General features: G+C 39.2%; 65 protein-coding genes and 2 pseudogenes (2 of these 67 cut by a window edge). 15 read left to right on the top strand and 52 right to left on the bottom strand.

Annotated elements, in window-relative coordinates:
* The 7 genes and pseudogenes from FJR77_RS06000 to FJR77_RS05965 form a co-directional block, all read right to left on the bottom strand.
* A protein-coding gene (locus FJR77_RS06000; RefSeq protein ID WP_125451848.1) for an ABC transporter ATP-binding protein crosses the window boundary here: on the bottom strand, positions 1-490 show its 5' end (the start). Its footprint begins 1,046 nt before the window's first position; only the first 490 of its 1,536 coding nucleotides appear in the window; its start codon is at positions 488-490; its stop codon lies off the left edge, out of view.
* Positions 491-632: 142 nt separating this feature from the next.
* A complete protein-coding gene (locus tag FJR77_RS05995) occupies positions 633-1,685 on the bottom strand; it encodes a BMP family lipoprotein (RefSeq protein ID WP_001036140.1) in 1,053 nt (350 codons plus the stop codon).
* An 89-nt stretch (positions 1,686-1,774) separates the two neighbouring features.
* Complete coding sequence (locus FJR77_RS05990; RefSeq protein ID WP_000246102.1) at positions 1,775-2,164, bottom strand: cytidine deaminase; 390 nt, start codon at positions 2,162-2,164, stop codon at positions 1,775-1,777.
* A complete protein-coding gene (gene deoC, locus FJR77_RS05985) occupies positions 2,151-2,813 on the bottom strand; it encodes a deoxyribose-phosphate aldolase (protein WP_140833596.1) in 663 nt (220 codons plus the stop codon). Before deoC ends, FJR77_RS05990 begins: the two co-directional genes overlap by 14 nt.
* A 19-nt stretch (positions 2,814-2,832) precedes the next feature.
* Positions 2,833-4,110, bottom strand: a pseudogene (locus tag FJR77_RS05980) (pyrimidine-nucleoside phosphorylase).
* Positions 4,107-4,697: a class I SAM-dependent methyltransferase gene (locus FJR77_RS05970; protein ID WP_079114816.1), complete on the bottom strand. Its 591-nt coding sequence runs from the start codon at positions 4,695-4,697 to the stop codon at positions 4,107-4,109. The pseudogene FJR77_RS05980 and the gene FJR77_RS05970 overlap by 4 nt, the downstream one beginning before the upstream one ends.
* 193 nt (positions 4,698-4,890) lie before the next feature.
* The gene (locus FJR77_RS05965) at positions 4,891-5,295 is read right to left on the bottom strand and encodes a hypothetical protein (RefSeq protein ID WP_000698106.1); all 405 of its coding nucleotides are present in this window, start codon (positions 5,293-5,295) and stop codon (positions 4,891-4,893) included.
* 190 nt (positions 5,296-5,485) lie between these two features.
* Here FJR77_RS05965 and coaA point away from each other — a divergent pair, with 190 nt between their 5' ends.
* From coaA to FJR77_RS05950, 3 genes are all read left to right on the top strand, one after another.
* Positions 5,486-6,406: a type I pantothenate kinase gene (coaA, locus tag FJR77_RS05960; RefSeq protein WP_140833597.1), complete on the top strand. Its 921-nt coding sequence runs from the start codon at positions 5,486-5,488 to the stop codon at positions 6,404-6,406.
* A 67-nt stretch (positions 6,407-6,473) separates the two neighbouring features.
* On the top strand, positions 6,474-6,710 hold the full coding sequence (gene rpsT / locus FJR77_RS05955) for a 30S ribosomal protein S20 (protein ID WP_001274000.1): 237 nt from the start codon (positions 6,474-6,476) through the stop codon (positions 6,708-6,710).
* Between the two features lie 52 nt (positions 6,711-6,762).
* On the top strand, positions 6,763-7,275 hold the full coding sequence (locus FJR77_RS05950; RefSeq protein WP_140833599.1) for a DNA topology modulation protein: 513 nt from the start codon (positions 6,763-6,765) through the stop codon (positions 7,273-7,275).
* Between the two features lie 230 nt (positions 7,276-7,505).
* Here the strand turns inward: FJR77_RS05950 and FJR77_RS05945 are convergent, their stop codons facing one another.
* The 7 genes from FJR77_RS05945 to rpiA form a co-directional block, all read right to left on the bottom strand.
* Complete coding sequence (locus FJR77_RS05945; RefSeq protein ID WP_140833600.1) at positions 7,506-8,237, bottom strand: NAD-dependent protein deacylase; 732 nt, start codon at positions 8,235-8,237, stop codon at positions 7,506-7,508.
* 229 nt (positions 8,238-8,466) lie between these two features.
* Positions 8,467-9,177: a purine-nucleoside phosphorylase gene (gene deoD, locus FJR77_RS05940; protein ID WP_140833602.1), complete on the bottom strand. Its 711-nt coding sequence runs from the start codon at positions 9,175-9,177 to the stop codon at positions 8,467-8,469.
* A gap of 368 nt (positions 9,178-9,545) precedes the next feature.
* Complete coding sequence (locus FJR77_RS10460; protein WP_140833605.1) at positions 9,546-12,278, bottom strand: galactose-binding domain-containing protein; 2,733 nt, start codon at positions 12,276-12,278, stop codon at positions 9,546-9,548.
* Between the two features lie 234 nt (positions 12,279-12,512).
* Positions 12,513-13,322, bottom strand: a complete 810-nt coding sequence (locus tag FJR77_RS05930; protein ID WP_140833608.1) for a purine-nucleoside phosphorylase — start codon at positions 13,320-13,322, stop codon at positions 12,513-12,515.
* A complete protein-coding gene (locus FJR77_RS05925; protein ID WP_140833610.1) occupies positions 13,319-13,879 on the bottom strand; it encodes a DUF1697 domain-containing protein in 561 nt (186 codons plus the stop codon). The genes FJR77_RS05930 and FJR77_RS05925 overlap by 4 nt, the downstream gene beginning before the upstream one ends.
* A 1-nt stretch (position 13,880) precedes the next feature.
* Positions 13,881-15,092, bottom strand: a complete 1,212-nt coding sequence (locus FJR77_RS05920; RefSeq protein WP_000033100.1) for a phosphopentomutase — start codon at positions 15,090-15,092, stop codon at positions 13,881-13,883.
* 23 nt (positions 15,093-15,115) lie between these two features.
* Positions 15,116-15,799 carry a ribose-5-phosphate isomerase RpiA gene (gene rpiA, locus FJR77_RS05915; protein WP_140833612.1) on the bottom strand — a complete coding sequence of 228 codons (684 nt, stop codon included), beginning with the start codon at positions 15,797-15,799 and terminating at the stop codon, positions 15,116-15,118.
* Positions 15,800-15,959: 160 nt separating this feature from the next.
* Here rpiA and FJR77_RS05905 point away from each other — a divergent pair, with 160 nt between their 5' ends.
* The gene (locus FJR77_RS05905; protein WP_140833614.1) at positions 15,960-16,145 is read left to right on the top strand and encodes a hypothetical protein; all 186 of its coding nucleotides are present in this window, start codon (positions 15,960-15,962) and stop codon (positions 16,143-16,145) included.
* A gap of 116 nt (positions 16,146-16,261) precedes the next feature.
* Here FJR77_RS05905 and trxB read toward each other — a convergent pair whose 3' ends face one another.
* From trxB to FJR77_RS05870, 7 genes are all read right to left on the bottom strand, one after another.
* Positions 16,262-17,173, bottom strand: a complete 912-nt coding sequence (gene trxB, locus FJR77_RS05900) for a thioredoxin-disulfide reductase (RefSeq protein WP_140833616.1) — start codon at positions 17,171-17,173, stop codon at positions 16,262-16,264.
* Between the two features lie 65 nt (positions 17,174-17,238).
* Complete coding sequence (locus FJR77_RS05895) at positions 17,239-17,463, bottom strand: DUF4059 family protein (RefSeq protein WP_000926599.1); 225 nt, start codon at positions 17,461-17,463, stop codon at positions 17,239-17,241.
* A 77-nt stretch (positions 17,464-17,540) separates the two neighbouring features.
* Positions 17,541-18,284: an amino acid ABC transporter ATP-binding protein gene (locus tag FJR77_RS05890; protein ID WP_000590965.1), complete on the bottom strand. Its 744-nt coding sequence runs from the start codon at positions 18,282-18,284 to the stop codon at positions 17,541-17,543.
* Positions 18,284-19,084, bottom strand: a complete 801-nt coding sequence (locus FJR77_RS05885) for an amino acid ABC transporter permease (RefSeq protein ID WP_001103447.1) — start codon at positions 19,082-19,084, stop codon at positions 18,284-18,286. Before FJR77_RS05885 ends, FJR77_RS05890 begins: the two co-directional genes overlap by 1 nt.
* Before the next feature lie 157 nt (positions 19,085-19,241).
* On the bottom strand, positions 19,242-19,598 hold the full coding sequence (locus FJR77_RS05880; protein WP_000889094.1) for an arsenate reductase family protein: 357 nt from the start codon (positions 19,596-19,598) through the stop codon (positions 19,242-19,244).
* Positions 19,599-19,603: 5 nt separating this feature from the next.
* Positions 19,604-20,122: a methylated-DNA--[protein]-cysteine S-methyltransferase gene (locus FJR77_RS05875; protein ID WP_140833618.1), complete on the bottom strand. Its 519-nt coding sequence runs from the start codon at positions 20,120-20,122 to the stop codon at positions 19,604-19,606.
* Complete coding sequence (locus FJR77_RS05870) at positions 20,122-20,616, bottom strand: GNAT family N-acetyltransferase (protein ID WP_140833620.1); 495 nt, start codon at positions 20,614-20,616, stop codon at positions 20,122-20,124. Before FJR77_RS05870 ends, FJR77_RS05875 begins: the two co-directional genes overlap by 1 nt.
* Before the next feature lie 134 nt (positions 20,617-20,750).
* Between FJR77_RS05870 and FJR77_RS05865 the strand changes: the two genes are divergently transcribed.
* Both FJR77_RS05865 and trhA read left to right on the top strand, forming a co-directional pair.
* Positions 20,751-21,194, top strand: a complete 444-nt coding sequence (locus FJR77_RS05865) for a DUF1836 domain-containing protein (protein ID WP_140833621.1) — start codon at positions 20,751-20,753, stop codon at positions 21,192-21,194.
* A complete protein-coding gene (trhA, locus tag FJR77_RS05860; RefSeq protein ID WP_140833623.1) occupies positions 21,194-21,841 on the top strand; it encodes a PAQR family membrane homeostasis protein TrhA in 648 nt (215 codons plus the stop codon). The genes FJR77_RS05865 and trhA overlap by 1 nt, the downstream gene beginning before the upstream one ends.
* Positions 21,842-22,207: 366 nt before the next feature.
* On the opposite strand, the gene FJR77_RS05855 is transcribed toward trhA, so the two are convergent.
* The 7 genes from FJR77_RS05855 to FJR77_RS05825 form a co-directional block, all read right to left on the bottom strand.
* Positions 22,208-23,134, bottom strand: coding sequence for an aldo/keto reductase (locus FJR77_RS05855; RefSeq protein ID WP_140833626.1), 927 nt, complete (start codon positions 23,132-23,134; stop codon positions 22,208-22,210).
* 74 nt (positions 23,135-23,208) lie between these two features.
* Positions 23,209-24,024 (bottom strand): hypothetical protein, encoded by an 816-nt coding sequence (locus FJR77_RS05850; RefSeq protein ID WP_140833628.1) that lies wholly within the window; start codon positions 24,022-24,024, stop codon positions 23,209-23,211.
* Between the two features lie 3 nt (positions 24,025-24,027).
* Entirely contained in the window at positions 24,028-24,348 is a 321-nt protein-coding gene (locus FJR77_RS05845) for a PadR family transcriptional regulator (RefSeq protein WP_140833631.1), read from the bottom strand.
* 135 nt (positions 24,349-24,483) lie between these two features.
* Positions 24,484-26,481, bottom strand: a complete 1,998-nt coding sequence (gene metG, locus FJR77_RS05840; protein ID WP_140833633.1) for a methionine--tRNA ligase — start codon at positions 26,479-26,481, stop codon at positions 24,484-24,486.
* 123 nt (positions 26,482-26,604) lie between these two features.
* Positions 26,605-27,864: an ABC transporter permease gene (locus FJR77_RS05835; protein WP_140833635.1), complete on the bottom strand. Its 1,260-nt coding sequence runs from the start codon at positions 27,862-27,864 to the stop codon at positions 26,605-26,607.
* A gap of 1 nt (position 27,865) precedes the next feature.
* Entirely contained in the window at positions 27,866-28,567 is a 702-nt protein-coding gene (locus FJR77_RS05830; protein WP_140833637.1) for an ABC transporter ATP-binding protein, read from the bottom strand.
* Positions 28,551-29,750 carry an efflux RND transporter periplasmic adaptor subunit gene (locus FJR77_RS05825; protein WP_181146606.1) on the bottom strand — a complete coding sequence of 400 codons (1,200 nt, stop codon included), beginning with the start codon at positions 29,748-29,750 and terminating at the stop codon, positions 28,551-28,553. The genes FJR77_RS05830 and FJR77_RS05825 overlap by 17 nt, the downstream gene beginning before the upstream one ends.
* Positions 29,751-30,039: 289 nt before the next feature.
* Between FJR77_RS05825 and gor the strand changes: the two genes are divergently transcribed.
* Together gor and FJR77_RS05815 are read left to right on the top strand one after the other, a co-directional pair.
* The gene (gene gor / locus FJR77_RS05820) at positions 30,040-31,386 is read left to right on the top strand and encodes a glutathione-disulfide reductase (protein WP_125450684.1); all 1,347 of its coding nucleotides are present in this window, start codon (positions 30,040-30,042) and stop codon (positions 31,384-31,386) included.
* 194 nt (positions 31,387-31,580) lie between these two features.
* Positions 31,581-32,117 carry a biotin transporter BioY gene (locus FJR77_RS05815; RefSeq protein ID WP_140833641.1) on the top strand — a complete coding sequence of 179 codons (537 nt, stop codon included), beginning with the start codon at positions 31,581-31,583 and terminating at the stop codon, positions 32,115-32,117.
* A 253-nt stretch (positions 32,118-32,370) separates the two neighbouring features.
* On the opposite strand, the gene FJR77_RS05810 is transcribed toward FJR77_RS05815, so the two are convergent.
* Positions 32,371-32,586, bottom strand: coding sequence for a YdbC family protein (locus tag FJR77_RS05810; protein ID WP_000807422.1), 216 nt, complete (start codon positions 32,584-32,586; stop codon positions 32,371-32,373).
* Between the two features lie 98 nt (positions 32,587-32,684).
* Here FJR77_RS05810 and FJR77_RS05805 point away from each other — a divergent pair, with 98 nt between their 5' ends.
* Positions 32,685-33,005, top strand: coding sequence for a hypothetical protein (locus FJR77_RS05805; RefSeq protein ID WP_140833643.1), 321 nt, complete (start codon positions 32,685-32,687; stop codon positions 33,003-33,005).
* Positions 33,006-33,034: 29 nt separating this feature from the next.
* Here FJR77_RS05805 and FJR77_RS05800 read toward each other — a convergent pair whose 3' ends face one another.
* From FJR77_RS05800 to rpsP, 9 genes are all read right to left on the bottom strand, one after another.
* Positions 33,035-33,373 (bottom strand): ATP cone domain-containing protein, encoded by a 339-nt coding sequence (locus tag FJR77_RS05800; protein WP_001196038.1) that lies wholly within the window; start codon positions 33,371-33,373, stop codon positions 33,035-33,037.
* A gap of 11 nt (positions 33,374-33,384) precedes the next feature.
* On the bottom strand, positions 33,385-34,104 hold the full coding sequence (trmD, locus tag FJR77_RS05795) for a tRNA (guanosine(37)-N1)-methyltransferase TrmD (protein WP_140833645.1): 720 nt from the start codon (positions 34,102-34,104) through the stop codon (positions 33,385-33,387).
* Positions 34,094-34,612: a ribosome maturation factor RimM gene (gene rimM, locus FJR77_RS05790; RefSeq protein ID WP_049524868.1), complete on the bottom strand. Its 519-nt coding sequence runs from the start codon at positions 34,610-34,612 to the stop codon at positions 34,094-34,096. Before rimM ends, trmD begins: the two co-directional genes overlap by 11 nt.
* 30 nt (positions 34,613-34,642) lie before the next feature.
* Positions 34,643-35,431 (bottom strand): alpha/beta fold hydrolase, encoded by a 789-nt coding sequence (locus tag FJR77_RS05785; RefSeq protein ID WP_140833647.1) that lies wholly within the window; start codon positions 35,429-35,431, stop codon positions 34,643-34,645.
* A gap of 97 nt (positions 35,432-35,528) precedes the next feature.
* On the bottom strand, positions 35,529-36,386 hold the full coding sequence (locus FJR77_RS05780) for an alpha/beta fold hydrolase (protein WP_140833649.1): 858 nt from the start codon (positions 36,384-36,386) through the stop codon (positions 35,529-35,531).
* Between the two features lie 149 nt (positions 36,387-36,535).
* Positions 36,536-37,438 carry a DMT family transporter gene (locus FJR77_RS05775; RefSeq protein WP_140833650.1) on the bottom strand — a complete coding sequence of 301 codons (903 nt, stop codon included), beginning with the start codon at positions 37,436-37,438 and terminating at the stop codon, positions 36,536-36,538.
* 327 nt (positions 37,439-37,765) lie between these two features.
* Positions 37,766-38,095 carry a MazG nucleotide pyrophosphohydrolase domain-containing protein gene (locus FJR77_RS05770; RefSeq protein ID WP_025171702.1) on the bottom strand — a complete coding sequence of 110 codons (330 nt, stop codon included), beginning with the start codon at positions 38,093-38,095 and terminating at the stop codon, positions 37,766-37,768.
* A gap of 44 nt (positions 38,096-38,139) precedes the next feature.
* Positions 38,140-38,379: an RNA-binding protein KphA gene (gene kphA / locus FJR77_RS05765; RefSeq protein ID WP_000379617.1), complete on the bottom strand. Its 240-nt coding sequence runs from the start codon at positions 38,377-38,379 to the stop codon at positions 38,140-38,142.
* A gap of 19 nt (positions 38,380-38,398) precedes the next feature.
* On the bottom strand, positions 38,399-38,671 hold the full coding sequence (rpsP, locus tag FJR77_RS05760) for a 30S ribosomal protein S16 (protein ID WP_000268760.1): 273 nt from the start codon (positions 38,669-38,671) through the stop codon (positions 38,399-38,401).
* Positions 38,672-38,846: 175 nt separating this feature from the next.
* Here rpsP and FJR77_RS10165 point away from each other — a divergent pair, with 175 nt between their 5' ends.
* Positions 38,847-38,990 carry a hypothetical protein gene (locus FJR77_RS10165; protein ID WP_000849122.1) on the top strand — a complete coding sequence of 48 codons (144 nt, stop codon included), beginning with the start codon at positions 38,847-38,849 and terminating at the stop codon, positions 38,988-38,990.
* Between the two features lie 306 nt (positions 38,991-39,296).
* Here the strand turns inward: FJR77_RS10165 and FJR77_RS10315 are convergent.
* The 3 genes and pseudogenes from FJR77_RS10315 to FJR77_RS05745 all read right to left on the bottom strand — a co-directional run.
* Positions 39,297-39,704: pseudogene (locus tag FJR77_RS10315) on the bottom strand (helix-turn-helix domain-containing protein); the annotation flags it as partial.
* Between the two features lie 42 nt (positions 39,705-39,746).
* Positions 39,747-40,085 carry a Cd(II)/Zn(II)-sensing metalloregulatory transcriptional regulator CadX gene (gene cadX, locus FJR77_RS05750; RefSeq protein WP_000711087.1) on the bottom strand — a complete coding sequence of 113 codons (339 nt, stop codon included), beginning with the start codon at positions 40,083-40,085 and terminating at the stop codon, positions 39,747-39,749.
* Positions 40,086-40,096: 11 nt separating this feature from the next.
* Positions 40,097-40,711: a CadD family cadmium resistance transporter gene (locus FJR77_RS05745; protein ID WP_000615746.1), complete on the bottom strand. Its 615-nt coding sequence runs from the start codon at positions 40,709-40,711 to the stop codon at positions 40,097-40,099.
* A gap of 28 nt (positions 40,712-40,739) precedes the next feature.
* On the opposite strand from FJR77_RS05745, the gene FJR77_RS10310 reads away from it, so the two are divergent.
* The 4 genes from FJR77_RS10310 (at position 40,740) to FJR77_RS05725 (ending at position 43,294) form a co-directional block, all read left to right on the top strand.
* Positions 40,740-40,895, top strand: coding sequence for a FanG protein (locus tag FJR77_RS10310; protein WP_080566786.1), 156 nt, complete (start codon positions 40,740-40,742; stop codon positions 40,893-40,895).
* A 445-nt stretch (positions 40,896-41,340) separates the two neighbouring features.
* Complete coding sequence (locus tag FJR77_RS05735) at positions 41,341-41,937, top strand: DUF3796 domain-containing protein (RefSeq protein ID WP_140833652.1); 597 nt, start codon at positions 41,341-41,343, stop codon at positions 41,935-41,937.
* Positions 41,938-41,939: 2 nt separating this feature from the next.
* Positions 41,940-42,164, top strand: a complete 225-nt coding sequence (locus tag FJR77_RS05730; RefSeq protein ID WP_001041097.1) for a helix-turn-helix transcriptional regulator — start codon at positions 41,940-41,942, stop codon at positions 42,162-42,164.
* A gap of 305 nt (positions 42,165-42,469) precedes the next feature.
* Positions 42,470-43,294, top strand: coding sequence for a peptidylprolyl isomerase (locus FJR77_RS05725; protein ID WP_140833653.1), 825 nt, complete (start codon positions 42,470-42,472; stop codon positions 43,292-43,294).
* 139 nt (positions 43,295-43,433) lie between these two features.
* Here the strand turns inward: FJR77_RS05725 and FJR77_RS05720 are convergent, their stop codons facing one another.
* The 7 genes from FJR77_RS05720 to FJR77_RS05685 form a co-directional block, all read right to left on the bottom strand.
* On the bottom strand, positions 43,434-44,975 hold the full coding sequence (locus FJR77_RS05720) for an ABC-F family ATP-binding cassette domain-containing protein (protein ID WP_000025378.1): 1,542 nt from the start codon (positions 44,973-44,975) through the stop codon (positions 43,434-43,436).
* A 1-nt stretch (position 44,976) separates the two neighbouring features.
* Positions 44,977-45,459, bottom strand: coding sequence for a VanZ family protein (locus tag FJR77_RS05715; protein ID WP_140833655.1), 483 nt, complete (start codon positions 45,457-45,459; stop codon positions 44,977-44,979).
* A complete protein-coding gene (gene rlmN, locus FJR77_RS05710) occupies positions 45,459-46,544 on the bottom strand; it encodes a 23S rRNA (adenine(2503)-C(2))-methyltransferase RlmN (RefSeq protein WP_125411228.1) in 1,086 nt (361 codons plus the stop codon). The genes FJR77_RS05715 and rlmN overlap by 1 nt, the downstream gene beginning before the upstream one ends.
* A 20-nt stretch (positions 46,545-46,564) precedes the next feature.
* Complete coding sequence (locus FJR77_RS05705; protein WP_140833657.1) at positions 46,565-47,095, bottom strand: YutD family protein; 531 nt, start codon at positions 47,093-47,095, stop codon at positions 46,565-46,567.
* A 156-nt stretch (positions 47,096-47,251) separates the two neighbouring features.
* Positions 47,252-47,857 carry a superoxide dismutase SodA gene (gene sodA / locus FJR77_RS05700; RefSeq protein WP_140833659.1) on the bottom strand — a complete coding sequence of 202 codons (606 nt, stop codon included), beginning with the start codon at positions 47,855-47,857 and terminating at the stop codon, positions 47,252-47,254.
* Between the two features lie 370 nt (positions 47,858-48,227).
* Entirely contained in the window at positions 48,228-49,265 is a 1,038-nt protein-coding gene (holA, locus tag FJR77_RS05690) for a DNA polymerase III subunit delta (RefSeq protein WP_140833660.1), read from the bottom strand.
* Positions 49,266-49,297: 32 nt separating this feature from the next.
* Positions 49,298-50,233, bottom strand: coding sequence for a dihydroorotate oxidase (locus FJR77_RS05685; RefSeq protein WP_140833662.1), 936 nt, complete (start codon positions 50,231-50,233; stop codon positions 49,298-49,300).
* A gap of 244 nt (positions 50,234-50,477) precedes the next feature.
* Here FJR77_RS05685 and gdhA point away from each other — a divergent pair, with 244 nt between their 5' ends.
* Positions 50,478-51,824, top strand: a complete 1,347-nt coding sequence (gene gdhA / locus FJR77_RS05680; protein WP_140833664.1) for an NADP-specific glutamate dehydrogenase — start codon at positions 50,478-50,480, stop codon at positions 51,822-51,824.
* A 93-nt stretch (positions 51,825-51,917) separates the two neighbouring features.
* Here gdhA and FJR77_RS05675 read toward each other — a convergent pair whose 3' ends face one another.
* The 4 genes from FJR77_RS05675 to FJR77_RS05660 form a co-directional block, all read right to left on the bottom strand.
* On the bottom strand, positions 51,918-52,562 hold the full coding sequence (locus FJR77_RS05675) for a TetR/AcrR family transcriptional regulator (RefSeq protein ID WP_140833665.1): 645 nt from the start codon (positions 52,560-52,562) through the stop codon (positions 51,918-51,920).
* A 16-nt stretch (positions 52,563-52,578) separates the two neighbouring features.
* Positions 52,579-53,583, bottom strand: a complete 1,005-nt coding sequence (locus tag FJR77_RS05670) for an NADP-dependent oxidoreductase (RefSeq protein WP_140833667.1) — start codon at positions 53,581-53,583, stop codon at positions 52,579-52,581.
* 272 nt (positions 53,584-53,855) lie between these two features.
* Entirely contained in the window at positions 53,856-55,733 is a 1,878-nt protein-coding gene (cbpE, locus tag FJR77_RS05665) for a phosphorylcholine esterase CbpE (protein ID WP_140833669.1), read from the bottom strand.
* A 2-nt stretch (positions 55,734-55,735) separates the two neighbouring features.
* Positions 55,736-56,411, bottom strand: the 3' portion of a protein-coding gene (locus FJR77_RS05660; RefSeq protein WP_140833671.1) for an RluA family pseudouridine synthase. It continues 212 nt past the right edge of the window; 676 of the gene's 888 nt are visible here — the last part of the coding sequence; its start codon lies beyond the right edge, outside the window; the stop codon is at positions 55,736-55,738.

The following is a 56,411-nucleotide window of genomic DNA, read 5'->3' as shown; positions in this document are numbered from 1 at the left end:
GGATATCAGCCCCCCGATAAAGGGTTTTTAAAATTTCTACACGTTGTTGGGCTCCAACTGAGATGTCTACCACTTTAGCAGAAGGATCAACAGCTAAGCCATAACGTTCAGAAAGAGCCTTGATTTCTTTGATAGCTCCAGCGATATCTAATACACCATTTTTAGTTAATTCACTACCTAAAATAATGTTTTCAGCCACTGTGAAGGCTTCTACCAACATAAAGTGCTGGTGAACCATTCCGATTCCCAAGCTAGCTGCTTTAGATGGTGAATCGAGATTGACAACTTGACCGTTAACCACAATTTCACCACTGGTTGGTTCAAGAAGCCCTGCTAACATGTTCATGAGTGTGGACTTTCCAGCCCCATTTTCTCCTAAAAGTGCATGAATTTCACCTTTTCGTAGGTGCAGGTTGATTTTGTCGTTGGCAACAAATTCACCAAACACCTTGGTAATATCACGCATCTCAATGACATTTTCGTGTGCCATGTGCTCTTCCTTTCAGAGTCTTATTTTATTTCAATAAAACTTGCTAGTTTGTCTAGTAGCAAGCTTTACTGAGACAAAATGACTTTGTCCCAACTCTTAAAAAGCGGCCGAGGGCCGCTTCCTAAGAAATGACTTCCATCCATTATTTTTCAGGAACTTTTACGCTTCCATCAAGGATTTTGGCTTTTGCATCCTCAACAGCTTTTTTACCTTCTTCTGAAAGGTTTGTTACTGCCAAGTCAACCCCTTTATCTTTCAATGAGTAAACGATCACTTGACCGCCAGGGAATTCACCTTTTTCTGCCTTGTTAGAAATATCTTTTACAGTTGTACCAACTTGTTTCAAAGTAGATGCAAGAACAAAGTTTGATTCTTTGCCATCTTTAGAAGTGTATTTACCTTCTGCTTCTTGGTCACGGTCAACACCGATAACCCAAACTTTTTCATTTTCAGGACGGCTCTCGTTGAGTGATTTTGCTTCTGCAAAGACACCTGCACCTGTACCACCAGCTACTTGGTAAACAATATCTGCACCAGCTGCGTATTGTGCGGCTGCAATTGTTTTACCTTTCGCAGCATCACCAAATGAACCAGCGTAGTCAACTTGTACTTTGATAGATGGGTCTACTGACGCAACACCTGCCTTGAATCCTGCTTCAAAACGAGAGATAACTTCTGACTCCATACCACCTACAAAACCAACTTGTTTTGTTTTAGTTGTTTTTGCTGCAGCTACACCTGCAAGATAACCTGACTCATTATCAGCGAAAGTTACGCTAGCAACATTTTTTTGGTCTTTAATCACATCATCAATCAAGACATAGTTGATATCAGTGTGCTCTTTTGCTGCATCTTTAACTGCATTATTAAGGGCAAAACCAACACCGAAGATTAGGTTGTAACTTCCAGCAGCTTGTTGCAAATTGTTAGCGTAATCAGCTTCACTTGTTGATTGGAAGTAAGTAAAACCTTTATCTTTTGAAAGATTGTGTTCTTTACCCCAGTCTTGCAAACCTTCCCAAGCTGATTGGTTGAATGATTTGTCATCAACACCACCAGTATCAGTTACGATTGCTGCCTTTGTCTTCACATCAGAAGATGAAGCTGCGTTACGAGAAGAGCGGTTACCACATGCAGCAAGTCCAACTGCTGCCACTGCAACTAGACCAAGGCCTAGCCATTGTTTCTTGTTCATTACTGAACCTCCTAAATAAGATGTGCAACGATGTTGCAAGTATGGATTGGTTGGCCACAAGGACCGTGCCACTCAGAGAGCGACTCAGACTAATTTAAGTCTGTAAAAGAGTATGGAAGTAATTCCCCGACCGTCATCTCGACCGTCGATTTATCTTTTGCGACTAAGGTCACTTTTAGATCTTGTTCAAAAAATTCAGCCATCACTTGGCGACAAGCACCACATGGTGAAATTGGTTTTTCAGTTTGTCCATAGACAATCAATTCTGAAAACTCTCTTTGGCCTTCGGATATAGCCTTAAAAATGGCTGTTCTCTCACCGCAGTTTGTCAAAGAATAGCTAGCATTCTCGATATTGACACCTGTATAAATTTTTCCATCCTTTGCCACTAGAACAGCACTGACAGGAAAGTGAGAATAGGGCACATAGGCTTTCTTGCTGGTTTCAATTGCTAGTTCAATCAACTCAGTAGTCGCCATCTGCCAATTCTCCTTTTAGAATTGCTACCCCAGCTGACGTACCGATACGGGTCGCACCTGCTTCCACAAAGGCAAGAGCATCTGCATAAGAACGAGCTCCACCAGCAGCCTTTACACCCATATCAGATCCAACTGTTTCGCGCATTAATCTAACATCTGCTACCGTAGCCCCACCAGTTGAAAAACCAGTAGATGTTTTAACAAAATCAGCTCCCGCTTTTTGAGCTAATCGGCAAGCCACAACTTTTTCTTGGTCAGTCAGAAGGCAAGCTTCAATAATGACTTTCACTAACTTGTCACCACTTGCTTCCACGACTGAGCGAATGTCCGACTCAACCAAGGCTAATTTGCCTGATTTGAGAGCTCCAACATTGATCACCATATCAATCTCGTCTGCACCATGTTTAATAGCTTCTTGGGTTTCAAATGCTTTCACAGCTGAAGTTGTTGCTCCCAGAGGGAAACCAACTACTGTGCAGACCCTGATATCTGTACCTTCAAGCCCTTTTTTAACATATTCAACCCAGGTCGGATTAACGCAAACACTAGCAAAATCATACTCTCTAGCCTCAGACAACAAACAATTAATTTGTTTTTCTGTCGCATCTTGCTTCAAAAGCGTATGATCGATATATTTATTTAATTTCATATTCGGATTCTCCTGCAGTTTATGAGATAATTTCTATAATTTCTCGTAAACTTTGCACCCTATCATTTATTTTAACATATTTTTGAAAATCTGTAACTAGCTGAGGAGAAATTTTTCCATTTGTGTATACTTTTGCAACAATTTCTCCCTTTTGAACGGAATCTCCAACCTTCTTTTCAAAAACAATTCCTGTTTCATAGTCCAAGGCATCAGACTTGACTGCACGGCCTGCCCCCAGTCTCATAGCATAAAGCCCAAATTCCATAGCTGGAAGAGCTGAAATGACACCCGTTTCCTGAGCAGGGATTTCCACCACATGGGCTACATTGACAGGCCGATAGAGATCTTCCAAGTCTCCACCTTGGGCTTGGACCATCTCCTCAAACTTAGCCAGCGCGTGACCATTTTCAAGATGTTGGCGAACTTCTTCAACTGTCTTGTTTACATTTGCCAGGCCAAGCATAATTTGAGCCAATTCGCATATAAAATGGGTAATATCCTGACGGCCTTGCCCTTGTAAAATCTCCAATGCTTCAAGGATTTCCAGACGATTTCCAATAGCACGCCCTAAAGGCTGGCTCATATCCGTAATCACTGCGACTGTTTTTCGACCAACAGCCTTACCAAGATCCACCATGGTTTGAGCCAATTCGCGTGCCTCATCAACCGTCTTCATGAAAGCACCCTCTCCGACAGTTACGTCAAGCAAAATAGCATCCGCCCCTGCCGCAATTTTCTTGCTCATCACCGAACTCGAAATCAAAGGAATCGTGTCGACAGTTGCGGTCACATCACGAAGAGCATAGAGAAGTTTGTCAGCTTTGACAAGCTGGTCTGATTGCCCAATGACAGATACTCCAATATCCTGCACTTGATTAATGAAATCCTCTTGACTACGTTCTACTTGATATCCCTTAATGGACTCCAATTTATCAATTGTTCCACCAGTATGGCCGAGACCACGACCACTCATTTTTGCCACAGGCACACCAAAGCTAGCAACAAGAGGAGCCAAAATCAAGGTTACCTTATCACCAACACCCCCAGTAGAATGCTTGTCAACCTTAACCCCTTCAATAGCTGATAAATCAAACTCTTGACCTGTCTGAACCATTTTCATGGTCAAATCAGATATTTCTCGAGTCGTCATTCCTTTAAAATAAACAGCCATAGCAAAGGCAGACATCTGATAGTCAGGAACAGTTCCTGACACATAGCCTTATACCAGCCATTCAATTTCACTAGAAGTCAGTTCTTGACCATCTCGTTTCTTTTGGATTAAATCAACTGCTCTCATTCTTTCACACTTCTAAGGATATAGTATCCCTTATCTTTTTTGACGATTTCACAATTGCCAAACACATCTTCCATCTTGGACTTAGCACTTGGAGCCCCTTGTTTTTTCTGGATAACGATTGTCAAATCTCCACCAGTTTCCAAGAAATCTTTACTTTTCTCAATGATTTCATGAACTACTTGCTTGCCCGCACGGATAGGGGGATTGGAAATGACATGGTCAAAATGTCCTTCAACTTGTTCATAGATGTTGGACTGAAAAACCGTCGCTTCTACTTTATTTCGTTCAGCATTTTGCCGCGCCAAATCCAAGGCACGATTATTAATATCGACCATGGTCGCCTGAACACCATAAGCCTTAGCTAAAGACAAGCCCAAAGGTCCGTAACCACAGCCTACATCCAGGACAGTTTCTCCTTGGTTGACCTCAAGACACTTGAGCAAGAGTTGACTTCCAAAGTCAATCATTTTCTTGCTAAAAACACCCGCATCCGTCAAAAAGGTCATTTTTTCTCCCAACAAGTCCACTCTCAACTCATGAATGTCGTGAGCAGCATCAGGATTTTCTGCATAATACATTTTACTCATGAAACTATTTTACCATAATTTGACTTAAATTGTAAATCGTTTACAAATTGATAATAAAACGAAAAAGACTGAAGAAAGCTAGTCACGAAGACATTTTCTTCAATCTCTTTCAACACTTATAAATAATAAACCATTTAGAACTATAAATATCACAGTCCAGATAAAAACAAAAAGTTTATCACCTATATTATTTCTATTGCTTAACCTTAAAATACTTTATTATCAACAAAATTCCCAACAAGATGTTTAGATAAAAGCCCAACTGATAAGTTTGTGTCAGGATTTCCAAACTGGTCCAAAGTCGTATCAAATCTTCCAGTGACATGCTGAAGAAATAACCCTCTGTAGCAATCCACAAAATCAAAAATAGATAACTACCAGCAGCAAGCCATTTCGTCCACCGTTTTTTTAGTAAGAAAGCAATCAAGAGCGAACAGATAAAGATAGCTGTTACAATAGCATGTTCCATCAAAAAAGTAAAACCGTAATAGATTTCCACAAAGCGTCTACCATTATCTGCATTCGCCCCTTTTATAAAAGGTAGTGCAAAACTTAAAATAAAACAAAGTTCCAATGTGTAACGTTTTAAGATTTTCATAGTACACCTCCTATAAGTGGTGAACTAAAAAGCCCCCTTTATTAGCTTACAAATCAGTAGAAACTATCTCCTACTTCATCAATAAATTGGTCAACCTCTATTATACGATATTGGCTTACTATCATCAAGAAACCGCTTTATTTTTTTAGCTTTTTATGGTATGATAAACAAAATATCTAGGGGAAAACAAATGACCAACGAATTTTTACATTTTGAAAAAATCAGCCGCCAGACTTGGCAATCTTTACATCGAAAGACAACACCTCCTTTGACAGAAGAGGAATTAGAGTCCATCAAGAGTTTTAATGACCAGATTAGTTTACAGGATGTTACCGATGTCTATCTTCCCCTAGCCCATCTCATCCATATTTACAAGCGTACCAAGGATGATTTGGCCTTTTCCAAAGGAATTTTCCTTCAACGTGAAAGCAAATCCCAGCCTTTTATCATTGGGGTTTCTGGAAGTGTTGCCGTTGGAAAATCCACAACCAGTCGCCTACTTCAAATCCTACTGTCCCGTACACTTACAGATGCTAGGGTTGAGTTGGTAACAACTGATGGCTTTCTCTATCCCAACCAGACCTTGATTGAACAAGGGATCTTAAATCGCAAGGGATTTCCTGAAAGCTATGATATGGAAGCTCTTCTCAACTTCCTGGATCACATCAAAAATGGACAAGATGTAGATATTCCTGTCTATTCTCATGAAGTCTACGACATCGTACCTGAGGAAAAGCAAAGCGTCAAAGCTGCTGATTTTGTGATTGTTGAGGGAATAAATGTCTTTCAAAATCCACAAAACGAGCGTCTCTACATTACTGACTTCTTTGACTTTTCCATCTATGTTGATGCTTCAGTCGATGACATCGAGAGTTGGTATCTGGACCGTTTCTTAAAAATGCTGAGCCTAGCCCAAAGCGACCCTGATAGCTACTATTATCGTTTTACTCAAATGCCAATTGGGGAAGTGGAATCCTTTGCCCATCAAGTCTGGACTAGTATCAATCTCACAAATCTACAAAATTATATTGAACCAACCAGAAATCGTGCAGAAGTGATTCTGCATAAAACAAAGAACCATGAAATCGATGAAATTTACTTAAAAAAGTAATTTTCCCTTGTCAAAACGTAAGTTTTCAGATATAATGGTATAGTTAGTAAATATGGAGGTAAGAACATTGGCAAACATTAAATCAGCTATCAAACGCGCTGAATTGAACGTTAAACAAAACGAAAAGAACTCAGCTCAAAAATCAGCTATGCGTACTGCTATCAAAGCTTTCGAAGCAAACCCATCTGAAGAACTTTTCCGTGCTGCTAGCTCAGCTATCGATAAAGCAGAAACTAAAGGTTTGATTCACAAAAACAAAGCAAGCCGCGATAAAGCTCGTCTTTCAGCTAAACTTGCTAAATAAGAAACAGTCCATAGAGGCTGTTTTTTTGTCTCCAAATAGGAAAGGGTAGAAAATGAAAATCGCAATTATCGGATATTCTGGTGCTGGTAAGTCAACGCTAGCTGAAAAGTTATCTCTCCACTACTCCATCCCAAAACTTCATATGGACACACTCCAATTTCAACCTGGTTGGCAAGACAGTGACCGCGAATGGATGTTGACCGAGATGAAAAGTTTTCTCACCAAGCATGAAGCTTGGGTCATTGATGGTAATTACTCTTGGTGTTGTTATGAGGAAAGAATGGACGAAGCTGACCAAATCATCTTTTTAAACTTCTCTGCTTGGAATTGTTTGCTAAGAGCCTTTAAGCGCTATTTAAAATACAGAGGAAAAGTGAGAGAAAGTATGGCTAAGGGATGTCCCGAGCAATTCAACTGGGAATTTATTCGTTGGATTCTCTGGGATGGTCGAACAAAAAATGCTAAGGATAGATACCAATACTTACACAATATTTACCCAGAAAAGATGCATATTCTCCATTCTCAAGCAGAGATTGATTGTTTTTTGCGATCTTTAAAAAAGTAAACAATATAGTAGCGTTTCATTAAAATCAGCATGTACTGATTGACTAAAAAAGAAAGTTTTTCATCCAGAAAGTCTTCCTTTTTTCCTTTTATTCAACAATTAAAAATAACTCGAGCAATTTATAAATCAACAATAAAATTCCCCTAGAAATGAAGAGAATCTTGTTCATAGTTTCTGAGTTCGTGATACAAAAAAACTGAAGGAAGTATAGTCCTACTTCTTTCAGTTTTTTATTGTCTCAATTTAGAAAAAACTTCTCCAATCTTACCTTCGATAACTAAATCAGCTTGGCTATCTTGAGGAGTGCTGGACTTGTTGATAACGACAAGATTTGACCCTGAAAAATAATTGATTAGGCTAGCTGCAGGGTAAACAACTAAGGAAGTACCACCAATAATCAACAAATCTGCTTGCTGAATGGCTCGAGCTGCGCGACTAAATACATCCATATCTAGCGCTTCCTCATAAAGGGTTACGTCAGGTTTGACCACCTTGCCACAATCTAAGCAGTGGGGAACTGGACCTTCAAGTTCCAAAAAGGCAGTCAAATCATAAAAGCGATGACAGCCCAAACAATAATTACGATCTGCACTACCATGCAGTTTCAAAACTTTCTGAGATCCTGCCATTTCATGGAGGCTATCGATATTTTGCGTCACAATCGCCTTTAATTTACCTGTTTTTTCCAAAGACGCTAGATAATCATGTGCTAAATTCGGCTTAGCATCAGGATAGACCAGATACTTTTTGTAGAAATCAAAAAAATCCTCTGGATAGCGCTCAAACATAGTGCGTGAAACCAGTTGCTCGGCAGTAAAATGGCGACCTAGTTTCAGACTATATATACCATCTGAACTACGAAAATCTGGAATATTAGACTCTGTAGAAACCCCTGCACCACCGAAAAAGACAATGCTCTGACTTTGATCAATAATACCTTGTAATTGTTCAATCTTATCCATTTTGTACTCCTAGGAATTTTCAAGTTAAAAAGTTGAAAGTCTTGACTTCTTGTCAACTTGGCTTCCAACTTTATTTGATTATGATTTAGATATTAAACTGACTAGTCTAGGTCCTTTGACACAATTAGGCTTCCTTCAATTTCCTTATTCTTACCTATTTCAGGATTGATTCATTGTTAATAGTTATCATTTTGAGAACAAGAGAAATCATTCTGAATATAGCCTACCTTTAGTCTGCAATCAATGTTTCCAAACCAACCTTCATCATATCAGTGAAGGTGTTTTGACGTTCTTCTGCAGTTGTATCTTCATCTGGATTAACCAAACTATCTGAAATAGTCATAATAGCTAAAGCATCAACATGGTGTTGAGCAGCAAGATAGTAAAGAGCCGCTGCTTCCATTTCCACCGCTTTTACTCCCCATTTACCAAGCTCGATGTTCTTTTCAAAGTAGTTTGAATAAAAGACATCCGAAGACAAAACGTTACCAACATGGGTTGTCATACCGAGTTCTCTGGCGATATGGTAGGCCTTATCTAGCAAATCAAAGCTAGCGATTTGTGGAAAATCGTACTGTGGCCAGTCATTACGGACGATGTTTGAGTTAGTTGCAGCTGCCTGCGCCAAAACCAATTCACGAACGTGGACATCTTCATTCAAAGAACCCGCAGTTCCAACACGGATCAATTTTTTCACACCGTAGTCAACAATCAACTCACGCGCATAAATCGAAATAGATGGCATTCCCATCCCAGTTCCCATGACAGATACACGGTGACCCTTGTAAGTACCAGTGTAGCCAAACATGTTACGCACTTCGTTAAAACAAACAGCATCTTCAAGAAAATTCTCCGCGATAAATTTCGCACGAAGAGGATCCCCAGGAAGAAGAATTTTATCAGCAATTTCACCCTGCTTAGCAGCAATATGGATAGACATAGTTTAAGATATAAAGGGCGACAGAGAACAAAGTAAAAATAGGAAACTGACGAAGCATCTCAGATGCTAGACAGTTTATCTTTTTTACACAGTTCTCCGCCCGTATTCAGTTCAATGAATACAGTTAACCCATCCTTTCTTTCTTAATTTTGATGATATTGAGAAGATTAGATCGGCTTCAATTAAAACCCGAACTCCCCTTCTCTTCTGAGTTTTTAGAAAAGTTTTCCGCTCGTGTTCAAATTAGAACACGCGCTCTACCTTTCTGTTTAATTTTGTTCTCTCTCAGAGAACTAGCTGAGTTCTGTTCAAGATCAGCTAGTGCTTTCTTATAAACTAGACAAACTAACTGTCATTGTACCATCAGATTACAAAACATCATCATCACTCACCTTAGAATTCAATGTTGTTCCCCAGTGAGTAATTTTTCGATGTGGTTGGGCGAGAAGAGGTCTGTTGTCATAGATTGTTTGCCATCTATTCCAAATAAGACCTGTTCTCTTTTCGATCTTAATTCGAAGATTGCGCATATTAGACTTAATTGGGAGATTGAGGATAAAGCCTGCGGTCTGATTACGCCCATTCCCTTCCCAAGAACGACTTCGGACAACTGATTGACCATTTTTATCTACTGTAACTTCTTCCCACGATATTGAATAACGTGCAATATAAGCACCACTATGTTGAATAGTTAGGGTCTTATCTTTTACAGGAGTGTAGTTTAAGAGTTGTACAGGCTTAGAAGCTTGAGTAGTTACATTATTTTTAGCTACAAATCGAAAAACTTCTACTTCTGCAAGGCTGAGAGCTTGATTTTTTTGACGCAATTGAATGCGAACACGGCGGCCTAGTTTACCATTCAACTGGAGATCTAAACTGCTTCCTTCTAAGCGAGAAACATATTGTCTAGCAACTTCTGTCCCTTTTTCATCATATAAAATCACATCAAAGTCTGACAGACGTTTAGAAAGTGCTCCATCCCCACGGTTATGAAGGCGAACAAGTCCTACCTGTTCTGTACGACCTAAATCAACTTCCCACCAAGGCTGGTTTTCAAATTTTGTATGAGTAATTGATTGCTGGCTATAACTACTATTGGTATTGCCATCCAAGGCACGACTAGCATCTCCTCCAAAATCAGTAGAACTTTGCTGAGCTTGTTTTTTCCAAGCGATATTCTCAGAACGATATACTTGGACTTCTGCAAGACTGAGAGCGTTATATCCATCTAACTCGATGCGTACAAAACGAGCTTTCTTATAATCAATTGAAATCTGAGCGGAACTATCTCGCAAGTATGCAATGTGCTTTCTTTCAATTTCTTTTCCAGAACTATCCAAAAGAATCACATTAAAATTAGTCAGTCTATCTTGAGCAGCATCTGTTCGATTGTAAATATTAATCTGGCGAATCGTTTCTTCCTTATCTAAATCGACTTGCCACCAAGGTTTTGATTGAAAATCTGTATGAGTGACAGAATTATGTCCGTAATTTCCATCTAATTTCCCATCAACTGCTCTTCTAGCATCTCCTCCAAAAGCTGTCGAACTTTGAGTTACTCGTTTCCCTAGAGCTATATTTTCAAGAGGTTCAGCGCTTGGTTGACTAGACGACAGAGGGACTTGTTGTTTCTTAAAGAAATAAACTTTGTCTAATTTTTGATCACGATATCCCTGTTTATCAAGCGTATCACGTTTTCCAATATTAAAATTCGGGATAGCATTCATTCTACTTTCAAAATAACCACGCGAACGGTGTTTGAAACTAGAGTTACCTGTAAAAGTTACAATATCATTATCATTACGAATCAATGATGTCACAACATTATCATTATCAACCACATAATGTTTTATTTTACCAGATAGAGCTAACTTACGACTTTCTAAACCTACATCCCAGAAGCCATTTTTAGCATTCCAAATAGTTCGAGAAGTAATTACTTTAGGAGCGCTAAATGTCGTAACTTTTTTCAAAACATTATTATAAAAAGTAGGATATTTCTGATAAGCTTCAACTGCTGCTATTTGAGCTAAGTAGCCTCCTAGTGAATGACCTGTCATATACAGATTTGTAATGCTGGAATCCTGCGCCAGTTCTTTTACAACATTACGGATATCATCCGCTTGTGCAGGTTTATTTCCTCCAAACAAAACAAAATCTGTACTTAAATCTTTCGCATCATTCAGTCTTGTTCCACGTATAGCCAACATATGCACCGTTCCATCTTTGAGATAAGGGAGATCGCTCTTGGTCTCAAATAAGAAAGCATCCAAGCCACTTGCTGTATGATAAGCCTTTTTCATCTTCCAAAATGGTGCCAGTTCATTATGCATCATTTTATATTCTTGACGATCAAGATAAAGACTTGGAAAAGGATTTTTATGATCTAGAATTTTGTCAATGTAATCATCATTACGATAAGCCAACTCCATAAAAAGGAGGGAATCACGATCTGTGACATACCATTGTTTCTTCTTATCATCTTCCCCGTCTTCTAGTCCATCTCCATCACTATCTGCTAGTAAAGGATGGCTATGGTATCCTAAGTAGTCTTTCCCATCTTTATTGTAAATATACAATTCATCCTTATTTTTTATTCCATCATGATCATCATCTCCATCAGGATCTAAAAATTTTCCACCGTATAAAGAATTATCGACAAGATCCTTCTCTACATGGAGTTCTCCTTTAGAAATTTTGACAAAGTCTGCCTCTGTTACTGGACGAGAATTTTTCGGCTCATCCTTTAGAATTTCCTCTTTCTTCAATTCCTCATGAGGTACAGCAGATTCTTTTTGATATAATTCTTCTCCTGCTTTTTCTTTCTGAGTTTTAACAACTTCTCTTGTTTCTATAGTTGATTGAGTAGCTGTATCTTTCTCCTCTGTAATAGATATTTCCTGTTTTTTATCAGTATTTTCTAGTTTTGTCGAACTATCCGTTGCATTTACTACTAGAGGAGTTTCGTTTTTCACAACTGGACTTCCTTCATTGGCAGAAATTCCTGTCGGTGCTAAAAAAGCAAAACCAACTGCAACAGATACAACTCCGATACTTAATTTTTTTATGCCAAAACGCATAATTCGTTGATCAATTCTCATTTATTCATAATATCTTTCTTTTATTTTTTTCACCCTCTTTACCAATAATACTCTCCAATCAGCTAATCTTCTTTAGCGTCACAGTTTCATTTTTATACTTGGTTAACAAGGATTTGATGAGGTTTGTAAAAGTATAGGAACCTCATTCATTTTTCATATCATATTCTATATGGAAGTTAATTGTTTCATTCATCTTCCAGCTTACAGAAATGCTTTCCTACTTATTTTTCTTTCTCATAGTTCAGCAAGAATCGCTTTAAGCAAGCCTTTGAAATCACCTTTAACACGTTCAGTCACTTCTACAACTTCTTCGTGGTTGAGTTCTTCTTGGAAACCAGCCGCAAAATTAGTGATACATGAAATACCAAGAACTTTCAAACCTGAGTGGGCTGCCACAATAACTTCAGGAACCGTAGACATACCGACTGCATCTGCTCCAAGTGTCTTATAGGCACGAATCTCTGCTGGTGTTTCATAAGTTGGACCAGTAACACCGATATAGACACCTTCATCAAGCTTGATACCAGTTTTTTTAGCAACTTCATGGGCAGTAGCACGATATTCTGGTGTGTAGGCCTTAGACATATCTGGGAAACGAGGACCAAAGTCATCCAAGTTTTCACCCATCAATGGGTTTTGACCTGTCATGTTGATATGGTCTGAGATAGCCATCAAAGTACCAGGCCCATATCCAATACCACCAGCAGCATTGGTTACAATAACACCTTCACATCCAAGAATTTTCATGACACGTACTGGGAAAGTCACGACTTCCAGAGGATTTCCTTCGTAGAAATGGAAACGTCCTTGAAGAGCTAAAACCTTGCGACCTGCAAGTTCCCCATATACTAATTTACCAGCGTGACCGACTACTGTCGAACGGCCCCAGTTTGGAATATCTGCATAGTCTACTACAACAGAATTTTCGATTTCTTCTGCCAGTTCTCCCAGACCTGATCCAAGGATTAGACCAAACTCAGGTGCTTGGATTCCCTTGTCTTTCAGGAAGGCAGCTGTTTCATTGATTTTATCTAAAAATGTCATTGTGTGTCTCCTTTATTATTTTTTAGCATTTGACCGATTTTGTCAAAGGTTTTAGCATTACGAATGGTGATTTGGCGGTAGAAAGGCATCTTGAGTAAGTATTTGTGATAGGCTGTTTCGTAGTATGATTCTTCGGAGTATTTCCCCCAGAAAATACCAAGTTTTCCAAAATGAAGAACTTCATTCTCCAGTTTTAAACTGTCTACTTTCTCGATGACTTGATCCACATCCAAGATCTCCGTGTAAAAGAGAACGTCTTTTCGTGCCAAGTCTTCGTTCCACCAAACTGGTAGATTCTCTACTTCTGCTTCATAGTCTTCTTGACTCAGTAAAGAAAAGCTCTGAATAAATGGATAATGGACTGCAAAGAATACCTCTAACTTTTCAACCAATCGGGCTTTGGCATCTGTCGAAGTAAAGAAGATATTACCACTGTTGATGTAGGTTTCAACTTTTTCCAGTCCCAACTCTGTCAATTCTTGACGAAGTTGCGCCATGACAACTTTATTTTTCCCACCGACATTAATGCCCCTTACCAGTAAAGCATAGCGTTTCATCTTATACCAATTTATCTAAGAAACTTTCCCCAATCATGGCAGTTTCAACACCAAAGTTATCCGCAACTGTCGCTGAGATATCTGCAAAATGTCCAACTGGAATGACACCATTTCCTTTAAAGGCAGGGCTATAGGCCAACAATGGAATATATTCACGAGTGTGGTCTGTTCCTGCATAGGTTGGGTCATTTCCATGGTCCGCAGTAATCAAGAGAAGGTCGTTCTCCCTCATGGCTGCGATAATTTCAGGCAAGCGTTCATCAAACTCATGCAAACAATCACGGTAACCGTGAGCATTACGACGGTGGCCGTAAAGGGCATCAAAGTCAACCAAGTTTGTGAAGGAGAATCCTTTTTCAAATTCAGCAAGGCCCATGGTCTTCAATAGTGTATCAATTCCATGGCTGTTTGACTTGTTGTGGCCCATGTCATGGTTGATACCAGCACCGTTAAAGATATCGTTGATTTTACCAACAGCATAAGTATCGATACCTGCTTCATTGAGTTTATCGAGAACGGTTGGAGCAAAGGGAGATACCGCCAAGTCACGACGGTTAGCTGTACGAGTGAAGTTACCTGGTTCACCTACATAAGGACGGGCAATGATACGACCTAGAAGGGCCGGACGCTCAAGTGTAATTGAACGAGCGTATTCACAGATACGGTACAATTCATCCAAAGGAATAATGTCTTCGTGGGCAGCAATTTGCAACACAGGGTCAGCTGAAGTATAGATAATCAACTCTCCAGTTTCCATTTGACGTGGTCCAAAATCATCGATAACAGCCGTTCCTGAGTAAGGTTTGTTGGCTTCACGAATGACCTTACGTCCTGAAAATTCTTCGATTTTTGTCAGGATTTCTTCTGGGAATCCGTTCCAGAAAGTATCGAAGGGCTCAGTAATGTTGAGTCCCATGATTTCCCAGTGTCCAGTCATAGTATCCTTACCAAGGGATACTTCTTCTAATTTGGTTGCATATCCTGTTGGATTGCTTTCTGCCGCTACAGTCTTAAGAGGAGTTTCACGAGGAATATTTCCTAGACCGATTTTAGCCATGTTTGGCACATTCAGACCAACTGTTTTTGAAATGTGTCCCAGTGTGTCAGAAGCTCCATCTGGAACCCCTGCATTGACAAAGTTGTTAGCATCTGGTGCAGCTCCGATTCCTACAGAATCCAATACCACCAAGTGAATACGATTAAATTTTGACATAGTGTATCTCCTTATTATTTTAGTTATCTTGCTTTTGTTGAAGTTAAAATCTGAACCCCGTCTCGTCCAGCAACGATGACCTTATCCACCATTTGGTTGAATAAACCGTGCTCTACAACACCAACGACATGGTCCAATTCTTGTCCGAAAGCAATTGGATCTTCAATGACATCCAAGGCAAGGTCAATGATAAAATTCTGCATATCGGTCACAAAACGTTGGCCGTCTTTTTCACGGAAACTTGGTTTGTAGCCAGCTCGCTCAAAACGACGAAAGACCTGTTCTGCGCCATACTGAACTACTTCTACTGGCAATTTAAAAGCACCTAGTTTGTCTACCAGCTTGCTTTCATCCACTACCCAAATATATTCTTTTGAGGGCGTTGCCACAACCTTCTCCATGAGAAGGGCACCACCACCGCCTTTAATTCCATTAAACTGACCATCCACTTCATCCGCCCCGTCGACTGTCACATCGACAAAGTCTACTTGGTCAATAGACTTGAGCGGGATATTAAGCCCTTCAGCCTGTTTACTGGTCACACTAGAAGTCGTTACAGCTGTAATTCGTAGGCCTTCTTCCTTGATACGACGACCGATTTCTTCGACAAAATAATAGGCAGTAGAACCTGTTCCCAGCCCGACAACCATACCATCATTGACAAACTCAGCAGCCTTGATACCTGCCATTTTCTTCAGATTTTCCACTCAATTACCTCCATTAGAAAGCTACTTCTATTATACCATGTAAAGGCTTTTATTTCATCTGGAAATTGAAAACGATAACCATTCTCGAAGAAATCTTTCTTGGGTTGATTTTTTATCATAAAGATGGTTAAATAATTAAATACAGAAAAGGAGAAATAAGATGAACCCATTAGATTTGTTTAATCAAGTAAAAGAACTAATCGAAACAAAAGATTTCGAAGCTGCAAAAACATTTGTTGCAGAAAATCAAGAACAACTTGGAGAATACTTCTCTCAAGCTCAACAGTTGATTTCTGGTTCTGAATGTCTAGATGGCCTCGTTAGCAAGATTAAAGGATTTTTCTAAAGATATAAGAAGCTTATATAGTGGATTGAATTTAAGCAAAAAATGAACTAAATTTTCCCACAGTAAAACGCATAGTATCAAGATTTTTGTAACTCTGATACTATGCGTTTTTATGATTAACTATGTTCGGTGATAAATTTATAGGCTTCTTGACCAGCGATAGCCCCATCTCCAACTGCTGTTGTTACTTGGCGAAGGTCTTTCAAGCGCACATCTCCAACTGCAAAAATACCGTCAACTGCAGTTTTCATGTGATTATCTGTCACAATCCAGCCTGCCTGATCTTGGATATTCAATTCTTTAACAAAATCGCTAACAGGATCCAAGCCAACATAGATAAAGACGCCACCAAAGACTTGCTCTGTCACTTGACCTGTTTTCACATTTTCAAATACGACAGATTCTACTCGGTTTTCACCCTTGATTTCCTTGACTACAGAATCCCAGATAAAGCTGATTTTCTCATTCGCAAAGGCGCGGTCTTGTAAAACCTTTTGGGCACGAAGTTGGTCACGACGGTGAACAATGGTAACAGTCTTAGCAAAACGAGTCAAGAAGAGGGCTTCTTCAACAGCTGAATCTCCACCACCAACTACCAACAAATCTTGGTCACGGAAGAAAGCACCATCACACACAGCACAGTAAGAAACACCACGACTGTTCAGTTCTTCTTCTCCAGGTACTCCCAAAGGACGGTGTTTAGAGCCAGTCGCTACGATAACTGTACGTGTTTCATACGTTTGGTCATCAGTCATCACTTTCTTAAAATCACCATGGTCTTCGACATTTTCAACATAGCCATAAATGTGCTCAACACCAAGATTTTCAAGCGGTTCAAACATCTTTTCAGCCAATTCTGGCCCACTAATATTAGCATATCCTGGGTAATTTTCGATATCAGAGGTATTATTCATCTGACCACCTGGCAGACCGCCTTCAATCAAGGCTACTTTCAGATTGCTTCGAGCAGCGTATAAGGCCGCAGTCATCCCTGCAGGTCCAGCACCGATAATAATAGTATCGTACATATAGATTCCTTCTTTCTTGTTGTAACTATCTTTATTCTAACTCTTTCTTGTCAATCAAGCAAGGATTATGCCTTGAAAACAAGAATTAAACTCATAACCGCAAATGATAATACTGGAACAACCAAGACTCCAATCATAATCATATCATAGAGATGGGCTTGGCGAGCCTTGGCTGTCTTATCCACTCCCGACATGGCTCTCAGTCCAATCCAAATCCCTAAAAAAATCAGGACGAGGATGGTGGTCAAGATCAAACTCTCGAAATATAAAGAAAATAGTTGCAGTAGCATGGTTTCTCTCATTTCTATCTTTTTTAAAGAGTAAACTCAGCTAGTCCAGCTAACTGAGTTTTTCTTTATCTATTATATCAAATATAAGTCCGTTTGTAACTAGCGAAGAATTCTTTTGTCCGCTCTTCTTTAGGATGGTGGATAATCTCATCCGGTGTTCCAGACTCGATGATTTTCCCCTTATCTAAGAAGAGAATCTTATCAGCCACTTGGGCTACAAAGGACATGTCATGACTGACCAAAATCATGGTTTGACCTGACTTAGCAGCATCTGCAATAGACTTCTCTACTTCACCGACCAATTCTGGGTCAAGAGCTGAAGTTGGTTCGTCTAAGAGCAAGACATCTGGTTTCATGGCAAGAGCACGCGCTAGGGCAACCCGTTGCTTTTGTCCACCTGATAAATGACGAGGGTAATGATTCTCACGGTCAGAAAGCCCAACCTTAGCCAACTCTTCCTTGGCAATCTTAGTCGCTTCTTGATCAGACAATTTCTTGACAACAACCAAGCCTTCTTTCACATTATCAAGTGCTGTGCGGCGTTCAAACAAATTAAACTGTTGGAAAACCATAGACAGCTTACGACGTAGGGCAAGGATTTCTTCTTGAGTGATTTTAGAAAAATCAACTGAAAAATCATCAATCTGAATAGAACCACTGTCAGGTGTTTCAAGATAATTGAGACTGCGAAGAAAGGTTGATTTTCCAGCTCCTGAAGAACCAATCAAGGCTACAACTTCCCCTTTTTGAATATCCAAGTCCAGATGATCCAAGACAGTCTGTCCTGAAAAGGATTTGCTTAAATTCGAAATCTTAATCATTAACGAAGGTCTCCTTTCACATCTGTTTGCACTGTATCAGGTGCAGAAATAGCCATTTTTCTCTCGATGAAACGACCAAGACTTTCAATACCGATATTGACTACCCAATAAACAAGGGCAACGGAGATAAAGCGTTCAAAGTAACGATAATCGGCACCACCCAAAATCTGAGCTTGGGCAAAGACTTCCACAACACCCGCACTGAAGGCTAGGGAAGTTCCCTTGGTCAATCCGATTAGGGAATTGATTAAGGTTGGAGTCGCCACAACTGCCGCATTTGGAATAATCACGCGACGATAAACTTGCGCTCGGGTCATACCCAGACTGCGTGCTGCCTCAATCTCACCAGGATTGACTGAGAGAATGGCTGCACGAATGGTTTCACTAGCATAAGCTGCCTCATTAAAGGCAAAGGCTACAATCGCAAAAACAGCCGCTGGAATCGCATTGATATTGAAACCAGTACCCCATTGCTGATTGAGAGCTTTCAAAGCCAAAGGGATTCCGTAGTAGGTCAACATGAGTTGCACCAAAATCGGTGTCCCTTTTAAGAAACTAACAAAGAAGGCCTGCAAGGGATATAAAATCTTGACACGATTGATCTTCACAATGGCAAAAAGAAGCGCCAAAACCAAGCCAAAAAGGGCACCACCAATTGTCAACATAATCGTTGTTGGAAGTTGTTGGACAATTCTTGGAATTCCATCAAAGACCGAACGCAAGCTAAAGAGCTTGCCATCCGGAATCAATTGCATCAAGTTTTGGTACCAATCTGATGCTAAAATCGTTGTAACATTCATAAAAACATCCTCTCCTGATAATGATTCATTCTACCATACTTCTGCCGTCAATGAAATTATTTGCTACGGTCAGATACAGACTTTGTCTACCTACTAGTTTATCATACTTTGAAACAGGGAGGTTATATATTTTATCTATCAAAGAGATAAGTAAAAACTATTTCAATCCCAATTCTTCATAAGGTTTTCGATAACCGATTTGCTTAACAGTTCCATTTTCTACTAAAATGGGCCGTTTTAACAACATACCATCACTTGCTAGCAACTGAGCTGCTTCTTGGTTTGACAGACTTCCTACCTTATCTTTTAGCCCTAATTCACGGTATTTGATTCCACTGGTGTTAAAAAATTGCTTCAACTCGAAACCTGAGGTCTCTAGCCAGTTTAAAATGACTTCTTGACTTGGTGTTTCTTCGACGATATGGACGGCTTTGTAGTCCACACCAAGTTGGTTTAATTCTTGTTTTGCTTTTTTACAAGTTGAACATTTTGGGTATTCGATAAATTCTAACATGTCTTTCACTTTCTATTATTTACATCTTTAAAATCTGCGTCTTCATGATCCAAGAGCCAAGCTTTCTTTTCCACTCCTGCAGCATAACCTGTCAGACGCTTGCCTGCTCCCAGCACACGGTGACAAGGTACTAGGATAGACCAAGGATTGCGTCCCACTGCTCCACCAATTGCTTGAGCAGAAGGCACTTGCAAATCTTGTGCTATTTGCCCATAGGTCACTGTCTGACCATAAGGAATTCCCTGTAAATAAGACCAAACTCGCTTTTCAAAATCCGTTCCGATTGGAGCCAAGGGCAAGTCGGATAAATCCTGAGACTTACCTTTAAAGTAAGCATCTAAGCAAGCAATAACTGGGTCTAAAATGGGATGACTAACAACTGCTTCTATCGTCTCATCTCCTAGTCCCCTCTCAAAATGCTTCTGCTCCTGCACCCAAATTCCATACAGATAATGGTCATCAGCTACAAGAGAAAGGGAGCCAATTGGTGAAGAGTAGAGCATTTTTGCGTACTTCTTTTGCATTATTTCTTCAATTTTTGATAGGCCAAACGTTCCCCATCAACTGGAACCTTACCAACCTGTTTAAAACCGAGTTTTTCAAAGATATGCTGCATGGCCTTGTTTATAACATGCGTATCTGAGCGAAAATCTAGATAGTCAAAACCTTCAATCAAGCCCTCTAGGAAAGTCTGAGCAATCCCCTGTCCCTGCACATCTGCAGCTACAGCAATACGGTGAAAGACTAGGTACTCTGACTCCCCAGCTTGCCAGTTGCCTTCATAAATGGCTTCATAGGTTGCCTCTGGACTCTTGGTCACAGCAGCATAGGCTAATAGTTCTCCCTCTTCCAAGGCTACGTAGGCTTGACCTGAGATAATATCCTCAATAATAATATCAGCATTTGGATAGCCATTTTGCCACTGGTCACTACCAGCATCTGCTAAACATTTTTTAGCATCCTCCATCACCTGCATAATGGCATCTACTTCATTTGGAAAAGCTAAACGAATTTCCATCTTTTCTCCTCTTTTCTGACTAGTTTCTCCCATCATAGCATAATTTAAGCCTTTTCACAAGCAGTTAAAACTTGACTTTTTGTTTTTGTTATTTTATAATCTAGTTATAAAAACTAGATAAAAAGGAGTCGGAAATGAAAACCACCTTTTCCTACCCAAAATGGGCAGAAATTCCAAACATTGACCTCTATCTGGACCAGGTTTTGCTCTATGTCAATCAGGTCTGCTCCCCTATCTCTCCTGATAAAGACAAGGGCCTGACAGCATCTATGGTCAACAATTATGTGAAACATGGTTACCTGACAAAGCCTGACAAGAAAAAATACCAACGCCAACAGATTGCCCGTTTGATTGCTATTACAACCCTCAAATCTGTCTTTTCAATTCAAGAAATTGCTCAGACACTGAATACTCTTCAAAGTCAAGCAAGTTCAGACCAACTCTACGATGCTTTTGTAGACTACATGAACCAAGGAATTGACCCAGCTAACCTCATTATCCAAACCAGCTGCCAAACCGTTAAACTCTATCATCAAACTCTATCCTTAATCCATCGTACTCAAGAGGAGGAAATCTAATGAACACTAGTCTTAAATTCAGCAAACAACTCAGTTTTGGAGAGGAGATTGCTAATAGTGTGACCCATGCCGTAGGTGCAGTCATCATGCTCATATTACTCCCCATTTCATCCACCTATAGTTATGAGGCACACGGATTTTTATCCTCTATCGGCGTTTCCATTTTTGTTATTAGTCTCTTTCTCATGTTTTTATCATCCACCATTTACCACTCTATGGCCTATGGTTCAACCCACAAATATGTCTTGAGAATCATTGATCATTCTATGATTTATGTTGCTATTGCAGGCTCATACACGCCCGTCGTCTTGACCTTAATGAATAACTGGTTTGGCCATCTGATTATTGCTATCCAATGGGGCACGACCATCTTTGGTATTCTCTATAAAATCTTTGCTAAAAAGGTCAATGAGAAATTTAGCCTTGGTCTTTACCTGATTATGGGCTGGTTGGTTCTGGCTATCATTCCTGCTATTATCAGTCAAACGACACCAATTTTCTGGAGTCTCATGGTAACTGGCGGACTCTGTTATACAGTTGGAGCTGGATTTTATGCCAAGAAAAAACCTTATTTCCACATGATTTGGCATCTTTTTATCCTAGCCGCATCTGCCCTCCAATACATCGCCATTGTTTATTACATGTAAAAATAGGTTAGGACAAAAAATCCTAACCTATTTTTATTATCTATGATGTTTTATACCCAATCAAAAATGTACTCTAGTCCATTTTATAGTACCTACTAGCGTGCCGTCAATTATGGAATACTGCTTCCCTACTAGTATGTAAATTAGAATAGTTATACTATTCAAACTACGTCAGCGTCGCCTTCCCGTACTCAAGCACAGCTTGCGGCTAGCTTCCTAGTTTGCTTTTCGATTTTCATTGAGTATTAAATCATAATCATCCGTTAATGAACCGTACCTAACGAATCAAGACAGACAAATGGTCAGATAACAAAAAAACGTTTTCCAACGTTTTTTTGACTGTGATTTCTTTAAATGCATTTTTGCCTAAGGTAAATTATTCCCTGCTGCAAGATAAATTTCATACCATTCTTTTCTTGTTAAGCTAAAGTTTGCCGCTTGGCTAACTTCTCTCAAGTGCTTAGGATTTGTTGTACCTACGACTGCCTGCATTTTGGCTGGGTAGCGTAACACCCAAGCGATAGCAATAGCTGATGGGCTCACACTGTATTTTAATGCTAATCGATTTAGGACTTGGTTTAGTTGTTGGAACTTCTCATTGCCGACAAAATTCCCTTTGAAATATCCGAACTGCAAGACTGACCAGGCCTGAATAACCATATCGTTTAATTTGCAGTATTCAAAGACGCTACCATCACGCACAGCTGCCTTGTCACCTTCCATATTGACATGGAAACCTGCTTCAAAACCAGGTGTGAAAGCTGCGCTTAATTGTAATTGATTGATAGATAGAGATTGTTTTACTTCTTTCTTCAGCAATTCCATCATCATGGGATTTTGGTTGGACACACCAAAGTCTCGAACTTTACCTGATTTGTGTAGAATTTCAAAGGCTTGAGCCACTTGATCAGCTTCCATCAAAGCATCTGGTCGATGGAGAAGCAAGCTATCTAAATAATCAACCTGCAATCTTTCTAAAATCCCATCAACTGATTGTAATATATACTCTTTTGAAAAATCAAAATAGGTAAATTCTTCTATGCGAATGCCACATTTGGACTGAATCCACATCTTTTCTCTTAAATCTGGACGATTTTTTAGGACAAGACCTAACAGTTCTTCACAACGACCACGACCATATATATCAGCCAAGTCAAAAGCATTGATTCCAACAGAAAGTGCTGTTTCTACAAGCTCTTCAACTTCTTTTACAGACTTATCTTTTATTCTCATCATTCCGAGAACAATTTCTGATAATTCTTTGTCATCTTGACCAAGAGTTATGTATCTCATCAAATTTTTCTCCTTAAATTTCTAACATTCTTCTCTTCATTATAACAAAAAACCGCTTTGTAACGGCTTTTTGACTATATTTCACTCCATTTTATCTTCTTAAACCCACGGAATAAGACAAAGATTCCAATAAAGAGAACTGCTAAAGGAATAATCTTTGTGAGGAAAACATTTGAAATGCCCATCCACGCATAATAACGGAGAAGAGAGCCTACAATAAGATGGGCAACAATCATACTGACAAAGGGACGAAAGACCGCTTCTTTCCAATTCCAAATACTGATGACTAGGGAAATCGTAAAGACAGACAAACTATCCCAGGGAGCAGGAAGATAAAATGCTCCTTCTTGTACAAAACTTCCTATTCCTACATATCCCAGAACAACTAGCAGAACAAGAATTCCAACGACAATATAAGTGCCAATTTTCATCTTAGGAGAATCTTGGACTAAGCCCCAACGTAAAATTGTGGCCACAAGAGCAAATCCAATCAGAAAAAAAAGAAGTTGCCCTAAAAAAGTAAGCAAATTGACTGTTAAGAGAGGACCTTTAGAAAAATCACCCAGTAGATGATAGTAACGTAATATCGCTAGGACAAAAATTGGTGTCAAAAGGGACTCCTTGATAGAACTGCGAGGCGCTTCCTTGAGCATCTCTTTCATTAATTTTTTAGGATTCTTACCTAGATAATCCTCTGCACTCATGCCATCTCGTTCTGCTTCTGAGAAATCTAACATCATCAAATAAACCTGCTCTCTAAGATAGTCCTCATCATAGAGAAATCCAGCAAGATTAAAACTGTCCCAGAGCTCCTCAAAATATTGCCGATTCTCCTCAGAGAATTCATGTAACAAAGCGCTTATTTCTTCGTAATACTTCATTTTCTTCATGGTTTAACCCCCATTCTTAATTCCTTCTACTTTTTGACTCAAATCGTTCCATTGCTGCCAGAAGTCCGAGACACGCTCTTCTCCTTCTTTGGTTAACGAAAAATACTTCCGATCTGGACCATCTGGCGACGGGCGCATGTCGCCTCTTATCCATTGATTTTTTTCTAACTTTTGCAGCAAAGGATAAATAGTTCCTGGAACGATAGTGTCAAAGCCAGTCTCTCGTAAAGTCTGTATCAACTCATAGCCATATCGCTCTTTTTGACCTATCATAACCAAGACACAACCTTCAAGAACACCTTTTAATAATTGAGTTTCTTTCATCCCTTCTCCCTTCTAATCTATTTTGTAATACCTACTAGTAGCTTCATCTATAATATACCACTTTCACACTAGTTTGTAAAGCATAATAGTCAAAATAAAAAAAACAGAACTAGCATAAACTAGTCCTGTCTATTGTTACCCAATCACACTTCCGTTTGGTACAGCTGGATCAACTGTGAGAAGGGTTAATTGTCCATCATGTTCAGCTGAGAGAATCATCCCTTGGCTGACATATTTCTTCATCATCTTACGTGGTTTGAGGTTGGCAACAATTTGAACTTTCTTGCCGACCAATTCTTGTTCATTTGGATAGTATTTTGCAATCCCTGAGAGGATTTGACGATCTTCTCCATCACCAGCATCCAAGCGGAATTGAAGCAACTTGTCAGAACCTTCTACTTTAGACACTTCTTTGACTTCTGCGACACGGATTTCGACCTTGTCAAAGTCTTCAAACTTGATTTCATCCTTGTTTAGTTTGAGTTCAACTTCATCTGGATTCCATTCTTTTTCGACAGCTGGCTTGTTAACTTCCATTTGTTCCTTGATATAGGCGATTTCTTCTTCCATATCCAAACGTGGGAAGATTGGTGTTCCTTTGGCAACGACAGTGACACCTGCAGGAAAGTAAGCCAAGCTCAAGTTTTCAAGACTAGAAGCTTCATCCAAGCCAAGTTGATTCAAGACTGCACGACTGGTTTCCATCATAAACGGTTCAATCAAGTGAGCAACGACACGAAGGCTAGCTGCCAAGTGACTCATGACACTTGCCAATTGGTCACGAAGTGCTTCATCCTTAGCCAAGACCCATGGAGCTGTCTCATCGATGTATTTATTAGTACGAGAGATAAGGGTCCAGACTGCTTCTAAAGCACGTGGGTAGTCAACTGCTTCCATGTGTGTATGGTAGTCAGCGATTGATTGTTCTGCTACTTGAGCAAGCGCATTGTCAAACTCTGTTACACCCTCTACATAGGCTGGAATTTGTCCATCAAAATACTTGTTAATCATAGAAACCGTACGGTTGAGGAGGTTTCCAAGGTCATTGGCCAATTCGTAGTTGATACGGCCAACATAGTCTTCTGGAGTGAAGGTTCCGTCTGAACCAACAGGAAGGCTACGCATGAGGTAGTAGCGAAGCGGATCTAGACCATAGCGTTCTACCAACATTTCAGGGTAAACGACATTTCCTTTAGACTTGGACATCTTGCCGTCTTTCATGACAAACCAACCGTGGGCAATCAAGCGGTCAGGCAATTTAACATCCAACATCATGAGAAGGATTGGCCAGTAGATTGAGTGGAAACGAAGGATGTCTTTTCCTACCATATGGAAGACTGTTCCATTCCAGAATTTGTCAAAGCTACCATGTTCATCTTGACCGTAGCCAAGAGCTGTCGCATAGTTAAGAAGGGCATCGATCCATACATAGACAACGTGTTTTGGATTTGACGGGACAGGTACACCCCAGGTAAAGGTTGTACGAGAAACTGCCAAATCCTCTAAACCTGGCTCGATAAAGTTGCGAAGCATTTCATTCAGACGACCATCAGGGGTGATAAATTCAGGATGGGACTTGAAAAATTCCACCAAACGATCTTGGTATTTGCTGAGACGAAGGAAGTATGATTCTTCAGAAACCCATTCTACTTCGTGACCTGATGGAGCAATACCCCCAGTTACATTTCCAGCTTCGTCACGGAAAACTTCCGCAAGCTGGCTTTCTGTAAAGAATTCCTCATCTGAGACTGAGTACCAACCAGAATATTCACCCAAATAGATGTCATCTTGAGCAAGTAAGCGTTCAAAGACTTGTGCGACAACTTTTTCATGGTAGTCATCAGTTGTACGGATGAATTTATCGTATGAGATATCGAGTAATTGCCAGAGTTCTTTAACACCAACTGCCATTCCGTCAACATAGGCTTGAGGGGTGATTCCAGCTTCTTCAGCTTTTTGCTGGATTTTCTGACCATGCTCATCAAGACCTGTCAGATAAAAGACATCGTAGCCCATCAAGCGTTTGTAACGTGCTAGGACATCACAGGCGATGGTTGTGTAGGCAGATCCGATATGAAGTTTACCAGATGGATAGTAAATCGGCGTTGTAATATAAAAATTCTTTTCAGACATAATTTTTCCTTTCCAGGCAAATGAAACCTGTTTTTCTAACACTTCATTATATCACATTTTTAAGGATTTTCGATAGAGAAATCCATACAAAAACAAGATAGACAAGTGTCCATCTTGTTGATCTTATTCATATCGAAGGGCTTCAATTGGATCAAGTTTAGATGCCTTGTTGGCTGGCAAGACTCCAAAAATCATACCAACACTAGCCGAAACTGCAAGACTAAATAGGGCAACTGGAATTGATACTCCTACTTCTATACCAGCTATCAATCCTTGCAAGAGTAGACCAGCTATAGCGGTTAGGCCTGTCGCAATGGTTAAACCAATAACTCCGCCAAGCAAGGTCAAAATCATGGATTCAATCAAAAACTGGATTAAAATATTGGCACGAGTTGCACCCAAGGCCTTACGGAGACCAATCTCACGAGTACGCTCCGTCACCGAAACCAGCATGATGTTCATAACACCAGTCCCTCCAACAAAAAGGGAAATTCCTGCAATGGCACTAATAATCGTAGTTATAAATCCAAAAAGTTGTTGTACTTCTTGGAAGGCTGCAGTCGCATCTGACACCTGATACTCCCCTTGCTGAAGACCAGCAATCTCGGTTAATTTTCTAGCTAATTCTGGTCCCACTGTTGGTGTCAAACTGGTATCATTGACACGGAAGACAATATCAGAAATTTCATCCATATTGAAGTTATTGGCAAGAGAAATATTAGTCGTAATCGGAAGTCCACCAATACCAAAAGTCTTGGCAGTCTTGGCCTCATCGCTAGTATAGACACCAATGACACGATAACTAAAGCCACCGACATCTATAATCTGGTTAACAGCTTCTTGAGCTGACCCAAACAGACTATTAGCAAGTTCTTGGTCGAGCAAAATGACACTGGCTACATCTTTATAATCCTGAGCTATAAGACTTCGGCCTGCAACAATTTCATTTTCAACCGCCCTCATGTAGGTAATATTCCCACCCGTCAAGCTAGCGCGCTCCACTTTTTTATCTTTATAGGATAGAGTGGTATTCGTTGAGTTGGTTACATAGTAACTATCCACACCCTTAAGTTTTGCTGCCTCCTTGACCCAAGCTTCTTGCGGTTTTGGTGGTTCAACAGGAACTTCCTCTTCTTTCCCAGAAACTGTCAAAGCTGATTGTTTTTGGGTAAAAGAACCGTCTTTACTTTTAATAGGCGAGAAAAAGACATGGATATTCTTCTGTGACTTGGTCATGTTTTTATTGACCTGACGAGACATGGAGTCTCCCAAAGCCATTATGACGACAACGGATGATACGCCGATAATGATACCAATCATGGTTAAGAAAGAACGCATCTTGTGGGCCATGATGGATGAAAAGGCAAATTTCAGATTCTGCATCTTAGTTTTCCTCCTTTTCTACGAGACCACTATCAGATGAAATGACGCCATCACGAATGACAATCTGACGCTTAGCGTAAGCAGCGATTTCAGGCTCATGCGTTACCATGATAATAGTTTTTCCTTCATTATTCAGTTCAACTAATAATTGCATGATTTGGTTACCTGTTTTGGTATCCAAGGCTCCTGTCGGTTCGTCCGCTAGGATAATAGAAGGATTGTTTACCAATGCACGCGCGATAGCTACACGTTGCTTTTGACCTCCAGATAATTCCGAAGGCAAATGATGACTACGCTCAGTCAATTCAACCTTTTCTAAATACTCCTCAGCCAACTTACGACGTTTTGAAGACGAAACTCCTGCGTAAATCAAGGGCAATTCTACATTTTGCAAAGCATTGAGTTTGGATAGAAGAAAGAACTGCTGAAAGACAAATCCGATTTGTTGGTTACGGACCTTGGCTAGTTGTTTTTCACCAAGTCCAGCCACTTCTTGGCCTTCAAGATAATACTCTCCACTGGTTGGTGTATCCAACATGCCAATGGTATTCATTAGAGTAGACTTACCAGAACCCGATGGTCCCATGATGGCAACAAACTCACCCTCATTCACTTCTAGGTTGATATTTTTGAGAACCTGCAGTTCTTGGTCACCATTCCGGTAACTTCTGCAGATATTTTTTAAACTAATTAGTTTCTTCATCAGCCTTCACCTCTTTTCCTTCCTCTAGAGAAGACGTTGGGTTACTGATGACCTTGACTCCATTTGTCAGACCTGAAGTGATTTCTTGGTTGTCTGCATCAGCATTTCCCAAACCAACTTCCACTTTCTTGGCCTTTTTCTGCTCGTCAAGTACCCAGACATAGTTCTTATCATTTTCAGTCACAACACTTGTTAAAGGAACCAGAATAGCTTTGGTCTTGTTCTTGACCTCAACACTTACTGAGAATCCTTGTTTCAAGTCACCGATTTCACTTGTAACATCAATGGTATATGGATATTTAGAACCAGAATTACCAGCAGCTGCGGCAGCTGTACTTGCTGCTTCACCATTGTTTTTAGGGTAGTCAGAAATATAGCTAAGCTTACCAATCCAGCTCTTATCTTGATAAACTTTAGAAGTAAAGGTTACTTCTTGACCTACAGATAAGTTGGCAAGGTTGTATTCAGATAGTTCACCCTTAACTTGCAAGTTTTCATTGCTAACGACATGAACTACCACCTGGCTAGCTCCAGTTGGAGATTTTGAAACATTGCGGTTGACTTCGACTACAGTTCCTTCTAGAGTGCTGAGAACCGTCATTGCATCCAACTGACTTTGAGCCTTACTTAATTGTGCTGCTGCATCTGCACGAGCATCACGAGCATCACCTAATTGTGCATCAATAGATGATACTGAATTTCCTGAGACTGGAGCTGGAGTTTGGGCTGCAGCTCCTTCGCCTCCTGCTGGTACTGGTAACTGGGGAGCTGAAGCAGCTTCATTTCGTGCTTGATTGAGTTCATTGATATGACGGTCTGCCTTAGCGACTGCTCGGCTCGCTGAATCATAGGCTGCCTGGGCTTCTGAACTACTGTACTTGACTAAAGCCTGTCCTTCGCTGACCTTATCACCCACAGAAACAAGGATTTCATCTAAATCTCCCTTACTAGCATCAAAATAAACATATTGTTCATTTTTTGCTGTTACTGTCCCCGACAATAAAACAGAGGATGCCACGCTTCCTTCCTTGGCAACAACAAGATGAGTAGGTTCATCTTTTACAGCGGTTTGAGATGGTTGTCGAAAGAGTAAAATCCCTCCAGCACCCAATACAACTACACTTGCAGCACCGATTGCTGCATACAATTGCCACTTTTTAGCTTTACTATTCTTTTTCATAATGAAACTCCTTTTTGATTTAAAGTCCTTAACAATATTATACAAAAATTACCAAATATAAACAATAACCGTTTAGAACGAAATAATGACATTTCAGGATTCAATTATTGTTCGGAATTCATTTTACAATCATTGTACTAGTTATATAATACACTTTATTTTTCTTTTTTGCAAGCCTTTTCTTTAATTTTTTTGAACGTAGCAGATTTTTGCAATCACATCAAAAAAAAGATAGAATATGACTATCAAAAAATGACACTCTACTATTTAAAAGAGTACAAAGGAGTTTTCAATGAGAGAATACGATATCATTGCTATCGGTGGAGGTAGTGGAGGAATTGCTACCATGAACCGTGCTGGTGAGCACGGAGCCAAAGCGGCCGTTATTGAGGAAAAGAAACTAGGTGGAACCTGTGTCAACGTCGGTTGTGTTCCTAAAAAAATCATGTGGTACGGGGCGCAAATCGCTGAGACTTTCCATCAATTTGGAGTAGACTACGGCTTTAAGACTACTGATCTTAACTTTGACTTTGCAACCCTACGCCGTAATCGTGAAGCCTACATTGATCGCGCTCGTTCTTCTTATGATGGCAGTTTTAAACGCAACGGCGTAGACCTGATTGAAGGTCATGCGGAATTTGTAGATTCTCATACTGTCAGCGTAAATGGTGAACTGATTCGTGCCAAACATATCGTGATTGCTACTGGTGCCCATCCAAGTATTCCTAATATTCCTGGTGCAGAACTAGGCGGCTCTTCTGATGATGTATTTGCCTGGGAAGAATTGCCAGAATCAGTTGCTATTCTAGGCGCTGGTTATATCGCCGTCGAATTGGCTGGCGTACTCCACACCTTTGGTGTCAAGACAGATCTCTTTGTTCGCCGCGATCGTCCTTTACGTGGTTTTGATTCTTATATCGTTGAAGGTTTGGTCAAGGAAATGGAAAGAACAAACTTGCCACTTCATACTCACAAAGTCCCTGTCAAGTTAGAAAAAACTACTGACGGCATTACCATTCATTTCGAAGATGGTACTAGTCACACAGCTAGCCAAGTTATCTGGGCTACTGGTCGCCGTCCAAACGTTAAGGGCTTGCAACTTGAAAAAGCTGGAGTAACTCTGAACGAACGTGGCTTTATCCAAGTGGATGAATACCAAAATACTGTTGTTGAGGGAATCTACGCTCTAGGTGATGTAACGGGCGAGAAAGAACTGACTCCAGTAGCTATCAAGGCTGGACGTACCCTATCTGAACGTCTCTTTAACGGAAAAACTACTGCAAAAATGGATTACTCAACTATTCCAACTGTTGTCTTTTCACACCCTGCTATCGGAACTGTTGGTTTGACAGAAGAGCAAGCTATTAAAGAATACGGTCAAGACCAAATCAAAGTTTATAAATCAAGCTTTGCATCTATGTACTCTGCTTGCACTCGCAACCGTCAAGAAACACGTTTCAAATTGATCACAGCTGGTTCAGAAGAAAAAGTTGTCGGACTTCATGGAATTGGCTATGGTGTTGATGAAATGATTCAAGGATTTGCTGTTGCTATCAAGATGGGAGCAACTAAGGCAGACTTTGACGCAACTGTAGCGATTCACCCAACTGCATCTGAAGAATTTGTAACTATGCGTTAATCGAAATAAAAGAAGCTGATACAAATGTGTCTGCTTCTTTTTTAATGTCTTCGAATCTACAAAACAATTATCCAACTTACCCAGTCAGCAAATCGGCCGTTACAGCTTTTGTTACCTTGTTTTTAAAAATCGGTTGACAATGATTCCTCTACGAGTATAATAGTTACTATACATCAGAAAAGAGGTTAACTATTTTGAAAAAAGCTCACGTTTATGCTATCCCTGCTATTGGGGCTGCTCTCATTGCTGTTTTGGCACAAATCAGTCTTCCAATTGGACCTGTGCCCTTCACTCTGCAGAACTTTGCAATCGGCTTGATTGCTACTGTCTTTAGACCGAGAGAGGCTGTACTTTCTGTTGGACTATATCTTCTTCTAGGTGCTATCGGTCTTCCTGTTTTTGCAGGAGGTGGAGCTGGATTACAGGCGTTGGTTGGTCCTACTGCAGGCTATCTTTGGTTTTATCTCGTTTACTCTGGACTTACTTCTTCTCTAACCAACAGCAAGAGTGGTGTTGTCAAGATTTTTCTTGCAAACCTCTTGGGTGATACCCTTGTCTTTGTCGGCGGGATTCTCAGCTTGCATTTCCTAGCTGGAATGCCATTTGAAAAAGCGCTTGCTGTGGGGGTATTTCCCTTTATCATCCCAGATTTTGGTAAAATTATTGCTATTAGTATTATTAGCCGTCCACTACTTCAACGCCTTAAAAATCAGGCTTACTTTACTAACTAAAAAAGGATATCGAGTTGTAATGACTCAGTATCCTTTTCCTTTATTTTGAAAACTTATACTCAATGAAAATCAAAGAGCCAACTAGGAAACTAGCCACAGGTTGCTCAAAGCACTGCTTTGAGGTTGTAAATAAAGATTGACGAAGTCAGCTCAAAACACTGTTTTGAGGTTGTGGATAGAACTGACGAAGTCAGTAACCATACACGTACGGCAAGGCGAAGCTGACTCGGTTTGAAGAGATTTTCGAAGAGTATTAGTTTCCTTTAAAAGCATCCACCATGGTTTGAAATTCTTCATTAGAGAGAGTAATTCCTTTGCCCATTTTAGTATGATCTGGGCTCCAAGCACGAATATCAAACTTTGCAGGGGCACCATTAAAGCTCACACGGTTGATTTCCTTAGTCCAACCTTTTTCGTTTTCAGAAAGAGTCAACAAATGCTCTTCAATTTCAAATGTAAATTCTGCCATTTTCTTCTCCTTTTTTAGCTTTCATTTGATTATTCGTAAAATCTTGTAGATTTTAGGAAAATTTTATATAATATTGATATAAAAGAAGGGAGGCCAATATGAGACATAAATTCCAGCAAGCTCTAGATAAAATACATGACTTTTTAAATGGACATGACCAACCAGACCATACTGAAACCAACTCCCTTACAGCCACTATTGAAGAGGCTATCCAGAAACAAACCGCAGTTCACCTTATCTTGTCTGAGGCAAGCTTTACAGGTGACATCATCAAATACGATCAACAACGTCAGCAAATTATCGTGAAAAATTTTGCCAAAAATGTGACTCGTATTATCCGCATAAGCGATATTCAACGCCTGCGATTTGTCCCTTCAACCGTCCAAACAGCTCAAAAAAATAGATTTAAGAAAGAGTGAGATGTAGTTGCTTCATCCCACTCTTTTTCTTAGCGAATTTGTTCAAAATGTAAATGAACAGCGATATGGTCTCCATAACCACTTCTTTCCAAGTCACGTTGTAGACGATAGGAAATGTAGTGTTCAGCAATGGTAATGTAACCTGCACCCAATAAACGATGCTCAACCAAAGACTGAATCATGCTGATGGTAGCACGTTCCACCTTGGCTTCTTCCAAATCCAAAACCACTTTCTTAGTGACTTGTGCAAGGTTTTGACGCAAATCATCTGTTAATACATAGACAGTCTGAGCTGCCTTTAAGATGGCTTGGTAAATCTTATCTGGATTAAATTCAGCAATTTCTCCATCACGTTTGATTACTTGCATAGGTTTCTCCTTTATTCTTTGTTTTCTTTAATTTCTGCCAGCATTTTTTCTTCTTCTGCTGTCAGTTGATAATGTTCAAGCAAATCCGGTCTGCGCTCGTAGGTTTTCTTCAAACTCTCATACAGGCGCCACTGACGAATCTTCTCATGGTGTCCACTCATCAGTACATCTGGCACAACCATACCTCGATAATTATAGGGACGTGTGTACTGAGGGTATTCAAGAAGGCCTGAAGAAAAACTATCATCTTGGTGACTAGACTCTTTGCCAATCACTTCTGGAATCAGGCGTACCGTAGCATCAATCATGGTCATAGCTGCCAATTCTCCACCAGTGAGGACATAGTCGCCTAGGGAAATCTCATCCGTTACTAAGGTCTTAATGCGCTCATCATAACCCTCGTAGTGCCCACAGATAAAGATCAGCTCTTCCTCTTGAGCCAAATCTTCAGCATAAGCCTGATCAAACTGTTTTCCAGCAGGATCGAGGAGAATGACGCGCGGATTTTTCTTTTCAATAGCATCAAAGGCATCGAAAATAGGTTGAGCTCGGAGCAGCATCCCCTGGCCACCTCCGTAAGGCTCATCATCGACATGGCGGGCCTTTTCAGCGTTTTCTCGAAAATTATGATACTGGATATCCAAGAGCCCTTTTTCTCGAGCCTTTCCAACGATTGAATGCTCCAGTGGAGAGAACATCTCTGGAAAGAGGGTTAAAATATCAATTTTCATCGTCTAACCCTTCTAAGATTTCCACATCAACTCGTTTATTTGGAATATCAACATTGAGAACCACTGGTGGGATATAAGGTAAAAGCAAATCACGCTTGCCTTTTCGCTTGACCACCCAGACATCATTAGCACCTGGTTGCAGGATTTCCTTGATGGTTCCAATCAAGTTATCTCCCTCATAGACTTCCAAACCAATAATCTCGTGATAGTAGAATTCACCATCGTCTAGGTCATTCAAATCCTCCTCAGCGACCTTGAGACTGTATCCCTTGTACTTTTCGATAGCATTGATATGGTACATATCTTTGAATTTAATAATGTCAAAGTTCTTCTGTTTACGGTGGCTAGCGATGGTCACTGTTTGGACAAACTGATCTTTTTCATCAAACAAGGCCAGCTCAGCACCTTTTTTAAACCGTTCTTCTGCAAAATCTGTCACAGACAAGACTCGCATCTCACCCTGCAACCCCTGCGTATTGACGATTTTCCCAACATTAAAGTAGTTCATCTTGTCTCCTGTAGTCTATTTCTTTCCATCTTATTCTGACAATTCTCGAATAATAGTCGCAATTTTTTCTGATTCTGACCATTGTAAATAATGGTGATTCCCTCCTAAAATGAGTTTAGTATTGGAAGTCCAATATTCTGATTCTATGTACTCTTTTTCTCTATAAGCCTGACAAAAAATAAATACAGGGATATAAGATTCTATAGATACATTCTCAAAATCTTCCTCAGTAATCTCTCCAGATATCTGAAATTCTGGATCTTGATTTTCCAACTCTAAGCCTTTTTCTTGCATTAATTCCCAGATTTCTTTATTAGTTTCAGGGCTAAATGTGACTTGAGTTAAGTTCTTAAAATAAAGTTCAGGACCACACTCCTCAATCAGCCTCATCTGCTCTTCCATTTCTGGATAAGGATTTTCTGAAAAATCAGCAAACATGACGTTTTTAGTTGTCGGTTCAATTGCTAGTAAAGCCTGACACTTAATTGGTTTCTTGAGTAATTTGCAAGCTAAAATTCCACTCAAACTATGTACACAAAGTATATATTCAGAAATCCCTAATTCTTCAAGTACTTCATAAACCGCATCTGCAAGATTATCTAGATTTTTTCCAGCTTGGTCATGAATCGGACTCCTACCTGTGTTCGGAAAATCAATAGTCAAATAACCAATTGTAGGAGGAAGTTTTTCAAGTATAAGTGAAAAATTTTCATAACTTGGTAGCAAACCTGCGCCACTTAAACAAACTAGCATTTTCTTTTGCTTTTGATAAGTAACAGAGAGACTACCAATTTCTGTAGATACTTCAATCCTCTTCATAAAGAAATCCACTCATTCTATATAATGAATTATTAAAAATCCTTATCCTTTATTTTATCACGTTCCAAGGATTTTCTCAAGTTGGATAAGTCTCATCTTACAGAGCTACTACTTCTTCAAAAAATTCACCAATAAGCTGATTAAACTCTTCAGGATGGTCATTCATAGGCTGGTGTTTGCTATCTGCAATTGTTACTTGACGCGCATTTGGATTTAAGGCAATGATCCCATCGTAGATCATTTTTAGGTGTTTGGGAAAATCATTTTCTCCTCTTACTAATAGCATAGGAGGATTTCCTTGATAACCTTCTATCTCATGGACAGCTAAGAAACCTGTGATTCCAAGGTTCAAAAAAACATCTCTCCCAGTTTCTATAATGGCCGTCTTGACTAATTCTCTTGTGATAGGATTATCTGTACACATTTTTGAGTTCTTATCTGCAATCATCTTCCAAGGAACCGTTTTATACATAAGAGAACTATATTTTATGCGATTTCTCTCTTTATCTGATAGGTAACGATGCTGCCCCCAACTATCTACCATGACCAAGGCTAGAACTCTTTCTGGATGACGATAGGTGTACTCTTGAAGAGGATTTCCTCCCCAAGAATGACCAACCAATATCACCTTATCCAACTGGAAATAGGACAAAATAGCATCTACATCTTGAACAGCACCTTCTAAGTCAGGTAGACCAACTTTCATAGGTGATTCACCCTGTCCTCTAACATTGACAAAGTAGAGGTCAAATCCTTCAAAGGCATCATACTGGTGAGCCCACATCTGACTACGACCACAAGCTCCATGATAAAAAATAATGTGTCCCTTACTTGAGCTTCCAGGACGATGATAAACAGCCAAATCACAATCTACGACAGGTACAATGTGGCGCTCTAACATCTCGTGTTTTCTTTCATAAAAAGCAATAGCTTCAGCTATATCATTTTGCTTCATTATTACACTCTCTCCTCTTTATCCTAGTGTCATTCTTTTTATCTATTTTATCATGCTATATTAAAATCATCATTTTCTAAACTTAAGTTCATTAAAAATTTTGAATTTTCTGCACAACCTTGATTAAGAAAAAGACTGCTAAGCAATCTTTACTTTTTTCTCATCAGATTCATGCCTAAAATTCCAGCAATAATCAAAGTTGCTCCGATCACATGGTAGCTATAAATTGGTTCGTGGAGGATAAGGGCTCCGGCTAGAATGGTCAAAACTGTTCCAAGATTACCAAATACACTGACGGTTGATGCTCCAAGTCGAACAATAGCATAGATAGAGAGACTACCAGTAACGATAGAGGCTAGAATTCCCAAATAGAGAATTGACAGCAGATAAGATACCTGTCCAAGTGGCGCAAAGTAAGCTAATATGTTCCCCTCTAGATAGTGAGAGGTCAGACTCAGTGTATTAAAGGTGACGAAGCCAACAAATATCACAACAGCTGTCATATCCATGGCCCGATAGCGACCTCCTTTAGCCTTGCTGAGAATATTGTTTATTGCATTAGCAAGAACAGATCCCAACATCAAGAGAAAGCCAAAGCTAGCAGTCTCAGTACCAAAGTTAGCTCCTTTACTAAGGAAGATAAAAACTACTCCTGCTACAGATAAAAATAAAAAGAACTTTTGAAGCAAGCTTGTCTTTTCCTTGAGAAAGGCCGATGCTAAAAGGAGCGTAAAAATCGGGACAAGAGCCTGTAAAATTCCAGCTTCAGAAGACGATATATACTGTAAAGCAAAGGATTGAAAAATAAAAAAGAGAAGAGGATAGAAAAGACTCATAGGAAGAATAGAAAGAATATCTTTTCTACTTAAACTCACTTTAATAAGTTTGGTTTGATGAAGAACAACCATTACTAAAGCTGCGATTGTATAGCGATGCGCTAAGTTTGTGAGAGGACTGGCATAGCCTAAAGCAATCTTAGTAAATAAAAAAGAAAATCCAATGATGGCTGAAAAGGATAAGGCTGCTAGGTAAGCTTTTGTTTTCTCGTTCATAGACTGTTACTCCTTTTAAAAATAGCTATTCTCAAGATTGATTGACTAGAATTCTTTGAGACTATCTTTCAATTGTAGCATAGTAGAATCCTAGATGCTATTTCTAGGATTGGTTTTTTATGCCTACTTTCACCGTTTATCTAGTTCATTGAGTAAAAAGGAGTCTACGAGTCTAATCTGCATTTCTCGTTCTTGTCTCACAAGCTCTAACTTATCTGCCTCTTGGAGATTCCTTACTTTGATAATATAAACTGCCAGTTTCCTTGCTTTATCTTTCTTATATTTACTAATACCTTCTTTATTAGTAAAAAATCATTTCTTATCGTCTTAGAGGTCCCCCTTCAAAAATCCTTCCAAATCTCGTTCATGTTGGTACTTAATGGCTGCAGTTTTATCTTTCTCAAAGATAGTCTTGGTAAGGTCAATATGATTAATAGCTGCTATTGCGACGATATAGTGAATGATATCAGCCAGTTCTTTTGCTAGTTCCTCGTTAGAATCCTGAACTCCCTCTTTTCTACCAGAACGGCCATTCAAAACCTCAGCTACTTCTCCGACTTCCTCCACTAACTTCATAAAGAGACCTCCCTCAGTCCGAAACTGCTGGTAAAGTTCGAGTAGGTAGTCTTGTAATTGTCTAAACGTTAAATCCTTTATATCCTGCTCCTTGCAAAAAAAGCGAGACATTCGTCCCGCCCTTCTTATTTTTCGTCAATAACGATTCTTACTTTTTTATCTTCAGTTGGGACAGAGTAGACAATCGTTCTTATCGCAGAAATAGTGCGACCCTTACGACCGATTACACGACCCACATCACTTTGATCAAGATCCAAATGATATTCCAAAAATTCTGGTGTATCTTCAATCTTGATAGTTAAGGCATCTGGTTGTGAAATCAAGGGTTTCACAATCGCAATAATGAGATTTTCAATCGTATCCATCTGTCAACCTACTTTAAACTTATTTTGAGAATTTAGAATCGTGGAATTTTTTCAATACACCTTCTTTTGAAAGGATGTTACGTACTGTATCTGAAGGTTGAGCTCCATCAGCCAACCATGCAAGAACGCGGTCTTCTTTCAAAGTTACTTGGTTTTCAGCAACAAGTGGGTTGTAAGTTCCAACTGTTTCGATGAAACGTCCGTCACGTGGTGAACGTGAATCTGCTACGTTGATACGGTAGAAAGGTTTTTTCTTAGAACCCATACGAGTTAAACGGATTTTAACTGCCATTTTTAAAGTCTCTTTTCTTATTTTTTATTTGAGTGAAATAGCTGAGCTATTTAGCACATGTTCTATTATAGCAGATTTCTGGCAGGTGTCAAGAAAAAAACTTGACAGACTATAAAATTTTTAAACCATTTAGAAATTTACTATAATTTTAAAGAAAAATCAGAAAGAGAATGTCATGAAAACTATTTTAGAAACGTTTTATAAAGACCACCGAGTCAAACCTTATATCTCACCTGAACGTGATTTGGATACCTGGCTCCTAAATCCAAAGCCTGTTCCCAAGAGAAATATCAAGGATTTTAAGAATGATATCTACTAATTAATTTATAAAATATGAATGAATAGATTCTAAATAGGGAAATAGTTTAGGTCTGTAAAAGATTAAATAATTTCTATTTTAGCTGTTAGAAACGTTGGTACATCAATGTTTTTAGAATGCTACATAATAAAAGGTAGAGTGAATGGTAGAGTAGTTATTGCGTTAGTTCATCAATCTTATCGATATAAAGATTAACAGATTCTAACTTTCTTTGCGGTGCTAACTCGGCGTATGTGTCCATTGTTGTTGAAATTGATTTATCTTTTTTGATTTTTTAATGACCTTTTTGCCATTATGGATAATTTTTTCAGTTTCATCAGAAATCAAAAATTTTTTTCTTTGAATATTGAAATTTGCGAATGTCTTGGAAAGTCTAAGACAGCTAGATTGTATAGAAATTAAGTCATCATCCGACAAAGAATTCATTCTTTTATTTACAGTTTCTAAATCTCTAAATATAATAGAGCTGAAGCAGTGGTAAAACAGATTTTCAACAAACTTGGCAATATCTCTAAAAATAATTTCTTTATAGTCCAAGTCGGTTTAAGTATTCAAATAAAGCAATATTGAAGCGGTAACTTGTCGCTTTTACTTTTCAACTTGGCTAACTTGACCTGCATTACCTAGGTAGCTTTGCTTTAAATTATATTTTTCTCTTAAAGATTTGATACGAGTATGTATTTCTTGTGAGTAATTTTCATCAAAAAATTTCATATATAATCCCCTATAATCATGGAAAAGTAGTAAAAATAGTTGTTATCCTAGTTGATTAAAAAAATCTCTGATTTCCTCATCTTTTATAAAATAATATATAATTTTCCCCTCTCTTCTAGTGTCCAAGATGTTTTGATTGGCTAGTTTACGAAGATGGTGGGAGGCAGATGCCATACTGAGATTTAGTAAACAGGCTATATCACAGACACAGAGTTCTTCAACAGCAAGAAGATAGAAGATGATATTTATCTGCTTATTATCGGTAAATTTTGTTAAAATGCGAAGTGATTTTTGGACTTTTTCCTTTTCAAGGTAGTTCGTTGCGGTTGTAATATTTTGCTGATTTATAACATTCACTTGGCAGATACTATCTTTTTTCATAATATTTTCTCCTAGCCTAATATAGTCCATAGTATGTCAAAACTGTTATTTTCAATCAGGATATATATCCCCAATCCTAAATAGACAACGGCAATAAACCATCTGCTATATTTTTCCAAAATTTCTCCAACAGAAGGGACTTGTGCTAATTTTTGGGCAGAAAAAACCAAGAGATAAATCATGACTAGAAAAGTAAGTAAAGTCACTATCAAATTCGCTAAATTTAAGGTAATAAAATATGGGACAAAGACACCAATATTGTCAGCGCCACAACTTGCAAAAGTAATCATAGCGACTAGAAAAATCAGGTTTTTATTGTCTTTTCGCAAACCATCTTTTGCAATAGCTTCTCCATCAGAATCTCCTAAAAGCAAAACTTTGAGGCCTAGGAAAATTGGAATCAAACCGAGTAAACCTAAAATCTCTTTACTAGGAATATAATTTAAGACAAATGCAAAAAGCAAACTTAGCAATATTAGACTAACAGAGCCTAGAAATTGTCCTAAATAGATGTTAATGATGTCTTTTCTGCTTTTTCTTTTGGCAAAAAATAACATTAGGATAATAAGTAAGTCTACGGCTGTCCCAGAATACAGGATTATTGAAGTAACAACATTTTGAATCATAAAACACCTCATTCAAATATATTTTTGAATGTATTCTAACATTAAACTTTGTAGATGTCAACTTAAAATCCACCAAAATATAGATAAGAAGTTAGTGTACCAAATATTAAAAAGCCCTGCCATCGCAATGACAGCAGGGCTTAACTTCAATATCCAGATGATATATTTATCTAAAAAGGGTTGAGTAAAAGGTAGAGTTTTTATTGATTTGTAGTGCGATATAATGAGTTTCCAAAAATCAAAAATCGCTTAAAATCAGTATTTTGACATCTATTGACGTGTACTGAAATCCTTACTTAACCTCTGTAAAAATTAACTTCTATACCTACAAAGCTTATTCTGACAGACTTTATAACAGTCTAAGAAAAAAAGTAGAGATTCATACAGTATCTAGATTTTCCAAAAATTCCTTATCATCAAATATTATTAACGAAACTATCCAAACCAAATCCGATGCATTGCTTCAAAGAATTCTTTAGTTGTTTGACTAGCGAGGGCTTTTATTAAAAAATTTTTTCAAATAATTGCCACCTTGGCACATAAATTCTTGCTTTCCAAATTTAAATGTGATATATTTATAACATAAAATTTAAGTGTTATATATTTATAACACAAAAAAGGAGTCTATCATGAAAAAAAGTCAAAAAATGCGTGGCCTCATTGCAATGATTGCCGTAGCTCTCTTTATTGATTTTATTGTTTTATTTGGTTCTAATCTTAGTTGGGGACCCAAGTTAGTTATTACTGGTATTTCAGTGTCAGGTCAAATTATAGCCATTTGGAGCTGGCTACATACGAAACCACGGCCTCATAAGATTCAGAAAGATAAGGGAAAGACTATTTTTGACTTGTCTGCTAAGCTTTACACGATACTTGTGTTGTCAGCAAGCATTTTTTATACAGTAGGTATTTGGGTTGCGACCCCAAGCGAAAGTTCTGGTATTAGAGAATGGATTTTGGGGATTGGCCTCGTTATTGAAGTGATTGTATTTGGCTTTTTCTGTTTTAAAAATGTCAAGGAAACTCCGGACGAACGCTTTTATACTAATTTAGCCAAGGCAGCTAGCTTGATGTTTGTTTTTATACTAGGCGCACTGATGATTCTAGCAGTTAGCATTGGATATATAGGGTCTCTCACGCTTTACATGGGCCAGATCTTTATTAGCATAGCTGCCTTGATTTTCATATTTGCGGTTGTCTATTTTATCTTGGAACGGAGAGGATAAGCATGGCCAAAGAAAGCAAGATTATTACTAATCTCAAATCTGTTCGTGAGTCCACAGGCATGACCCAGCAGGAGTTAGCCGACCTCATCGGCATGCGACGCGAGACAATTCTGCACTTGGAAAATAACCGTTACAATCCTTCACTAGAAATGGCTCTTAAAATTGCTCAAGTTTTTAATCTGAAAGTAGAAGACCTCTTTGAACTCAGACAGAAAGAGGAAGCATAATTCTTTTCGAGACCTAGTATTAAGTTCACTGATTAATTAGGAAGTAAAGCCAAAAGAAAAAATCCATTGAAAATGTGCTCTTTTAAAATATAGTAATTCTTTCGAATTAACGTTTACTAATTGTGATGCTTTACGAGCTCTCTTAAGATCTGGTTCCCAAAATACTTTGAGTATACTTATGGCATTGATGTCCCTAATCAAGCGACTTTTTGGTTGACTTTCTCTTAAACTACCTTGTCACTAATATTTGAAATCCCCTTCCTTTTAGGGTACAATGGTAGAAATGAATTTTTGAGAGGAATAGAATGAAAAAACTAGCAACCCTTCTTTTACTATCCACTGTAGCCCTAGCTGGATGTGGCAACATCCAACGTAGTTTGCGTGGTGATGACTATGTTGATTCCAGTCTTGCTGCTGAAGAAAGTTCCAAAGCAGCAGCCCAATCTGCCAAGGAGTTAAGCGATGCTTTAACAAACGAAAACGCCAATTTCCCACAACTATCTAAAGAAGTTGCTGAAGACGAGGCTGAAGTGATTCTACACACAAGTCAAGGAGATATTCGCATTAAACTCTTCCCTAAACTCGCTCCTCTAGCGGTTGAAAACTTCCTCACTCATGCTAAAGAAGGCTACTATAACGGAATTACCTTCCACCGTGTCATCGATGGCTTTATGGTCCAAACTGGAGATCCAAAAGGGGACGGTACAGGTGGTCAGTCCATCTGGCATGACAAGGATAAGACTAAAGACAAGGGAACTGGTTTCAAAAACGAGATCACTCCTTATCTCTATAACATCCGTGGTGCTCTTTCTATGGCTAATACTGGTCAACCAAACACCAATGGTAGCCAGTTCTTCATCAACCAAAACTCTACAGATACCTCTGCTAAACTCCCTACAAGCAAGTATCCAAAGAAAATCATCGAAGCCTATAAAGAAGGGGGAAATCCTAGTCTAGATGGTAAGCACCCAGTCTTTGGTCAAGTCATTGATGGTATGGATGTTGTAGATAAGATTGCTAAAGCCGAAAAAGATGAGAAAGACAAGCCAACTACTGCTATCACAATCGACAGCATCGAAGTGGTGAAAGACTACGATTTTAAACTCAATGAAAATCAAAGAGCAAACTAGGAAACTAGCCGCAGGCTGTACTTGAGTACGGCAAGGCGACGTTGACGAGGTTTGAATTTGATTTTCGAAGAGTATTAAATCTTAAAAACCAAAAAATACAGTACCCACATTCGGTACTGTATTTCTTTTATCCTCATTTTTAAGTTAGATTATTAAAATCCCAGATTTGGTCCATCCAGCCTTCATAGAAGTCTGGTTCGTGACAGACCATAAGAATAGATCCCTTGTATTCTTTAAGAGCACGTTTGAGTTCATCCTTGGCATCCACATCCAAATGGTTGGTCGGCTCGTCCAGCACTAAAACGTTGTTTTCACGATTCATCAAGAGACAGAAACGCACCTTGGCTTGTTCCCCACCTGACAAGACCTGAATTTGACTTTCGATATGCTTGGTTGTCAAACCACAACGAGCAAGGGCTGCACGGACTTCTGCTTGGTTGAGAGCTGGAAAGGCATTCCAAACAGCCTCTAGTGGTGTTTGACGATTACCACCTTCTACTTCCTGTTCAAAATAACCGAGTTCTAGGTAGTCACCGCGCTCCACTTCCCCAGCGATTGGCGGGATAATACCTAAAAGGCTCTTCAAAAGAGTTGTTTTCCCGATACCATTTGCTCCGATAATAGCAACCTTTTGATTGCGCTCAAAGGTAAGATTTAAAGGCTTAGTGAGAGGTCGGTCATAACCAATCTGCAAATCCTTGGCTTGGAAGATAAAGCGTCCTGGCGTACGAGCTGGTTTGAAATCAAAGGATGGTTTTGGTTTCTCACTTTGCAGCTCGATAATATCCATCTTATCCAATTTCTTCTGACGGGACATGGCCATGTTTCGTGTTGCAACACGCGCTTTATTACGAGCGACAAAGTCTTTGAGGTCCGCAATCTCTTTCTGCTGACGTTCGTAGGCCGCCTCTAGCTGAGATTTCTTCATAGCATAGACTTCTTGGAACTGGTAGTAGTCACCAGAATAACGCGTCAGCTGTTGATTTTCCACATGATAGACAATATTGATAACGTCATTTAGGAATGGAATATCGTGTGAAATAAGGACAAAGGCATTCTCATAGTTTTGGAGATAGCGCTTGAGCCAATCAATATGCTCAGCATCCAAGTAGTTTGTCGGCTCGTCTAAAAGCAAGATATCAGGCTTTTCAAGGAGGAGCTTAGCCAAAAGTACCTTGGTTCTTTGCCCACCTGACAAAGAGGTTACATCTGTATCCATGCCAAAGTCCATAACACCAAGGGCACGCGCTACTTCATCAATCTTAGCATCCAAGGTATAGAAATCACGACTCTCCAAACGGTCTTGAAGTTCTCCCACTTCTTCCATGAGAGCATCAACATCCGCTCCGTCTTCAGCCATTTCCATATAGAGGTCATTGATACGGGCTTCAGCTTTGAATAGCTCATCAAAGGCTGTACGGAGAACATCACGAACAGATTGGCCTTCAGCAAGAACGGAGTGCTGGTCTAAGTAGCCTGCCGTCACATATTTGGACCACTCAACCTTCCCTTCATCTGGCAGCATTTTACCAGTTACAATGCTCATAAAGGTTGATTTCCCTTCACCATTGGCACCGACTAGACCGATATGTTCTCCCTTGAGGAGACGGAAGGACACATCTTCAAAAATTGCACGGTCACCAAAACCGTGACTCAGATTTTTAACTTCTAAAATACTCATTTTAATTCCTTATCTTGTTTTTATGTAATTGTTTATAGAGGAGCCAAGCCAGATAGCCACCCAAGGTATTGGTCCACAAATCATCAATCTCAAAGACGCGATTAAAATCAAAGAAAAAATCTAAGACCAACTGCGTACACTCGATTCCAAGACTCACTAGAAAACTAAAAAAGAGCACTTTTCTTGTTTTCCGCAAGTTTGGAAGGAGATAAAGGAGTTGGAAAATCAGAGGAAAAAGCAAGAAGACATTGAGGAAATTTTGTAGAAAAAGCCAACATAATTGTCCTATGTCACTCACTTCACCCAGTTTCCAGAAAGAATTGAAGGGAGTCAAAAGAAAAACCAGGCGTCCAAGATGCTGAATACCTGGAGTTTCCACCCCCACAGGAGAATGTTCTTGAGGAGTAAAGCAAAAATAGACAATGCAAATGCTATAGAAAATGACTCCCCAGACCAAAACATGATTATAAGTTTTCTTCATCATTAAGGATTGACTGTTGCGACTGCTTTCTGGCGGTCACGTTTCATTGTATTAGAACGCAATTGTCCACAAGCTGCATCAATATCAGTACCATGCTCTTGACGAACAACACAGTTGACCCCTTTTTTCTTAAGCGTATCATAAAAGGCCAGGACGCGCTCTTTAGGACTACGGCTATATTGGTCATGCTCACTAACTGGGTTATAAGGAATCAAGTTTACATAAGACAATTTCTTGATGTTCTTGAGCAATTCAGCCAATTCCAAGGCTTGTTCTACACCATCATTGACTTCATTGAGCATGATATACTCAAAGGTCACACGACGATTGGTTGTTTCGATGTAGTACTCAATAGCAGCAAAGAGTTTTTCAATCGGAAAGGCACGGTTAATCTTCATGATGCTTGATCGCAACTCATTGTTTGGTGCGTGAAGGGAAACGGCAAGATTGACCTGAACTCCTTCATTAGCAAAGTCACGAATTTTATGGGCCAAACCTGAAGTTGAAACCGTAATATGACGAGCACCGATGGCCATTCCCTTGTCATCATTAATGGTACGAACGAAATTCAAGACATTGTTGTAGTTATCAAATGGTTCACCAATTCCCATGACAACGATATGGCTGACGCGTTCGTCCTGACCACGCTCATCAAAGTATTTCTGAACCAGCATGATTTGCGCTACGATTTCACCGTTATTGAGGTCGCGTTGTTTCTTAATCAAACCAGAGGCACAGAAGGTACAACCGATATTACAGCCAACCTGAGTGGTCACACAGACTGACAAACCATAGTGTTGACGCATGAGTACTGTCTCAATCAGCATTCCATCTGGCAATTCAAAAAGATATTTAACTGTCCCATCAGCAGACTCTTGAACGATACGTTGTTTCAAGGGATTGACCACAAACTGGTCATTAAGCTTAGCAATCAAATCCTTGGAAAGGTTAGTCATCTCTTCAAATGACTGGACACGTTTACGGTAAAGCCATTCCCAGATTTGATCTGCACGGAATTTCTTTTCTCCCTGCTCCAAAACCCATTCCTGCATGGTTTGACGTGTTAAACTATAAATTGACGGTTTCATTTCTTCTCCTTATTCTCTACTCACTTCTGACGAATGACAAAATGACGTTGCCCCTTGTCCTCTTTCTGAGAATGCTGGTCTTTCTGACGACGTCTATTTTTCTTATCTGCATTCGGTTTTCGTTTGGTTTGAGCCTGTTTCTTTCCTTTTCTAGAAGACGATTCTTCTTCCTTCTTACGCATTTTCTTGTCAAATGATGCTCGCTTAGGGGCTTCATTTTCTAAGACAAAATAGGCACAACCATAACTACAATACTCTAAAAGGTAGTCTTGTAAACGACTGATTTTTTCAAGTTTTTCTTCTGTTCGATCATCCTTATAAAAACCTCGTAGGCGAAGCTGTTCGTTGCTCCAGTCTCCCACGATATAATCAAACTTGGTTAAGACTTCTGAAAAACGCTGATTAAAAGTCGTCACATCAAAGGCTTCCTTGATATTTTCCACCAAGGAAAAAGCTATCCCTTCCGTTTCAACCTTGTCCCCGTGTAAATGAAACTCAGGACCAGGAAACTTGTTATAGTTGTATAATTCAGGTGCAATTTCTTTTCGCATAGATATCCTTTTTTCACGATTACTTAATACTTTATTCTACCATAATTTCTAGCAGTTAGCACGTTTCTCATAAAAATGAAAAAAGTCTGACGATTTTGTCAGACAAAAATCATATAACCTAAAAAAGAGAAGAACCATTCTTCCCTCCATATACCATTATTTAGCAGCTGCGTACAATTCATCTACTTTGTTCCAGTTGATCACTGAGAAGAAAGCTTTGATGTAGTCAGGACGCACGTTGCGGTATTTCACATAGTAAGCATGTTCCCAAACGTCCAAGCCCAAGATTGGTTTTTTACCTTCTGAGATTGGTGTGTCTTGATTTGCTGTTGAAGTCACTTCAAGCTTCCCTTCTTTATTGACAACTAACCATGCCCATCCAGAACCGAAACGAGTTGTTGCTGCTGCAGTGAAGGCTGCTTGGAATTCTTCGAATGAACCAAATGTTGCATCGATTGCTGCTGCAAGTTCTGCTGATGGAGCTGTTTTCTCAGGAGTCATCAATTCCCAGAAAAGAGCGTGGTTCAAGTGTCCACCACCATTGTTGATAAGCGCTTGACGGATATCAGCTGGGATAGATTCTACATCAGCAAGCAAGGCTTCAAGATTTTCACCGATTTCAGGGTGTTTTTCAAGAGCTGCATTAGCATTGTTGACATAAGTTTGATGGTGTTTGTCATGGTGCAAGTGCATTGTTTCCGCATCGATGTATGGTTCCAAAGCGTCATATGCATAAGGAAGATCTGGTAAAATAATAGCCATCTGTAATACCTCTTTTTCTTTCTATATGAAAATGATAACGCAAACATTCACTTTTTTCAAGTTTTTTGCTTATAGATGAAGAAATCACTGAAATACTTTCTAATAATACTCTTCAAAAATCTCTTCAAACCGCGTCAACGTCGCCTTGCCGTACGTATGGTTACTGACTTCGTCAGTTCTATCCACAACCTCAAAACAGTGTTTTGAGCTGACTTCGTCAGTTCTATCTACAACCTCAAAGCAGTGCTTTGAGCAACCTGCGTCTAGTTTCCTAGTTTGCTCTTTGATTTTCATTGAGTATAAAACAAGCAAATCAGCAAGAAACCCACGACAAGATAATCTTGACACTGGTTGTAGTTTCAAAAAAATGTCAATTGATCTGACTAGCAATCTGTAAGAGTGCCTTTTCAAAAAGGAAACCTTTTTCATAAAGACCTGTCTTAATCTGATAGTCTGTCTCAATCAAATAAGAAATAGCTTGCTTCAAAAAGCTAAAGGAAAGTCCTCGCGCATCTCTCAGCGCAAACTTGATTTGATAGGGATTAGGATTGCGTCCGAGAAAACTGCCTAAACTACTTGCAATCTGCGCTTCTGTTTGGCCAGACTCCGACAAAATTTTCACCTGAGTAAAAGTTCGAAATTGTCCTAGCATGACTGCAATCAGTTTAATTTCATCTTCACCTTGCAAGGTCAAGTCTCTAACCAAATCGCACGCCTGGTCCATCTTTTTAGTCAGAATAAACTGAGTTAAATCAAAAATATTATCCTGTAAGGTCTTGGGAATAGCGTTGACAATATCCTCTTCCTCGATAATAGAATCTGCCTTATAGGACTGTAAAAAGAGGAGATTTTTCTGGATTTCGCTAAATTGAAAACCAGACTTGATGAGGAGATTTTCAAAAGAATGATTAGCAAACTGCAGACCTTGTTTCTGGCTCCACTTTTGAAAATACTGGCGCAATTCTTGTTCTTTGGCTTCTACTGCATCAAAGATCTTGGCATCACGCTTAAGTAATTTAACCAACCGTCTTTTGCTATCCAGCTTTCCTTCCGCAAAAATCAACAACTTGGTTGTTGGTGAAGGGTTATCAAGGTATTCCTCAAACGACTTAAGTTCATCATCTGTTAAAAAGCGTTTCTTGCCTGTTGTCATATCGACAAAATGATCCAATATCACGATTTTCTCATCCGCAAAGAAAGGAAGGCTGACCAACTCCAGTTCCACATCCTTGTAAACTACTTCTTTCATATCAAAGTAGGCAAAGTTAAGGTCGGCAGAATCATAACCAATCTGTTTCAATACTTGACTCTTCATAACTTCAAACTGTCCCTGATCTGTCCCTGTAAAAAGGCTCAGGCTCGGTAAATTTGATAAAGTCAACTTCTGGCTCTCTTCAATAGCTAGCATCGTCTCTCCTTTCTTCTGACTTTTTAGTTCATTTAATCAATATAGCGCAATTTCCCACGAAAATCTTCTAGGCTCTCGTATCCTTTTTCTTCCATGATTGCTTTCAATTCATTGGTAATACGATCAAAAGCACCGACGCCTTCTTTGTGAAGGGTGGTTCCCACCTGCACCATACTCGCTCCACAGAGGATATGTTCAAAGGCATCACGACCAGTCAACACGCCACCTGTTCCGATGATTTGGATTTGAGGATTTAAGCGTTGATAAAAGGCATGAACATTAGCTAGAGCAGTCGGTTTGATGTACTCTCCACCAATCCCACCGAAACCATTTTTAGGACAAATAACGACGGACTCATCTTCTATATAAAGGCCGTTTCCGATAGAGTTGACACAGTTGACAAACTTGAGCGGATAATTGTTGAAAATAGCTGCCGCTTGGTCAAAGTGAACAATATCAAAATATGGCGGCAATTTAATTCCCAGAGGTTTGGTAAAGTAGGCAAATACTTCTGCCAAAATCCGGTCTGTTGTCTCAAAATCATAGGCAATCTGAGGTTTTCCTGGAACATTTGGACAGGAAAGGTTTAGCTCAGTCAGACCACAAAACTCACTCTCTTGGACTTTTTTCAAGATAGTATGGGTTTCCTCTGGAGACATGCCGACTAGAGATAAAAAGAAAGTTCGATTCGGCTCTTTTTCCTGCAGATCCAAAAGGTAGTCCAGATAATAGTCTAAGCCATTATTTGGCAAGCCCATAGAGTTGATAGAACCAAGTGGAACATCTTGATAGCGTGGCTCAGGATTTCCCTGACGAAAGTCCAAGGTCGTTGTCTTTGTGACAAAGGTTCCTGCCGCTGAGTTTTTAACGCCCTCTAACTCTGCTATCGTCATACAAGACACACCTGCTGCATTCATCAAGCAATTGGCAAACTCAAAACCAGCAATTTGTGTTTTCGTTGATACCATGATTCTGATCCTCCAGATTCCATTTATTTCTAATATTATACCATATTTTCAGCTTTTCTCTTTGAGAAAGTCATTTATAAGAAAAATGTTCGTTTTTTATCCACTTTCAAAAAAATCCAATTTCAAACAATCCCAAAAATCAAATTGAAAGAATTTTTAGAAAATTTTTGTTTTTCTCTTTACAGTTAAAAAAAATTCTGCTATAATGACACACATAATTAAATTAGAATTTAAGGAGAACGATATGACATCTGCTAAAGAATATATCCAAAGCGTGTTTGAAACTGTAAAAGCTCGTAACGGGCACGAGGCTGAGTTCCTCCAAGCTGTTGAAGAATTTTTCAACACTTTAGAACCTGTATTTGAAAAACACCCTGAGTATATCGAAGAAAATATCTTGGCACGTATTACTGAGCCAGAGCGCGTGATTTCTTTCCGTGTTCCTTGGGTTGACCGTGATGGAAAAGTTCAAGTAAACCGTGGCTACCGTGTTCAATTCAACTCAGCTGTTGGACCATACAAAGGCGGACTTCGTTTCCACCCAACTGTAAACCAAGGGATTTTGAAATTCCTCGGATTTGAACAAATCTTTAAAAACGTTTTGACTGGACTTCCTATCGGTGGAGGTAAAGGCGGATCAGACTTCGATCCTAAAGGTAAAACAGATGCTGAAGTGATGCGCTTCTGCCAAAGCTTCATGACTGAATTGCAAAAATACATCGGACCATCACTTGACGTACCTGCTGGTGATATCGGTGTTGGTGGACGTGAGATTGGTTACCTTTACGGTCAATACAAACGCCTTAACCAATTTGATGCTGGTGTCTTGACTGGTAAACCTCTTCCATTCGGTGGTAGCTTGATTCGTCCAGAAGCAACTGGTTACGGTTTGGTTTACTACACTGAAGAAATGCTCAAAGCTAACGGAAACAGCTTTGCTGGTAAGAAAGTCGTTATTTCAGGTTCTGGTAACGTTGCTCAATATGCTCTTCAAAAAGCGACTGAACTCGGTGCAACTGTTATTTCTGTTTCTGACTCAAATGGTTATGTCATCGATGAAAATGGTATCGACTTCGATCTTTTGGTTGATGTTAAAGAAAAACGTCGCGCTCGTTTGACTGAGTATGCTGCTGAAAAAGCAACTGCAACATATCACGAAGGTTCTGTATGGACTTACGCTGGAAACTATGACATTGCTCTTCCATGTGCGACTCAAAACGAAATCAACGGTGAAGCAGCTAAACGCTTAGTTGCTCAAGGCATTATCTGTGTATCTGAAGGTGCCAACATGCCAAGCGACCTTGATGCCATCAAAGTTTACAAAGAAAATGGTATCTTCTACGGACCTGCCAAAGCTGCCAACGCTGGTGGTGTAGCCGTTTCAGCCCTTGAAATGAGTCAAAACAGTCTTCGTCTCTCATGGACTCGTGAAGAAGTTGATGGACGTCTCAAAGACATCATGACAAACATCTTCAACACAGCTAAAACGACTTCAGAAACATACGATCTTGATAAAGACTACCTTGCAGGAGCAAACATTGCTGCCTTTGAAAATGTAGCAAACGCTATGATTGCCCAAGGTATTGTTTAAGATTCATTTGCTTAATCCTCAATCGCTTCGATTGGGGATTTTTATGTTGAGTTCAAAAAACTCACCATTAACAGTGAGTTTTAACTTCAGAATTTATTTTACTTTCATTAGGGCAGATGACAAACATTCAACAATCTCATCAACTACTTCATCTATGTTTATAATTCCTTCATCATTCAACATCATGGGAATAAGATAAGAAAAACTCAATGCTAAAATGTATCGAACAATTCTTTCATTTGACCAATTTAGAATAAGTCCTTTTTCTTTAAATTGATTTAAAACAGGGCTAATTGGTTCTATTATAGATTGAACAATAATATTTCCTAACTGGATAGAAAGATTTTTATCAATAAAAGAACGCCCCAAGAGAATTTTAACATGCATTTGATTCTCTTGAATGAAAAAGAGCCTATCTCGAACAATACTTTTTAAAAAGAAGGGAAAAGTTTCTTGATCTACTATGAATTTTTTTTCTGAGAAATCCGCAATTACTTCTGGAATAACCTGTTCTAGAAAAATAGATAAAATGGCTTCTAAAATACCTTCCTTTGTTTTAAAGTAACTAAAAACAGTTCCTTCTGATACTCCAGCGCGTTCGGCAATAAGGCTGGACGTTGTATTCTCAAATCCAATTTCTGAAAATAATTTTAAGCTTGATAATAATACTCGACGTTGTTTCAAGCTCAAGTTGCTAACTTCTAACGTCTGAGCATACTTTTGTTCTAAACTTTCCATCGCTAGCACCTCTCTTCTACTCTCTTACTTTTACGACTTTTTTGCCTCGACTGTGTCCCATTTTCAGACTACGATAGGCTTCTCTAACTGACTTTAGAGAAAAGTCATACACTTGATCAATTTTCAGCTGAGCCTTCCCGTCTGAGACCATTTCAGCTAAAGTGCTAAAATCATCATATGTGGAATGTCTCGGACCAGTAAACTGAGCACCTTTTATCATAACATAGGGCGAAGGTACTAATGTCCCAATAGCTGTCCCCTTCAAGCCTAAACTAAAAGCCAATCTAACATAATCAGATCCATAACAATCCAAAAATTTTGTAATAGGCGTTGGACTAGCTGATAGAAGAGCCTTCTTGATATTCTCTTCATAACTTACTGGTATGGCACCTAAAGACTTCAGATACTCTGCATTTTTCTTACTTGCTATTCCAATCACTGTCGCCCCCTTAGCAACTGCATACTGTACTGCAATACTTCCAATACCTCCTGCTGCAGCTGAAATAACAACAGTATCTCTTGAATTTAAACCGATTCTTCTAAAAGCCCCACCCACAGTTAGAGCAGCTACTCCCATAGTAGCTGCGTGAGTCATGTCGATTATCTCTGGTTTCAATACAATTTCTGATTCATTGACACAAATTTCTGTTGCTAAAGCTCCCCTCTTAGTTCCCAAACCAGGATCGCTAATCATTGTTCCAAACACCTTATCTCCTACTGAAAACCTAGTTACTTCATTTCCAACTTCTGTAATAACTCCAGAAAAATCTCTCCCCACACCTCTTGGAAATAAAGATGATTTAGATTCAAACCAACGACTTGGTTTCCTTAATTTCGTTATAAAAGATAGAAATCGAAGGGGTTTCGCTCCCTCAAAAGTTTTATAATCAATAGGATTTAAACCAACAGCATGAACTTCTACTCTCACCTGATTTACATCCAAGGCTGTAGAGTCGATCTTCAGCAAATCCAAGACCTCTTCGTTACCGAAACGACTGTACTCTATTGCTTCAACAACCATTTTCTTTACTCCTTAATTTCACAAAAATTGAGTGAACACTCATTTTTATAAATTATACTCTTAATTTGTAAGAAAATCAATATTATCGTTTGATAGTGATTTATGACATGATACAAATATCCATCATTTCAATTTCCCAATATGATTCTTTCAATCTAACTCTCCTCACTTTTCAAGATAACTTTCCCTTTTTTGCTCTCTGCTAGACAAAAAGAAAAACCGCTACTCCTAAGAATAGCGGTTTAATCATGTTTTTAAGCTACTAATGTTTACTACTGTTCTGATTTGTTTGCACTCGTTTCAAAGCTTTGTGAAGTTGAGGATGTCAAATCTTGACTAGTTGAAGAATTTGTAATACTTTCGTGTTGACTCGTTTCTTTATTTTCAAGATCTTTTTTCACTACTTCTTTCGATTCTTTTATTTCTGAGTTACTTGTATCTCTAGTTGTAGCAGATTTCTCGACCGGAACATCCACTAACCAGGCTCCACTTGAATCAACTGTATAGCCTTCTGGCGTCTTACCATTCACAAGCAATTGACCATTTTCTTTCAAGAAGTACCATTTGTCCTTGTCTTTGATCCAACCAACAGCTCGTGAACCATCTGTATTGTAGAAGTACCAATCATTTACCTTTTTATGCCAGCCTTGCTTCATAGCTCCTGATTCTTTTAGATAATAATGATGACCAGCAACTTCTATCTCACCTGTCTTCATGATACCAGTGGAATCCATATAGTACCAGGTTTCTTTATCTTTTACCCAACCCGTTTTCATTTCCCCTGATTGAGCAAAGTAATACCATTGACCCTTATATTGAAGCCAACTTGTCTTCATAGAACCATCGTTTGATAAATAATAGTTCTGACCTCCAGTATTTACCCAACCAATTTCCATCTGTTTTTCTTTGTTGAAATAATACCAGGTTCCGTCGATTTTCTTCCAATTACTTGCAGCAGCACCAGAATCTGTTAAATAGAACCAATGATTGTTCCATTTTTTCCATTGATCCTGTAACAAGATACCTCTTTGGTTAAAGTAATACCAGTCACCCTTAATTTCATTCCAACCAACAGCATATTCTCCTGTAGAATCAGGCGCTTGATACCACCAGTTTCCATAAGCACTCTTATGCCAACCAGCTTGAAAACTTGGAATATGCTTGTAGGATGTTGAAATATTGACAAAACCATCTTGTCGAATATCAAAAACTGTTGCATCATAGTCTTTGCTGGCTGCATTAATTCTCTCAATTCCTCGTTCTTTGAGCCAATTGATATACTCACTGTCAACACCATTTTTCCAAGGTAGACTATCCGAGGTTTGAACAATCAAACTCGGACTCAAATTTCTGATGAAATCCTTGGTATTTGATTTGTTGGTATCATGGTGATGATTAAACTTCATCAAATCAACTTTTCCAATAAGAGGACCATACTTGTCTTCTGCTCCATGAACATTATCTAAGTCGCCCCCAAGGTAAATTTTCTTGCCATTGACTTTTACTACACTAATCAAGGAATTGGAATTGTCATCCCAAATCTTCTTTAATTCACCCGACGAATCTGTTTCATTTTCATAATTATAGAGCTGGATATCCATGTCCCCAAACTTAAAATGAGCATCTCCTTGTGTGATGTTTTGAATAACTGAAACACCTTTTTCTGCAGCAGTCTGTAAAACCTTATTATAGCCATACAGATTATCCCATAGGCGTTCAGAATTAGTAATACGATTATCACTATATTTTTTAAGATAAACTCGGTCAACTGGATAGGTAGACAATAATTCATCAACATTTCCAATATGATCACTGTGGGTATGAGTCACTAAAATAAAATCAAGTTTTTGGACACCCAATTCCTTCAAATGACGAAAGACACGGTCTGTCAGAACATGCTTATAAGACGTTTCAGTTCCTTCTCTCCATGGATAACGAGAATCACTTCCATCTGGGAAATCATAATCTTCTCCTGTATCCACCATGGCAAAATGTCCATTACTTTCAAGAATAATTGCATCACTGCCACCTTCATGAACATTTATAAAGTGAATTTTATTTCCCGAACTTTCTTGAGCTTGTACATTACCATACCATGACACACCTAAAAAAGCGCCTGCAAGTGCCAAACTAGTTAATTTCTTTTTCATTCTTATTTTCTCAATTTCTCCAAGGTTTCCTTAAAAATCTCTGGGATATCTGCAGTAAATTCCAAAATCTCACCTGTTCGTGGATGAGTAAATCCTAAAGTCTTAGCATGAAGAAATTGTCCATGTCCTTTCAGAGTCTTACGTGGACCATAGACTTCATCCCCAGCGACTGGATGGCCGATATAAGCCATGTGAACACGGATTTGATGGGTGCGCCCTGTCTCCAGTTGCAACTCCACTAAGCTATAATCACCAAAGCGTTCTAAGACGTGGAAACGAGTTACCGCAGGCTTACCTTTCGCAGTCACAGCCTGTTTCTTACGGTCTTTTTCACTCCGGCCAATCGGTGCTTCAATCACACCACGATCATTTGGAAGATTTCCATGAACAATCGCCCAATATTTGCGTAAAGACTTTTTATCCTTAAGTTCTTGAGCAAGTGCTAGATGCGCCTCATCATTTTTTGCAACCATGAGAAGGCCTGACGTATCCTTATCAATACGGTGAACAATTCCTGGACGCAGAACCCCATTGATACCCGACAAGTCCTTAATATGATACATAAGGGCATTTACCAGGGTCCCACTAGTATGACCAGCACTCGGATGCACAACCATCCCCTGAGGCTTGTTAACGACTGCCACATCCTCATCTTGGTAGATGATTTCTAGCGGAAGA

Origin of the sequence: Streptococcus shenyangsis (assembly GCF_006385785.1) — a bacterium.
Taxonomy (GTDB): Bacteria; Bacillota; Bacilli; order Lactobacillales; family Streptococcaceae; genus Streptococcus; species Streptococcus shenyangsis.
The sequence above is the reverse complement of the archived record's forward strand: the minus strand, read 5'-3'. Positions and strand labels throughout refer to the sequence as shown.

Coding starts and splice junctions, on each gene's coding strand:
- FJR77_RS05945 (WP_140833600.1), bottom strand. CDS start 8,237: ATGGATAAGATTGAACAATTACAAGGTATTATTGATCAAAGTCAGAGC.
- FJR77_RS05845 (WP_140833631.1), bottom strand. CDS start 24,348: ATGAAAGAAACTCAATTATTAAAAGGTGTTCTTGAAGGTTGTGTCTTG.
- FJR77_RS05990 (WP_000246102.1), bottom strand. CDS start 2,164: ATGGCGACTACTGAGTTGATTGAACTAGCAATTGAAACCAGCAAGAAA.
- FJR77_RS05675 (WP_140833665.1), bottom strand. CDS start 52,562: ATGGAAAGTTTAGAACAAAAGTATGCTCAGACGTTAGAAGTTAGCAAC.
- FJR77_RS05885 (WP_001103447.1), bottom strand. CDS start 19,084: ATGAATGTTACAACGATTTTAGCATCAGATTGGTACCAAAACTTGATG.
- FJR77_RS05685 (WP_140833662.1), bottom strand. CDS start 50,233: ATGGTATCAACGAAAACACAAATTGCTGGTTTTGAGTTTGCCAATTGC.
- FJR77_RS05775 (WP_140833650.1), bottom strand. CDS start 37,438: ATGAACGAGAAAACAAAAGCTTACCTAGCAGCCTTATCCTTTTCAGCC.
- FJR77_RS05890 (WP_000590965.1), bottom strand. CDS start 18,284: ATGATTAAGATTTCGAATTTAAGCAAATCCTTTTCAGGACAGACTGTC.
- FJR77_RS05965 (WP_000698106.1), bottom strand. CDS start 5,295: ATGAAAATCTTAAAACGTTACACATTGGAACTTTGTTTTATTTTAAGT.
- FJR77_RS05950 (WP_140833599.1), top strand. CDS start 6,763: ATGAAAATCGCAATTATCGGATATTCTGGTGCTGGTAAGTCAACGCTA.
- FJR77_RS05670 (WP_140833667.1), bottom strand. CDS start 53,583: ATGGTTGTTGAAGCAATAGAGTACAGTCGTTTCGGTAACGAAGAGGTC.
- FJR77_RS05970 (WP_079114816.1), bottom strand. CDS start 4,697: ATGAGTAAAATGTATTATGCAGAAAATCCTGATGCTGCTCACGACATT.
- FJR77_RS05880 (WP_000889094.1), bottom strand. CDS start 19,598: ATGTTAGAATTTATCGAATACCCAAAATGTTCAACTTGTAAAAAAGCA.
- FJR77_RS05800 (WP_001196038.1), bottom strand. CDS start 33,373: ATGCAAGTAATCAAACGTGATGGAGAAATTGCTGAATTTAATCCAGAT.
- FJR77_RS05865 (WP_140833621.1), top strand. CDS start 20,751: ATGAAAACCACCTTTTCCTACCCAAAATGGGCAGAAATTCCAAACATT.
- trxB (WP_140833616.1), bottom strand. CDS start 17,173: ATGTACGATACTATTATTATCGGTGCTGGACCTGCAGGGATGACTGCG.
- trmD (WP_140833645.1), bottom strand. CDS start 34,104: ATGAAAATTGATATTTTAACCCTCTTTCCAGAGATGTTCTCTCCACTG.
- deoD (WP_140833602.1), bottom strand. CDS start 9,177: ATGTCTATCCATATTGCTGCTAAGCAGGGTGAAATTGCTGATAAAATT.
- FJR77_RS05780 (WP_140833649.1), bottom strand. CDS start 36,386: ATGAAGCAAAATGATATAGCTGAAGCTATTGCTTTTTATGAAAGAAAA.
- coaA (WP_140833597.1), top strand. CDS start 5,486: ATGACCAACGAATTTTTACATTTTGAAAAAATCAGCCGCCAGACTTGG.
- FJR77_RS05830 (WP_140833637.1), bottom strand. CDS start 28,567: ATGAAGAAACTAATTAGTTTAAAAAATATCTGCAGAAGTTACCGGAAT.
- FJR77_RS05715 (WP_140833655.1), bottom strand. CDS start 45,459: ATGATGAAGAAAACTTATAATCATGTTTTGGTCTGGGGAGTCATTTTC.
- FJR77_RS10460 (WP_140833605.1), bottom strand. CDS start 12,278: ATGAGAATTGATCAACGAATTATGCGTTTTGGCATAAAAAAATTAAGT.
- FJR77_RS05725 (WP_140833653.1), top strand. CDS start 42,470: ATGAAAAAACTAGCAACCCTTCTTTTACTATCCACTGTAGCCCTAGCT.
- FJR77_RS05805 (WP_140833643.1), top strand. CDS start 32,685: ATGAGACATAAATTCCAGCAAGCTCTAGATAAAATACATGACTTTTTA.
- FJR77_RS10310 (WP_080566786.1), top strand. CDS start 40,740: ATGTATTCTAACATTAAACTTTGTAGATGTCAACTTAAAATCCACCAA.
- FJR77_RS05855 (WP_140833626.1), bottom strand. CDS start 23,134: ATGAGATACATAACTCTTGGTCAAGATGACAAAGAATTATCAGAAATT.
- gor (WP_125450684.1), top strand. CDS start 30,040: ATGAGAGAATACGATATCATTGCTATCGGTGGAGGTAGTGGAGGAATT.
- trhA (WP_140833623.1), top strand. CDS start 21,194: ATGAACACTAGTCTTAAATTCAGCAAACAACTCAGTTTTGGAGAGGAG.
- FJR77_RS05810 (WP_000807422.1), bottom strand. CDS start 32,586: ATGGCAGAATTTACATTTGAAATTGAAGAGCATTTGTTGACTCTTTCT.
- FJR77_RS05730 (WP_001041097.1), top strand. CDS start 41,940: ATGGCCAAAGAAAGCAAGATTATTACTAATCTCAAATCTGTTCGTGAG.
- FJR77_RS05920 (WP_000033100.1), bottom strand. CDS start 15,092: ATGTCAAAATTTAATCGTATTCACTTGGTGGTATTGGATTCTGTAGGA.
- FJR77_RS10165 (WP_000849122.1), top strand. CDS start 38,847: ATGAAAACTATTTTAGAAACGTTTTATAAAGACCACCGAGTCAAACCT.
- rimM (WP_049524868.1), bottom strand. CDS start 34,612: ATGAACTACTTTAATGTTGGGAAAATCGTCAATACGCAGGGGTTGCAG.
- FJR77_RS05875 (WP_140833618.1), bottom strand. CDS start 20,122: ATGCAAAAGAAGTACGCAAAAATGCTCTACTCTTCACCAATTGGCTCC.
- deoC (WP_140833596.1), bottom strand. CDS start 2,813: ATGAAATTAAATAAATATATCGATCATACGCTTTTGAAGCAAGATGCG.
- FJR77_RS05835 (WP_140833635.1), bottom strand. CDS start 27,864: ATGCAGAATCTGAAATTTGCCTTTTCATCCATCATGGCCCACAAGATG.
- FJR77_RS05905 (WP_140833614.1), top strand. CDS start 15,960: ATGAACCCATTAGATTTGTTTAATCAAGTAAAAGAACTAATCGAAACA.
- FJR77_RS05870 (WP_140833620.1), bottom strand. CDS start 20,616: ATGGAAATTCGTTTAGCTTTTCCAAATGAAGTAGATGCCATTATGCAG.
- FJR77_RS05925 (WP_140833610.1), bottom strand. CDS start 13,879: ATGAAACGCTATGCTTTACTGGTAAGGGGCATTAATGTCGGTGGGAAA.
- metG (WP_140833633.1), bottom strand. CDS start 26,481: ATGTCTGAAAAGAATTTTTATATTACAACGCCGATTTACTATCCATCT.
- FJR77_RS05930 (WP_140833608.1), bottom strand. CDS start 13,322: ATGACATTTTTAGATAAAATCAATGAAACAGCTGCCTTCCTGAAAGAC.
- FJR77_RS05785 (WP_140833647.1), bottom strand. CDS start 35,431: ATGAAGAGGATTGAAGTATCTACAGAAATTGGTAGTCTCTCTGTTACT.
- kphA (WP_000379617.1), bottom strand. CDS start 38,379: ATGGATACGATTGAAAATCTCATTATTGCGATTGTGAAACCCTTGATT.
- gdhA (WP_140833664.1), top strand. CDS start 50,478: ATGACATCTGCTAAAGAATATATCCAAAGCGTGTTTGAAACTGTAAAA.
- cadX (WP_000711087.1), bottom strand. CDS start 40,085: ATGAAAAAAGATAGTATCTGCCAAGTGAATGTTATAAATCAGCAAAAT.
- FJR77_RS05705 (WP_140833657.1), bottom strand. CDS start 47,095: ATGCGAAAAGAAATTGCACCTGAATTATACAACTATAACAAGTTTCCT.
- FJR77_RS05850 (WP_140833628.1), bottom strand. CDS start 24,024: ATGAAGAAAATGAAGTATTACGAAGAAATAAGCGCTTTGTTACATGAA.
- FJR77_RS05745 (WP_000615746.1), bottom strand. CDS start 40,711: ATGATTCAAAATGTTGTTACTTCAATAATCCTGTATTCTGGGACAGCC.
- rpsP (WP_000268760.1), bottom strand. CDS start 38,671: ATGGCAGTTAAAATCCGTTTAACTCGTATGGGTTCTAAGAAAAAACCT.
- FJR77_RS05995 (WP_001036140.1), bottom strand. CDS start 1,685: ATGAACAAGAAACAATGGCTAGGCCTTGGTCTAGTTGCAGTGGCAGCA.
- FJR77_RS05735 (WP_140833652.1), top strand. CDS start 41,341: ATGAAAAAAAGTCAAAAAATGCGTGGCCTCATTGCAATGATTGCCGTA.
- cbpE (WP_140833669.1), bottom strand. CDS start 55,733: ATGAAAAAGAAATTAACTAGTTTGGCACTTGCAGGCGCTTTTTTAGGT.
- sodA (WP_140833659.1), bottom strand. CDS start 47,857: ATGGCTATTATTTTACCAGATCTTCCTTATGCATATGACGCTTTGGAA.
- FJR77_RS05895 (WP_000926599.1), bottom strand. CDS start 17,463: ATGCTACTGCAACTATTTTCTTTATATTTCGAGAGTTTGATCTTGACC.
- FJR77_RS05720 (WP_000025378.1), bottom strand. CDS start 44,975: ATGAGTATTTTAGAAGTTAAAAATCTGAGTCACGGTTTTGGTGACCGT.
- holA (WP_140833660.1), bottom strand. CDS start 49,265: ATGCTAGCTATTGAAGAGAGCCAGAAGTTGACTTTATCAAATTTACCG.
- rlmN (WP_125411228.1), bottom strand. CDS start 46,544: ATGAAACCGTCAATTTATAGTTTAACACGTCAAACCATGCAGGAATGG.